The sequence below is a fragment of the Polynucleobacter sp. AP-Sanab-80-C2 genome (assembly GCF_035012965.1).
In the GTDB taxonomy this organism is placed as follows: Bacteria; Pseudomonadota; Gammaproteobacteria; order Burkholderiales; family Burkholderiaceae; genus Polynucleobacter.
Genome location: NZ_JAYGQS010000004.1, coordinates 115344 through 172455, shown reverse-complemented (window position 1 = coordinate 172455; position 57112 = coordinate 115344). Strand labels below are relative to the sequence as shown.

The 57112-nt window shown below is 46.3% G+C and carries 64 protein-coding genes (2 of these 64 only partly in view); 19 read left to right on the top strand and 45 right to left on the bottom strand.

Annotated elements, in window-relative coordinates; genetic code table 11:
- The 4 genes in view from VC178_RS07965 to VC178_RS07950 are tightly spaced (at most 3 nt apart) and all read left to right on the top strand, a layout consistent with a single transcriptional unit that may run on beyond the window.
- Window positions 1-1624, top strand: the 3' portion of a protein-coding gene (locus tag VC178_RS07965; protein WP_323482142.1) for an electron transfer flavoprotein-ubiquinone oxidoreductase. It extends 47 nt beyond the left edge of the window; 1624 of the gene's 1671 nt are visible here — the last part of the coding sequence; its start codon lies off the left edge, out of view; its stop codon occupies window positions 1622-1624.
- Between the two features lie 3 nt (window positions 1625-1627).
- Window positions 1628-2014, top strand: a complete 387-nt coding sequence (gene gloA, locus VC178_RS07960; protein WP_215318031.1) for a lactoylglutathione lyase — start codon at window positions 1628-1630, stop codon at window positions 2012-2014.
- Window positions 2015-2016: 2 nt separating this feature from the next.
- Window positions 2017-3189 (top strand): GNAT family N-acetyltransferase, encoded by a 1173-nt coding sequence (locus VC178_RS07955; protein WP_323482141.1) that lies wholly within the window; start codon window positions 2017-2019, stop codon window positions 3187-3189.
- A complete protein-coding gene (locus tag VC178_RS07950; RefSeq protein ID WP_215294750.1) occupies window positions 3186-3458 on the top strand; it encodes a DUF1289 domain-containing protein in 273 nt (90 codons plus the stop codon). Before VC178_RS07955 ends, VC178_RS07950 begins: the two co-directional genes overlap by 4 nt.
- A gap of 45 nt (window positions 3459-3503) precedes the next feature.
- Here the strand turns inward: VC178_RS07950 and VC178_RS07945 are convergent, their stop codons facing one another.
- A complete protein-coding gene (locus VC178_RS07945) occupies window positions 3504-5111 on the bottom strand; it encodes an ABC-F family ATPase (RefSeq protein ID WP_215294752.1) in 1608 nt (535 codons plus the stop codon).
- 110 nt (window positions 5112-5221) lie between these two features.
- A complete protein-coding gene (locus tag VC178_RS07940) occupies window positions 5222-5932 on the bottom strand; it encodes a queuosine precursor transporter (RefSeq protein WP_216176509.1) in 711 nt (236 codons plus the stop codon).
- Window positions 5933-6027: 95 nt separating this feature from the next.
- Between VC178_RS07940 and VC178_RS07935 the strand changes: the two genes are divergently transcribed.
- Window positions 6028-7206 carry an acyl-CoA dehydrogenase gene (locus VC178_RS07935; RefSeq protein ID WP_215294756.1) on the top strand — a complete coding sequence of 393 codons (1179 nt, stop codon included), beginning with the start codon at window positions 6028-6030 and terminating at the stop codon, window positions 7204-7206.
- Here VC178_RS07935 and mnmH read toward each other — a convergent pair.
- The 17 genes from mnmH to VC178_RS07850 all read right to left on the bottom strand — a co-directional run bounded on the left by mnmH (window position 7203) and on the right by VC178_RS07850 (window position 19991).
- Window positions 7203-8279 carry a tRNA 2-selenouridine(34) synthase MnmH gene (gene mnmH, locus VC178_RS07930; RefSeq protein WP_323482140.1) on the bottom strand — a complete coding sequence of 359 codons (1077 nt, stop codon included), beginning with the start codon at window positions 8277-8279 and terminating at the stop codon, window positions 7203-7205. The two genes, VC178_RS07935 and mnmH, sit on opposite strands and share 4 nt — an antisense overlap.
- A 9-nt stretch (window positions 8280-8288) precedes the next feature.
- The gene (locus VC178_RS07925; RefSeq protein ID WP_215294760.1) at window positions 8289-8708 is read right to left on the bottom strand and encodes an acyl-CoA thioesterase; all 420 of its coding nucleotides are present in this window, start codon (window positions 8706-8708) and stop codon (window positions 8289-8291) included.
- Window positions 8709-8728: 20 nt separating this feature from the next.
- Window positions 8729-9073: a TIGR01244 family sulfur transferase gene (locus VC178_RS07920; RefSeq protein ID WP_215318038.1), complete on the bottom strand. Its 345-nt coding sequence runs from the start codon at window positions 9071-9073 to the stop codon at window positions 8729-8731.
- Window positions 9074-9133: 60 nt separating this feature from the next.
- Complete coding sequence (locus tag VC178_RS07915) at window positions 9134-9571, bottom strand: DUF6691 family protein (RefSeq protein WP_323482139.1); 438 nt, start codon at window positions 9569-9571, stop codon at window positions 9134-9136.
- 1 nt (window position 9572) lies between these two features.
- Window positions 9573-10010 carry a YeeE/YedE family protein gene (locus tag VC178_RS07910; protein WP_216176518.1) on the bottom strand — a complete coding sequence of 146 codons (438 nt, stop codon included), beginning with the start codon at window positions 10008-10010 and terminating at the stop codon, window positions 9573-9575.
- An 18-nt stretch (window positions 10011-10028) separates the two neighbouring features.
- Window positions 10029-11150, bottom strand: coding sequence for a YeeE/YedE family protein (locus VC178_RS07905; protein WP_323482138.1), 1122 nt, complete (start codon window positions 11148-11150; stop codon window positions 10029-10031).
- A 17-nt stretch (window positions 11151-11167) separates the two neighbouring features.
- Window positions 11168-11485, bottom strand: coding sequence for a hypothetical protein (locus VC178_RS07900; RefSeq protein WP_323482137.1), 318 nt, complete (start codon window positions 11483-11485; stop codon window positions 11168-11170).
- 58 nt (window positions 11486-11543) lie between these two features.
- Window positions 11544-12464, bottom strand: a complete 921-nt coding sequence (locus tag VC178_RS07895) for an MBL fold metallo-hydrolase (RefSeq protein WP_323482136.1) — start codon at window positions 12462-12464, stop codon at window positions 11544-11546.
- 41 nt (window positions 12465-12505) lie between these two features.
- Window positions 12506-12943 carry a DsrE family protein gene (locus tag VC178_RS07890; protein WP_323482135.1) on the bottom strand — a complete coding sequence of 146 codons (438 nt, stop codon included), beginning with the start codon at window positions 12941-12943 and terminating at the stop codon, window positions 12506-12508.
- A 23-nt stretch (window positions 12944-12966) separates the two neighbouring features.
- Window positions 12967-14697, bottom strand: a complete 1731-nt coding sequence (gene soxB / locus VC178_RS07885; RefSeq protein WP_323482134.1) for a thiosulfohydrolase SoxB — start codon at window positions 14695-14697, stop codon at window positions 12967-12969.
- 56 nt (window positions 14698-14753) lie between these two features.
- On the bottom strand, window positions 14754-15392 hold the full coding sequence (gene soxX / locus VC178_RS07880; RefSeq protein ID WP_416350545.1) for a sulfur oxidation c-type cytochrome SoxX: 639 nt from the start codon (window positions 15390-15392) through the stop codon (window positions 14754-14756).
- Window positions 15393-15411: 19 nt separating this feature from the next.
- Entirely contained in the window at window positions 15412-16224 is an 813-nt protein-coding gene (gene soxA, locus VC178_RS07875; RefSeq protein WP_215294779.1) for a sulfur oxidation c-type cytochrome SoxA, read from the bottom strand.
- Window positions 16225-16268: 44 nt separating this feature from the next.
- Window positions 16269-16577, bottom strand: coding sequence for a thiosulfate oxidation carrier complex protein SoxZ (soxZ, locus tag VC178_RS07870; RefSeq protein ID WP_087909856.1), 309 nt, complete (start codon window positions 16575-16577; stop codon window positions 16269-16271).
- Window positions 16578-16645: 68 nt separating this feature from the next.
- Window positions 16646-17098, bottom strand: a complete 453-nt coding sequence (gene soxY, locus VC178_RS07865) for a thiosulfate oxidation carrier protein SoxY (protein ID WP_215294781.1) — start codon at window positions 17096-17098, stop codon at window positions 16646-16648.
- 67 nt (window positions 17099-17165) lie between these two features.
- Entirely contained in the window at window positions 17166-18254 is a 1089-nt protein-coding gene (locus VC178_RS07860) for a c-type cytochrome (RefSeq protein WP_323482132.1), read from the bottom strand.
- Window positions 18238-19593: a sulfite dehydrogenase gene (gene soxC, locus VC178_RS07855; protein ID WP_416350548.1), complete on the bottom strand. Its 1356-nt coding sequence runs from the start codon at window positions 19591-19593 to the stop codon at window positions 18238-18240. Before soxC ends, VC178_RS07860 begins: the two co-directional genes overlap by 17 nt.
- 62 nt (window positions 19594-19655) lie before the next feature.
- Window positions 19656-19991 (bottom strand): ArsR/SmtB family transcription factor, encoded by a 336-nt coding sequence (locus tag VC178_RS07850; RefSeq protein WP_215318057.1) that lies wholly within the window; start codon window positions 19989-19991, stop codon window positions 19656-19658.
- 107 nt (window positions 19992-20098) lie between these two features.
- Between VC178_RS07850 and modB the strand changes: the two genes are divergently transcribed.
- Window positions 20099-20752: a molybdate ABC transporter permease subunit gene (modB, locus tag VC178_RS07845; RefSeq protein WP_216176534.1), complete on the top strand. Its 654-nt coding sequence runs from the start codon at window positions 20099-20101 to the stop codon at window positions 20750-20752.
- A complete protein-coding gene (locus tag VC178_RS07840; protein ID WP_323482130.1) occupies window positions 20752-21858 on the top strand; it encodes an ABC transporter ATP-binding protein in 1107 nt (368 codons plus the stop codon). The genes modB and VC178_RS07840 overlap by 1 nt, the downstream gene beginning before the upstream one ends.
- A 6-nt stretch (window positions 21859-21864) precedes the next feature.
- Here VC178_RS07840 and VC178_RS07835 read toward each other — a convergent pair whose 3' ends face one another.
- From VC178_RS07835 to VC178_RS07720, 24 genes are all read right to left on the bottom strand, one after another.
- Entirely contained in the window at window positions 21865-22488 is a 624-nt protein-coding gene (locus VC178_RS07835; protein WP_323482129.1) for a class I SAM-dependent methyltransferase, read from the bottom strand.
- 14 nt (window positions 22489-22502) lie between these two features.
- Window positions 22503-23711, bottom strand: coding sequence for an O-succinylhomoserine sulfhydrylase (locus VC178_RS07830; protein ID WP_215294795.1), 1209 nt, complete (start codon window positions 23709-23711; stop codon window positions 22503-22505).
- Between the two features lie 59 nt (window positions 23712-23770).
- Window positions 23771-25309: an amidophosphoribosyltransferase gene (gene purF / locus VC178_RS07825; RefSeq protein ID WP_323482128.1), complete on the bottom strand. Its 1539-nt coding sequence runs from the start codon at window positions 25307-25309 to the stop codon at window positions 23771-23773.
- 4 nt (window positions 25310-25313) lie between these two features.
- Complete coding sequence (locus VC178_RS07820; RefSeq protein ID WP_216176540.1) at window positions 25314-25880, bottom strand: CvpA family protein; 567 nt, start codon at window positions 25878-25880, stop codon at window positions 25314-25316.
- The gene (locus VC178_RS07815) at window positions 25880-26704 is read right to left on the bottom strand and encodes an SPOR domain-containing protein (protein WP_323482127.1); all 825 of its coding nucleotides are present in this window, start codon (window positions 26702-26704) and stop codon (window positions 25880-25882) included. Before VC178_RS07815 ends, VC178_RS07820 begins: the two co-directional genes overlap by 1 nt.
- 3 nt (window positions 26705-26707) lie before the next feature.
- Window positions 26708-28033: a bifunctional tetrahydrofolate synthase/dihydrofolate synthase gene (gene folC, locus VC178_RS07810; protein WP_323482126.1), complete on the bottom strand. Its 1326-nt coding sequence runs from the start codon at window positions 28031-28033 to the stop codon at window positions 26708-26710.
- A 4-nt stretch (window positions 28034-28037) separates the two neighbouring features.
- The gene (gene accD / locus VC178_RS07805; protein ID WP_216125853.1) at window positions 28038-28925 is read right to left on the bottom strand and encodes an acetyl-CoA carboxylase, carboxyltransferase subunit beta; all 888 of its coding nucleotides are present in this window, start codon (window positions 28923-28925) and stop codon (window positions 28038-28040) included.
- The gene (gene trpA / locus VC178_RS07800) at window positions 28925-29728 is read right to left on the bottom strand and encodes a tryptophan synthase subunit alpha (protein WP_215294805.1); all 804 of its coding nucleotides are present in this window, start codon (window positions 29726-29728) and stop codon (window positions 28925-28927) included. Before trpA ends, accD begins: the two co-directional genes overlap by 1 nt.
- A gap of 12 nt (window positions 29729-29740) precedes the next feature.
- Window positions 29741-30934: a tryptophan synthase subunit beta gene (gene trpB, locus VC178_RS07795; RefSeq protein ID WP_071465577.1), complete on the bottom strand. Its 1194-nt coding sequence runs from the start codon at window positions 30932-30934 to the stop codon at window positions 29741-29743.
- 30 nt (window positions 30935-30964) lie between these two features.
- Entirely contained in the window at window positions 30965-31642 is a 678-nt protein-coding gene (locus tag VC178_RS07790) for a phosphoribosylanthranilate isomerase (RefSeq protein ID WP_323482125.1), read from the bottom strand.
- A gap of 26 nt (window positions 31643-31668) precedes the next feature.
- On the bottom strand, window positions 31669-32496 hold the full coding sequence (truA, locus tag VC178_RS07785) for a tRNA pseudouridine(38-40) synthase TruA (protein WP_323482124.1): 828 nt from the start codon (window positions 32494-32496) through the stop codon (window positions 31669-31671).
- A 9-nt stretch (window positions 32497-32505) separates the two neighbouring features.
- Window positions 32506-33885 carry a FimV/HubP family polar landmark protein gene (locus VC178_RS07780; RefSeq protein ID WP_323482123.1) on the bottom strand — a complete coding sequence of 460 codons (1380 nt, stop codon included), beginning with the start codon at window positions 33883-33885 and terminating at the stop codon, window positions 32506-32508.
- A gap of 8 nt (window positions 33886-33893) precedes the next feature.
- A complete protein-coding gene (asd, locus tag VC178_RS07775) occupies window positions 33894-35051 on the bottom strand; it encodes an aspartate-semialdehyde dehydrogenase (RefSeq protein WP_323482122.1) in 1158 nt (385 codons plus the stop codon).
- A 32-nt stretch (window positions 35052-35083) separates the two neighbouring features.
- On the bottom strand, window positions 35084-36157 hold the full coding sequence (gene leuB / locus VC178_RS07770; RefSeq protein WP_323482121.1) for a 3-isopropylmalate dehydrogenase: 1074 nt from the start codon (window positions 36155-36157) through the stop codon (window positions 35084-35086).
- Window positions 36158-36179: 22 nt separating this feature from the next.
- Window positions 36180-36827, bottom strand: a complete 648-nt coding sequence (leuD, locus tag VC178_RS07765; RefSeq protein WP_215294819.1) for a 3-isopropylmalate dehydratase small subunit — start codon at window positions 36825-36827, stop codon at window positions 36180-36182.
- 27 nt (window positions 36828-36854) lie between these two features.
- Complete coding sequence (locus VC178_RS07760; RefSeq protein WP_215318096.1) at window positions 36855-37064, bottom strand: hypothetical protein; 210 nt, start codon at window positions 37062-37064, stop codon at window positions 36855-36857.
- 11 nt (window positions 37065-37075) lie between these two features.
- A complete protein-coding gene (gene leuC, locus VC178_RS07755; protein WP_216176556.1) occupies window positions 37076-38485 on the bottom strand; it encodes a 3-isopropylmalate dehydratase large subunit in 1410 nt (469 codons plus the stop codon).
- Window positions 38486-38502: 17 nt separating this feature from the next.
- Complete coding sequence (gene gltA / locus VC178_RS07750; protein WP_215294825.1) at window positions 38503-39816, bottom strand: citrate synthase; 1314 nt, start codon at window positions 39814-39816, stop codon at window positions 38503-38505.
- An 82-nt stretch (window positions 39817-39898) separates the two neighbouring features.
- Window positions 39899-40168 (bottom strand): succinate dehydrogenase assembly factor 2, encoded by a 270-nt coding sequence (locus VC178_RS07745; protein ID WP_323482120.1) that lies wholly within the window; start codon window positions 40166-40168, stop codon window positions 39899-39901.
- On the bottom strand, window positions 40165-40869 hold the full coding sequence (locus VC178_RS07740) for a succinate dehydrogenase iron-sulfur subunit (RefSeq protein WP_323482119.1): 705 nt from the start codon (window positions 40867-40869) through the stop codon (window positions 40165-40167). Before VC178_RS07740 ends, VC178_RS07745 begins: the two co-directional genes overlap by 4 nt.
- A gap of 16 nt (window positions 40870-40885) precedes the next feature.
- Window positions 40886-42664: a succinate dehydrogenase flavoprotein subunit gene (gene sdhA / locus VC178_RS07735; RefSeq protein WP_323482118.1), complete on the bottom strand. Its 1779-nt coding sequence runs from the start codon at window positions 42662-42664 to the stop codon at window positions 40886-40888.
- 4 nt (window positions 42665-42668) lie between these two features.
- Window positions 42669-43034: a succinate dehydrogenase, hydrophobic membrane anchor protein gene (gene sdhD / locus VC178_RS07730; protein WP_216125824.1), complete on the bottom strand. Its 366-nt coding sequence runs from the start codon at window positions 43032-43034 to the stop codon at window positions 42669-42671.
- A 24-nt stretch (window positions 43035-43058) separates the two neighbouring features.
- Window positions 43059-43478: a succinate dehydrogenase, cytochrome b556 subunit gene (gene sdhC, locus VC178_RS07725; protein WP_215294833.1), complete on the bottom strand. Its 420-nt coding sequence runs from the start codon at window positions 43476-43478 to the stop codon at window positions 43059-43061.
- Window positions 43479-43609: 131 nt separating this feature from the next.
- Window positions 43610-44347 (bottom strand): GntR family transcriptional regulator, encoded by a 738-nt coding sequence (locus VC178_RS07720; RefSeq protein WP_215318106.1) that lies wholly within the window; start codon window positions 44345-44347, stop codon window positions 43610-43612.
- A gap of 156 nt (window positions 44348-44503) precedes the next feature.
- Between VC178_RS07720 and VC178_RS07715 the strand changes: the two genes are divergently transcribed.
- Window positions 44504-45493: a malate dehydrogenase gene (locus VC178_RS07715; RefSeq protein WP_215294837.1), complete on the top strand. Its 990-nt coding sequence runs from the start codon at window positions 44504-44506 to the stop codon at window positions 45491-45493.
- 17 nt (window positions 45494-45510) lie between these two features.
- Window positions 45511-45885: a hypothetical protein gene (locus VC178_RS07710; RefSeq protein ID WP_215294839.1), complete on the top strand. Its 375-nt coding sequence runs from the start codon at window positions 45511-45513 to the stop codon at window positions 45883-45885.
- A gap of 85 nt (window positions 45886-45970) precedes the next feature.
- Here VC178_RS07710 and VC178_RS07705 read toward each other — a convergent pair whose 3' ends face one another.
- Both VC178_RS07705 and yaaA read right to left on the bottom strand, forming a co-directional pair.
- The gene (locus VC178_RS07705) at window positions 45971-47182 is read right to left on the bottom strand and encodes a DUF2863 family protein (RefSeq protein ID WP_215294840.1); all 1212 of its coding nucleotides are present in this window, start codon (window positions 47180-47182) and stop codon (window positions 45971-45973) included.
- Complete coding sequence (yaaA, locus tag VC178_RS07700; RefSeq protein WP_323482117.1) at window positions 47182-47958, bottom strand: peroxide stress protein YaaA; 777 nt, start codon at window positions 47956-47958, stop codon at window positions 47182-47184. The genes VC178_RS07705 and yaaA overlap by 1 nt, the downstream gene beginning before the upstream one ends.
- A gap of 98 nt (window positions 47959-48056) precedes the next feature.
- Here yaaA and VC178_RS07695 point away from each other — a divergent pair, with 98 nt between their 5' ends.
- From VC178_RS07695 to aat, 10 genes are all read left to right on the top strand, one after another.
- Complete coding sequence (locus tag VC178_RS07695) at window positions 48057-49265, top strand: pyridoxal phosphate-dependent aminotransferase (protein ID WP_323482116.1); 1209 nt, start codon at window positions 48057-48059, stop codon at window positions 49263-49265.
- Between the two features lie 17 nt (window positions 49266-49282).
- Window positions 49283-50023, top strand: a complete 741-nt coding sequence (locus VC178_RS07690) for a glutathione binding-like protein (protein ID WP_216176570.1) — start codon at window positions 49283-49285, stop codon at window positions 50021-50023.
- A gap of 1 nt (window position 50024) precedes the next feature.
- Window positions 50025-50879, top strand: coding sequence for a 3-hydroxybutyryl-CoA dehydrogenase (locus VC178_RS07685; protein ID WP_323482115.1), 855 nt, complete (start codon window positions 50025-50027; stop codon window positions 50877-50879).
- Window positions 50880-50933: 54 nt separating this feature from the next.
- Complete coding sequence (locus VC178_RS07680; RefSeq protein WP_323482114.1) at window positions 50934-51425, top strand: DUF3429 domain-containing protein; 492 nt, start codon at window positions 50934-50936, stop codon at window positions 51423-51425.
- A gap of 4 nt (window positions 51426-51429) precedes the next feature.
- Entirely contained in the window at window positions 51430-52743 is a 1314-nt protein-coding gene (locus tag VC178_RS07675) for a replication-associated recombination protein A (protein WP_323482113.1), read from the top strand.
- 21 nt (window positions 52744-52764) lie between these two features.
- On the top strand, window positions 52765-53394 hold the full coding sequence (locus VC178_RS07670) for a 2-hydroxychromene-2-carboxylate isomerase (protein ID WP_323482112.1): 630 nt from the start codon (window positions 52765-52767) through the stop codon (window positions 53392-53394).
- Window positions 53395-53466: 72 nt separating this feature from the next.
- Window positions 53467-54042: a peptidylprolyl isomerase gene (locus VC178_RS07665; RefSeq protein WP_323482111.1), complete on the top strand. Its 576-nt coding sequence runs from the start codon at window positions 53467-53469 to the stop codon at window positions 54040-54042.
- A 14-nt stretch (window positions 54043-54056) separates the two neighbouring features.
- Window positions 54057-55880 carry a bifunctional anthranilate synthase component I family protein/class IV aminotransferase gene (locus VC178_RS07660; RefSeq protein WP_323482110.1) on the top strand — a complete coding sequence of 608 codons (1824 nt, stop codon included), beginning with the start codon at window positions 54057-54059 and terminating at the stop codon, window positions 55878-55880.
- 9 nt (window positions 55881-55889) lie between these two features.
- The gene (locus tag VC178_RS07655) at window positions 55890-56444 is read left to right on the top strand and encodes an NUDIX hydrolase (protein WP_323482109.1); all 555 of its coding nucleotides are present in this window, start codon (window positions 55890-55892) and stop codon (window positions 56442-56444) included.
- Between the two features lie 9 nt (window positions 56445-56453).
- Window positions 56454-57112, top strand: partial view of a leucyl/phenylalanyl-tRNA--protein transferase gene (gene aat / locus VC178_RS07650; protein WP_323482108.1) — the 5' portion only. The gene runs 79 nt beyond the window's last position; only the first 659 of its 738 coding nucleotides appear in the window; it begins with the start codon at window positions 56454-56456; the stop codon falls past the right edge of the window.

Genomic DNA, 57112 nt, shown 5'->3' with positions numbered 1-57112 from the left:
GGATTACGACCTGGTTATTGTTGGTGGAGGTCCAGCAGGTCTTTCAGCAGCAATTAAAGCCAAGCAGCTTGCGAATGCTTCTGGCAATGACATCAGCGTTTGTGTTTTAGAAAAAGGCTCTGAAATCGGTGCTCATATTTTGTCTGGGGCTGTCATGGACCCTAAAGCGTTAAACGAACTTTTTCCCAATTGGAAAGAATTAGGGGCGCCACTCACTACGGAAGTCACGCAAGATCAATTTCTATTTTTAAGTGCAGATCACTCATATCAAGTTCCCAACTGGATCTTGCCCGAATGCTTTAAAAATGAGGGTAACTATATTGTGAGCTTAGCTAACGTAACCCGTTGGCTAGGTGAACAAGCTGAGACACTTGGTGTAGAAATTTTCCCAGGCTTTCCAGCAGCAGATATCTTGTACAACGAACAAGGTGCAGTCAGCGGCGTAATCACTGGCTCGATGGGTTTAGATAAAGAAGGTAAGCCTACCGATCAATTTCAGCTAGGTATGGAATTGCGTGGCAAATACACCCTATTCGCTGAAGGTTCTCGGGGCCACCTTGGTAAACAGTTAATTGCTAAGTTCGCCTTAGATAAAGATTCTGATCCTCAAAGTTATGGCATCGGCATTAAAGAACTCTGGGAGGTTGAGCCTTCCAAGAGCAAGCCTGGATTGGTAGTGCATACCGCTGGTTGGCCATTAGAAAGTGACGCCTATGGTGGCTCCTTCCTGTATCACTTAGGGGATAACAAAGTTGCTGTTGGTTTAGTAGTTGGCCTCTCCTATAAGAACCCTTACCTCTCACCCTTTGAAGAATTCCAACGCTATAAATTACATCCGAAGATTCGTGACACATTTGAAGGTGGCAAACGAATTGCTTATGGTGCACGAGCGCTGACTGCCGGCGGCTTGAATAGTCTTCCTAAAACCGTATTTCCGGGTGGCGCACTGATTGGTTGCGATGCTGGCTTCTTAAATGCCTCACGCATTAAAGGTAGCCATGCTGCAATTAAGACAGGCATGCTGGCTGCAGAAGCTGCAGTTGCAGCACTTCATAACAATCGTTCTGCCGATATTTTGGCAGGCTATCCAGCTGCTTTCCAAAACAGCTGGTTACATACTGAGCTCAATCAAGCGCGCAACTTCAAAGCTTGGATGTCGAAAGGACTCTACTTAGGAACGCTGATGGTTGGTCTTGAGCAAAAAGTGCTCGGTGGCAATATGCCTTGGACTGTACACCTCAAACATGCTGATCATGAGTGCTTAGAGCCAGCAGCGCAGCACAAGCCCATAGGCTATCCAAAACCCGATGGCAAAATCAGCTTTGATCGTCTCTCCTCAGTGTTTATTTCTAACACGAACCATGCTGAGAATCAACCGATTCACCTCACCTTAAAAGATGCGACGATTCCAGTCAGCCTCAATCTCAAAACCTATGCGGGTCCAGAGCAACGCTACTGCCCTGCTGGCGTTTATGAATACATTGAAGTAGATGGTCAACCACGCTTACAGATTAATTCACAAAACTGCGTCCACTGCAAAACCTGCGATATTAAAGACCCAAGTCAGAACATTGTTTGGATTACACCCGAAGGTGGTGGCGGCCCTAACTACGGAGCGATGTAAATCATGATGATGCTACACACGATGTTACGCGTTGGCGACCTCCAGCGCTCAATTGATTTTTACACTAAAGTACTCGGCATGAATTTATTGCGCACTACCGAGCGTCCAGAGCAAAAGTACTCCTTGGCATTTGTGGGCTTTGGCAAAGGCAATGCCGATGGGCAGGCTGAGATTGAGTTGACCTTCAACCATGGGGTTCATTCTTATGATTTGGGTACAGCCTATGGTCATATTGCCATCGGTGTTCCTGACGCCTACGCTACTTGCGACAAGATTAAAGCGGCAGGTGGTAACGTCACCCGTGAAGCTGGACCCGTTGCGGGCGGAGATACCATCATTGCTTTTGTGACAGATCCTGATGGTTACAAAATTGAATTCATTCAACGCTAACAGTGTCAGGCTCTGAACAATACTCTTTAGAAATACTAGATCATCTATCTGCTGTATCTGCCGCAGATTGGAATGCCCTCCTCGGTGTCGATGCTGGCCCTTTTCTGAGATATGAATTCTTAAGCGCCCTCGAAGAGACCGGTTGCGTTGGCGGCATTACGGGATGGCAAGTAGCCCATCTTGTTTTAAAACAAGCAAGTAAATTAGTTGGTGCAATGCCGCTCTACTTAAAGCGGCATTCCTATGGTGAGTTTGTCTTCGATTGGTCATGGGCGCAGGCTTACGAGCAACAGGGCCTGAACTATTATCCAAAGGTACTTTGCGCCATTCCCTTCACCCCTGTACAGGGCTCACGTATCTTATGTAGAGCTGACTCAAGCGCTACCGAAATTCGGAAGGTATTGATTGCTGGTCTCAAGTCTTTGTTGACAGACAATGATCTTTCATCGGCGCATATTCTATTTCCAATGCCTAATGAGGTAGCCCATCTAAAAGAGCAAGGCTTCTTATTACGAGATTCAGTACAGTTTCACTGGCATAACCAAGACTTTCAGAACTTTGAGCAATTTCTATCAGTGCTCACTATGAAACGCCGTAAAAATATTCGTCGTGAACGTGAGCAAGTCGCAAAAGAGGCTATTACGTTTAGGCATGTGCCTGGAAAAGATTCAAGCGATCTAGATTGGGAATTCTTTTTTGAGTGCTATCAAAATACCTATTTAGAACACCACTCGAGCCCCTACTTAAGCGAATCATTCTTCAAGCTCTGGGTAAAGCAGATGCCAGAGAACTTGCACCTCATACTGGCTGAGCGCAATGGAATTGCGATAGCTGCGTCATTGCTAGTGGTTGATCAACAATCTTCCAAAGCTTATGGCAGATATTGGGGTGCACTAGAACGCATCCCTTGTTTGCACTTTGAGACTGCTTATTACCAGGCGATTGAATACTGCATTAAAGAAGGGATTCAGATATTTGAGGGGGGCGCACAAGGAGAGCACAAAATGGCACGCGGATTTTTACCTACCACCCTACAATCCGCCCACTTTATTAAAGACCCAAGATTTGCAAAGGCTATTGGACATTTCCTAGATCGTGAGCACCAAGGCATTGGCGCCTATGTCGATGAGCTTGCCGAGCATAGTCCGCTGAAATCGACTAAAGTACTTCCATGAATTCTGGAAGCAACGAACCTAAATCTCCCCAAGTGCAAGATGGATCACACTCCTTATCAACTGGAGATGATGAATCAGATTCACCTTGTATTGGTGTCTGTACGACTCTCTACGATGAGATTTGCCAAGGCTGCGGTCGAACCTTGCATGAGGTGAGTAATTGGGTCTTTTTCTCTGATGCAGAAAAAGCCTCTGTATGGAAGCGCATTCGCGAGGATGGTACTGCTACCCGCTTTCAGCGACAGGCCAAAGAAAATAAGCCTGCGTAATTTCGCAGGCATATTCTTTTAAATCTCCCTTACTGGCTTAGCAGCTTAACCAGTTAATTCCTGGCTACGTAAATACTCTTCGTAAGTGCCCGAGTAATCGACAACCGTACCGTCCATCTTCACTTCCAAAATACGGTTAGCCAAAGCAGAAACAAATTCGCGGTCATGAGAAACAAAGATTAAAGTGCCATCAAATTTTTCAAGCGCAATTTGCAAACTTTCAATCGATTCCATATCCATATGATTGGTTGGCTCATCCATTGCTAGCACGTTATATTTTTGGAGCATGAGTTTGCCCCAAATCATCCTGCCCTTTTCACCACCAGAAAGGACTTTTACTGACTTACCAATATCGTCACCGGAAAATAAGAGGCGTCCCAAAGTGCCACGAATGACTTGATCATCGTCACCAGTGTTGCGCCACTCATTCATCCAATCCATGAGCAGCTCATCTTTAGCAAACATATCCGTATTGTCTTGCGGCATTACGCCGACGTTCGCATTCTCTGCCCACTTCACATCTCCACTATCCGCACTGATACCATCGAAGCGCTTGCTGAGAATAGTTTTTAAAAGTGTTGTCTTACCTGCTCCATTTTGACCAATGATGGCAATTTTTTCACCAGCACGCACACCTAACTTAAAGTTCTTGAAGATCACGCGGTCATAGGCCTTAGTGAGTGCATTGCACTCGACGGCCATGTTATGCAGCTTTTTCTCAGTATCAAAACGAATGAATGGGTTTTGACGTGAGGATGGCTTTACTTCAACAACCTCAATCTTCTCTAACTGACGCTGGCGTGAAGTTGCCTGACGTGCTTTAGAAGCATTTGCTGAGAAGCGGGCTACGAAAGCTGCTAATTCGGCAATTTTTTCTTTAGCTTTCACATTATTGCTTAACTGTTGTGTTCGTGCCTGAACCGATGCCAGCATGTAGGAGTCGTAGTTTCCTGGATAGACCTTCAAGGTTCCATAGTCCATATCGGCCATATGCGTACAAACTTCATTAAGGAAGTGGCGATCATGGGAAATGATGATGATCGTGCTTTTGATCTCATTCAAAATATCTTCTAACCAATGAATGGAGTGAATATCCAAGTTATTGGTTGGCTCATCTAAGAGCAAGACATCTGGATCTGAGAACAAAGCTTGGGCAAGCAAGACACGCAATTTCCAACCCGGAGCAACGTTGCTCATGGGGCCATCATGTTGCTCAATCGGAATACCAATACCCAATAACAACTCACCCGCTTTTGCTTCCGCGGTATAGCCACCATACTCAGCGTACTTCCCCTCGAGCTCAGCAGCCTTCATGTAGTCTTCGTCAGTAGCCTCTGGGTTGGCGTAGATGGCATCACGCTCAGCGGCAGCTTTCCACATCTCCTCATGACCCATCATCACTACATCGAGTACCCGCACGTCTTCATAAGCAAACTGATCTTGACGCAATTTACCTAAACGAATGCCGGGGTCTAAGCTCACATTACCGCTAGTTGGCTCTAACTCGCCACCCAGAATTTTCATGAAGGTAGACTTACCGCAACCGTTGGCGCCAATGAGGCCATAACGATTGCCACCGCCGAACTTCACAGAAATATTTTCAAACAAGGGCTTCGCCCCGAACTGCATGGTGATATTAGATGCGGACAACACGGATGTTTTCTAGCTTTCTGAAATTCAATTCAATAGATACTCCCAGTATTGGGAGCAAAGAACGATATTTTAACGGTTTAGAGCCAGGAAAGCCTTAAATCAAGTGCTGATTAGACTTTGACCCTAAATGGGGTGAAATTCGTGTGGATATCGTAATAATCCTCATTCTCTTTGCGCTTAAGGAAATTGACGATCCAATAGGTGAAAGGTGTCGCCAAAACCTCCCAAGCCGTTTTCAGAGCATATTGAGCTAAGGCTACTTGGATAATTTCGTGGGTTGGCCAGATGCCATAAAAAGCCAACATATAAAAGAATGAAGAATCAACCATCTCCCCTACTGCAGTCGAACCAATCGTGCGCATCCATAAAAAACGCCCTTGGGTCCAAATTTTCATCTTGGCTAATACAAAGCTATTGGCAAAACTACCGCACCAAAATGAGAACATGGAAGCCAGGGCAATGCGCCAAGAGTTGCCAAAGACGGTTTCTAAACCATGCTGATAGTTGGCCATGTAAGTGCCGGGTGCCACTGGTAACGCAATCACGATCTGTGCCATGATGGCTGCAAATGCTAAAGCAGCAAATCCCGCCCAAACAGCTCGACGGTCATAAGCGTAACCATAAACTTCCGTGAGGATGTCACCAAAGAAATAGGCGATCGGGAAAAACAAAATACCGCCGCCAAAGGTCAATTCACCAAAATACGGCAAGTTCACCACTGCCGCTTTACCAGCACCAATAAAGTTCGAGCACAGTAGCACGACCACAAAGGCAGCCAAAATCAGGTCGTAATAGCGATGGTGTCGTCTCGGCGAGTCCATAAGTCAAGAAAAATGGATAATAGAAAGAAGAATATCCGCATTCTTGAACTTACGCAGGAGGCGGTCAGAAAACAATCTATAGGACAACCAGAAACATGAGCAAAGCCAGCTTTAATTGGGAAGACCCCCTCTTACTTGATACCCAGTTAACTGAAGAAGAGCGCATGATCCGTGATGCTGCCGCAGAATACGCTCAAGGGCGTCTCATGCCCCGCATTTTGGATGCCTATCGCAATGAGACTACTGACCCTTCTATCTTTCGTGAGATGGGTGAGCTCGGTCTATTAGGCATCACCATTCCGGAACAATACGGCGGCGCCAATTTAAATTACGTCTCTTACGGATTGATTGCTCGTGAAATCGAGCGGGTCGATTCTGGTTACCGCTCCATGATGAGCGTGCAGTCCTCTTTGGTGATGGTGCCTATCAATGAGTTTGGTAGTGAAGCACAAAAGCAAAAGTACTTACCTAAATTAGCCACGGGCGAATGGATTGGCTGCTTTGGCTTAACTGAACCAAACTATGGGTCAGATGCTGGCGGCATGATTACTCGCGCTAAGAAAGTACCCGGTGGATTTTCTTTGACGGGTTCCAAGATGTGGATCTCTAACTCACCAATCGCTGATGTATTTGTAGTGTGGGCTAAAAATGATGAAGGCGTTATTCGCGGCTACATCTTAGAAAAGGGGATGAAGGGCTTAAGTGCTCCAAAGATCAGTGGCAAGATGGGTCTTCGCGCTTCTGTTACCGGTGAAATTGTGATGGATGAAGTGTTTGTGCCCGCTGAAAATGAATTCCCAGAAGTTACTGGCCTGAAAGGACCCTTCACCTGCTTAAACTCTGCACGTTACGGTATTTCTTGGGGCTCATTAGGTGCAGCTGAATGGTGCTGGCATGCAGCGCGTCAATACACCTTAGATCGAAAGCAGTTTGGCAAACCCTTGGCTGCCAATCAACTGATTCAAAAGAAATTAGCGGATATGCAAACCGAGATTGCACTCGGATTGCAAGGTTGCTTGCGTTTAGGTCGCATGAAAGACGAAGGCATCGCTGCTCCTGAAATTACCTCCATTATGAAACGCAACTCTTGCGGCAAGTCTCTAGAGATTGCTCGTATGGCACGTGATATGCATGGTGGTAACGGCATCTCGGATGAGTATGGCGTGGTTCGTCACATGATGAACTTGGAAGTCGTGAATACCTACGAAGGTACACATGACATTCACGCTCTCATTTTGGGTCGTGCTCAAACCGGCATTCAAGCTTTTAGCTAATTTAGGTTTAGCTTCGCCACGATGGCCTTTGCTGCTTTAGCAAAGGCCTCATCACTGTCATTCTCAAGTTGTACAAAATTCTCAATCTTATATTGAGGAAAGTTGCGCACGATCGAGGATTGATAGGAAGGGTCATAGTGCATGACCAACAACTCTTCAACTAAAGATGGAAACTGCTTTGCGTCAATTGCTTCATTCCATTGGGCAATTTGCACTTTTCCATAATGTGCTGTGAGTAGTGCTAATTTACGCTTGAAATTATCGGTATCACTTAAAAAATGATGGTATTCACGAATCAACCATGACACCCGTGTTTGGGTGCTTGATCTCAATTCAATGCAGGCGCCATTGCGAATCTTTTCCATCAAGGCATCGGGGATGTGAACACCGCCTACCTTTTTACTTTCTGATTCTACGAGCACGGGCTTAGTTGGGTCTAGTGAGCGCAGCGCATTCCAAAGCGCAGTTTCAAAACCTTTTTGTGAAGGCTGCTCGATATTGGGCTCATTGCCTAGAACCGAGCCACGATGAATCGCGAGGTCTTCTAAATCTAGGATCTGAGAATCATACTGCTGCGCTTCTTGAAGCACTCTTGTTTTACCGCTACCCGTCATGCCACAAATCACATGAAAAGAGAATTGCTTTGCTGCAGCCTCTAATCCATCGATCACAGTTCTTCTGAATCCTTGATAACCACCTTCTAGCTGCATCGCTTTCCAGCCAATACGATTGAGGATATGAGTAAACGCCCCGCTACGCTCACCACCGCGCCAGCAATAAATCAATGGTCGCCATTCACGGGGCATTTCCAATAAATAGTCTTCTAGATGATGAGCAATATTGCGAGAAACTAAAGCAGCACCCAGCTTCTTTGCTGCAAAAGGAGAAACTTGCTTATACAAAGTACCAATCTTGGCGCGTTCTTCATTATCTAAAACGGGGTAGTTGACAGCGCCTGGAATGTGATCGAGAGCAAACTCAGCGGGTGATCTGACATCAACAATGAGATCAAAACGATCTAACTCTGTCAGAAATTGATCTAACTTTAAAATATGCGGATTGCTAGGTTGCATATCGCAGTGTTAGCTAATCTTCTGCAAAATGTGTTCAGGCCAAGGCGCTGATTTATTGGTAGTGAGATCTACCCAAACCATCGTAGCACCACCAATCGCAGCCTCTTCTTCAGGCGAAGTGGTTAAAGACATGCTGGTATAGACATCCATACTGGTTCTACCGATAGCACCAATCGATGTTTTGAGGATCAATTCACCTGGGTAAGAGAGTTGTTTATAGAAGTTACAAAAACCATTCATCATCAACATCGACTCACGCCCAGGGGCTACTTGATAACCCATTGAAGTAATCCATTCAACACGCGCTTGCTCCATATACCGAAAGTACACAGTGTTGTTAACATGTCCATAAGTATCCATGTCACCCCAACGAATGGGCATGATCATTTCATGAACAAGCTTTCGCTCCTCTGGGATGGCGATGCGCATTGTGATGCAGTACTGTGGATTTATTTCACTTGCAATGCAAGTTGATATAAATTGGTTGATCGAGCACCTGATCGGCAAAATGCAAGAACTGGACTAGGCATCGTGTTTAACAAACGTGCCATCTCTCTCACTTGCTCAACAGTCATCGCGCTAGGCACCACTGGCAAGTAGGCGTATTGCAAGCCTAATTTTTCTGCTTCAGCTTGAATATCAGCATTCTTTGGCTGATCAGGACCGCCTTCGCCGTCAGGACGATTATTGATGACGCTTTTATAGCCTTGCTGAGCAATTTCAGCAAGATGGCTTGGATCAATTTGACCAAGTGTGCCGAATTGATCGTTATGACAAGTAATAGGAAGACTCATGACACCCTCTTCAATTTAGAATTAACACTGTGAATAGGAGTGATTCTAAATCAGGCCGAACTAGACCGCCTGTTTATGGGCGCCAAAGAACCGGTCGCAAAGCGCCATTCCAGCCAACATCGCAAGCACAAATACCAGCGCCTTCAAGTGGCCAGCACCAAGAGCAACGATGGCTGGGCCTGGGCAAAATCCAGCAATCCCCCAGCCTGCCCCAAATATCAGACTGCCAATGATGAGAGGTTTGCTGATGTCTCGTCTTTGGGGGATATGCAAGGCGTCACCAAAAAAGGCTTCTGTTCTTTTGCTGACGACATAAAAGCCGCTGAGACCCACAATCACTGCACCCGCCATGACAAATATTAAGGATGGATCCCACGTTCCTGCTAAATCCAGAAATCCTAAGATTTTCTGTGGATTGCTCATGCCAGAAATAATCAAGCCCATCCCAAAGAGGACGCCAATGAGATATTGACTCAACAAACCGAAGTGCCTTTTCACATCAGCCTCCGATCACATGACGCAGAACAAAAACAATCAAAAAGCCAGCAGTCATAAACGAGACCGTAGCCACTAAAGAACGAGGTGATAAACGCGAGAGTCCACAAATACCATGGCCACTGGTGCAACCAGAGCCATATTGAGTGCCAAAGCCCACCAAAAGACCGGCAATAACTACCGCAAGCCAATCAGCCTCTACCTCAACAATGGGACGTATTTCAAAAAATAATGCTGCCAATAATGGAGCAGTGAGTAATCCTAAAATCAAAGCCATGCGCCATGCGCGATCGCCTGACTTGGGGCGCAAGAGACCAGAAATAATTCCGCTGATACCTAAAATTCGACCATGAAACAATACATAAAGGGCTGCTGCAACACCCAGAATTATTCCCCCTAACAAAGAAGGAATGGGTGTGAATGAGAGCCAATCAATTTGCATGTATTTTGTCTAGTCTGATTAAGCGCAAGGGTTAGGAGCATGGCGCATTTTGAGATAGCAGAGTGCTAAGTAGGCTCCAAAGATAAAACCTGGTAAAGCTAACAGAGAGCCGACTGCAAGGGTAGAGATGCCACTTAAACCCTGACCTACAGTGCAGCCTAAGGCAGTAACACCACCAAACCCCATCAATGCAGCACCAACTAAATGATTGCCAGTATCTTCGGCATCCCGAAAGGATTCAAAGCGAAAAGATTTTGTGGCTAATGAGATAAATGCTGAGCCCAAGATCATCCCCACCACTGCAACAATGCCAACCGTCAATACTTTAGAGGTATCGCTATACATCATGAGCCAGTCTAGAGAATATGCGTATGGCGCTACAAAAGATAAGCTCTCCATGCGACCAGAGTTGGTGACTAAGAACACTTCCTCAAGCGTATTGGGATCCTCAGCAACATATCCTAGATTGCCAGATATCCACCAGACTGCACAGATAGCAAGACCTACCGCTACGCCAGCGAATAGATTATTAGCAGTCCAAAATGCTTTGCTAGCAAGCGCATAAGCAATGAATGCAAAGCCGATCATGAAACCCAAAGCCAGATGAAGATGTGAGCGTGCCATTCCGAATGGAGCGCTCAGAAGACTCGGCAAATCTTGTGGAGTATTAAATGCAATGAAGATGGTATCCAAAGTATTGATCCGAATGACACCCAAAAAGCCACGCATCGTCATATAGGCAGTTAAACCTAAGACCATAAAGACGACTACAGACTTCAAATTACCGCCACCAATCCGCACTAGAGTCTTACTACCGCAACCAGACGCTAAGACCATCCCAAAGCCAAACAAAATACTGCCTACTATCGTAGAGAGCCATAAAAACTTATTGCCGGTATAAAAACTCTTCAGAGGATCAACTAGACCCAGATAAGACATTAAGGCAAAACCAATCATAGCTACACCAATGGCTAAAAACCACTGCCTTAAGCGCTCCCAGCTAGACATGATGAATACATCAGATACTGCACCCATGCTGCAAAAGCCAGTCTTTTGCATCACTGCACCAAGCAAAAAAGTAATAGCAAAAGTCGCCCAAAGGACTGACTTGCTTAATGAATTGATATCGACAACATCCATAGCGACTATATAAAAAGTTAAGGTTTGAATTTATAAAACTGTTGATTGAGATAGGCAACAACATCAGCCTCATCTTCAGGAAAAAGATCTAGGCGAAGCTCGGTATTACAAAGGCCCACCATCTTCTTCAAATTGGCCATCGACTTCACCTTGCCATCGCTGCGCGTATAAATCATGTCGCCATTACTAAAACCGGATTTCTTGGCATGACAGGCATAGCATTTTTGCTGATCAATAGTTTTACCGTTTGCCAAATCGGGTGCAGCAAATACTGGTGCACTCACTAGTACACTCAGAGCTACTACTGAGAGGGTTTGGATAAAAATCAATTTCATTACAAATCAAGGATTTAGAATTAATCCTCTATTTTAAGGCCCAATAGCCAAAATTGCCCTACTCCGCCTGGATCGACAGATAAACGTTATAGGCATTCATGCGGTTGGCAGCTCTATATAAGGGCATTCCTTCATATTCTGACCAATCAGTCTGTTGATACGCCTCCTCAAAAGGATCCATATTGATAGCGGCCTTAGCCATTGAGTCCCGCAGATACTTCAAATAGTTTTTTGTAAAAGCAATGTCTTCCTTGGGCTTAACTGAAAAGCCGCCATGGCCTGGAATCACAACATTGGGATTGAGTTTAGCAATCTCATCTAAGGCAATTAACCAACCTTTGCTATCAGCATTGCCCACAAATGGAATACGGCCCCGAAAGACGAGATCGCCAGCAAAGAGGGCTTTTTCTGAGGGAACATACACCATCAAATCCTCTGGGGCATGCGCAGGACCGACTCGACTAATCAAAAATTCCACCCCACCAATGTTCAATTTAGATTGTTTATCAATCCAAACATCTGCCGATATCAACTGAGTATTTGTATTCACCCAAGGTGCAAAGTCAATCCTGGAGGCAATCAAACGTTGCTTCGCTGTCTCAGAAGAGAGATAGTTTCTGCCCTCACCTTGGGCATAGATCTTGGCGCCAATCTTTTTAAATTCTTGCAAGCCATAAATATGGTCGGCATGGTAGTGACTCACAATCACTGCCACCACTTTTTGCTTGGTCACTTTCTTAATCTCAGCAATGAGCTTTTGCGCCAAGATCGGCGAGCCCAATGCATCCATCACTACTACACCACCTGGCGTAACCACAAAGCCCGCATTAGAAATAAAGTTCTGATTGGCACTACTACCCATTTCCGCAAAACCCTGCACAAAATAAGTATGGGGAGCCACCTGAATGGGTTTTAACTGAACTGTATCGGCAGGCCTTCCCTGCCCAAAGGCTAGGCCACAAAAGACAAAGGATCCCAAAAGGATCCTTAGAAATCTTTTAAGACACTTCATGCGGCGGCTTAAGGCTTGATGTAGGCAAAGCCATCTTTATATTGAAGATCTGCAACCCGCACGACACCGGATGGTGTGAAATCAGCATCCAAAGTAAATTGATCTTTCTTTAGGTTACGATTTTTCAGGGTAATTTCACAAACTTCAAATTTGACGCCTCGAGACTTCAATGCTCCGACTAGTGGTGCATAGTCTGTACTACTCTTTTTGTCTTTAGCTCCTTCCATTAACAAATCAACGCCATTGGCATGCGTCACCACAACAATGCTTGTCTGTGGCGATACATCTAAATGATTGCGAATATTGCGCAAGCCTTTTAAACCTTGAGCTTCAGCATCATCAATGTGATACACCACTTTAGTTGAGCCGGTTGATTGGGCTTGGGCCATTGATGTAAAGCCAATAGAGATCAATGATGCAAAAATCAGGGTAAGAATTTTTTTCATTGCAAAAGCTTTCAAGATTAAATTTAGATCGATGCCATACCGGGGTTATTCGAAACACCCTTAATGACAGGTTCATTGAGCTTCACTGCTTTGACAACTTTCACGTCACGTAAATGACGTTCCATGACATCCCAAATTGGTTCGCCACCAGTATTTTTTGCTTCTTCGCTCACCGGTGCCCAACCAGCAACTTTATATGTCTTATTGGCTTCGATGGGTTTGCCATGAAGTCGCATATCGGTAATACGCTTACCTGCACTTTGAGCAGGATCAATCGTGTATTGCATGCCGCCAACCCGCACCATATCGCCACCTTGCTGGTAATACGGGTCAGGATTAAATAAATTATCCGCAACATCTTCGAGAATGGTTTTTATAGTCTCACCAGTCATATTAGTGACAGTAGTGTATGGATAAGTAATGGCTGTTTGATCAAGCAAGTTCTCGCGGGTGATCGGCTGGCCTGGCAACAGACTGGTACCCCAACGGAAGCCTGGTGAGAAAGCAATCTCTGCATTCTTCTGCGCCATGAGGCCATCCAAAATCAGCTGGTCAAAGCTACCGTTGAAATTACCGCGACGATATAAAAGACCTTCTGTGGTAGCTAACTTTTCACCTAACTTCGCTTCGTATGGAGCTCTCACCTTAGCAATTAACTTATTCATGGCTGGATCAACAGGAATCATATTGGAGAAGATGGGAAGCAACTTGTAACGGAAATCAACTGGCTTGCCACCCTTCACATCAAAATCTAAGACACCCAAGAATTTGCTATTTGAGCCAGCGTTAGTCACTAGAGTGATGCCGCCAGCATTCTTCACCTTGACTGGAATAGGAACGCCATCATGGGTATGGCCACCTAAAATGGCATCCAAGCCCCGCACTCGGGATGCCATCTTCAGGTCCACATCCATACCATTATGGGATAGAAGAACCACAACCTTGGCGCCTTTTGATCTCACTTCATCAATCGTCTTTTGCATATTCTCTTCTTGAATACCAAAGGTCCAATCAGGAGTGAAGTAGCGAGGGTTTGCAATTGGTGTATATGGGAACGCTTGGCCAATGATGGCAACTTGTATTCCATTCTGTACTTTCATGACATAGGGATTAAATACTATGTCGCCAAAGTCCGCTGTCTTGATGTTTTGTGCAATGAAAGAAACCTTACCTTTGAAGTCACCATTGACAATTTCCATCACGCGCTTCTCACCTAAGGTCATCTCCCAATGCGGCGTCATCACATCAACACCCAAGGCAAGGGCAGCATCCACCATATCCTGACCATTCGTCCAGAGTGCAGTACCAGAGCCTTGCCAAGTATCCCCACCATCGAGCAGTAGCGCTCCTGGGCGAGTGGCTTTCATTTGTTTAATCAAGCTAGCCATATGAGCAAAGCCACCCATCTTGCCGTAGTTTTGCGCAGCAGCCACATAATCTAAATAGGTGAACGCATAAGCATCACGAGTACCTGGGGCAATACCATTCGCTTTTAAGAAGTATTCACCAACTAAATGTGGAGTCTTGCCTTCTTGAGTGCCAATACCAAGATTCACATTGGGTTCACGGAAATAGATTGGCAACAACTGCGCATGGCAATCTGTGAAATGCAGAAAATGGACATTACCAAATTTAGGTAGATCGTAAAATTTTTGGGCAGCGGTTTGTGCATTCACAAAATTGGACTGCAAACTCATCCCGCCAGCAGATGCAATCGCCAAAGCTTGCAAAAAATCGCGACGACTTAAAGACATAAAGTTCCCCTTGCAAAAACAGGCCTGTCGGCCTGTTCTTTATTTTTTCTATTGACTTACTGATTGACTGGAGAGGCAGGATCCAGCAGTAAAGCCATCACATCCTGAATTTGCTGCTCATTTAAAAGCTTGAAGTGGGCGAAACGCGGCATATTGCTGCATGCGTTATAGGCCTTAGAGTTATTGATGCGATTCCAGGTATAGGTCACCACTTCAGGTGAGTAGCCACGGAGCTTGCCGTAGTTCCAGAGAGTGGGTCCAATCGTTCCATAAGAAATCTCTTTCTTGTCGATCTGGTGACAGTTGTAGCAACCACCACCGACTGGGGTATCTGCTTTATCTGTCCAAGTTGCGCCACGACCACTCTGGGCAATCGCTTCACCCTTCTTCCAATCGCCAATATATTTACCGTCAGAAGGCTGCTTGATTGAATCCATGTTCATCCTCTGAATCTTCTCGCGCATTTTTTCGCCTTGCTTGCTGGTCGAGAAAACAGGATCAGAACAGAACTTTTGGGTTGCATCTTGATCAATGCGATCCAAGCCAGCGATACCATCTGCTCTAAAGCCATCCTTCATCATCTTATTGAATTTAGGATCATTCGCTTGCTGAGCGATTGCAAAGTCTTGCATGCTGAATGCTGCTACTGCAAAAGTAGTAATAGCTAAGAGGGATTTGATGTTCTTCATATTCATATTCTCTGTCTCTTATCCATTAACGCTTCAAACCAGGAGTTTCAACTGTTCCACCATTGGCATTCTTTGCCATATACATCGACAAAGCTACAGTCAAATCAGAGCCATAAATCGGGAATGGGAAACGCTGCTGACGATAGCAATCGTTCAAACGCTGTTGCATGGTCCAAAACTGTCCGCTTGAGACGCGATATGCTGGCCAATAGCCCCAACCCAAAGCAGCACCCTTTTGTGTAGTGATGTTGGGTAGGTCTTGCAAGCGAATCCGCTTACCATCCTCACCGTGACAAGACGCGCAGGAAAAATCCATGGGACCACCCTGGAAATAGAATGCACGCTTACCAAGCTCATACATTTCTTTTTCTTTAGGATGATTCGTGCTCACTTTAATCTTGTCACCCTTAGATAAAGTGACTACGTAAGCCACAATCGCCTCCATATCCTTCTTAGGTCCCTTTTGAAAGGGGGCATCAACTATTTCTTGCAGGTCACGACCCTGTAGCTTTTGCATACACGTCATCAAGCGTGACTCAAGATCTTGAACTTTATTAGTATCTTTGAAGTAGCGTGGCAGTTGTGCTGCTGCACCTTTCACAACTCCAGGCCCTAGACCTAAATCACACTTCTCAAGTGTGGCGTTTTTAGGACCGGCTGGTTTTTTCCATAACTCTTCACCCGCAGCTTCATACAGCTCGGAAGGATTTCCATCTGCAATCATCTCGCGATACTTTGCAATATCATCTGTTGCATTTTGCGCATACGACGAAGATGAAATTGACAAGATTGTTGCCAATACTCCTGAGGCTAAGCCTAAGGTGAATTTACGCTGCATTTATTACCCTTTCAAAACTATAAAGGTGGCAAAGATGTTTGGCATTAAGAAGCAGTTGCTTCATCGGTGCGCTTGTCACCTTTGCTATCAACCCAACTCACTACAATCTTGTCGCCTTTGGCACCTTTGTATTTGAAGTTCAAAAATGGATCCTTAGAAACTGCTGGACCAAATTGACCATTCAATACATCTTTACCATTTGCTTTGACATTGATTGTGCTAATGAACCATGCAGGAATCGTTTTACCGGCAGCATCTTTACGCTGGCCAGATTCCATATCGTGCTTCATCAAAATTTTTACATCCACAATTCCACCGTTCTCAGCAGCTCTAACGCGCATTGGATCAGCCATGTTTTCCTCTTGTATCTAGTGATTCGTTAATAGTATTGATTGGGGTTTAGAGTAATTAAGCGCGGCAATTAACCGCCGCAACCACCTAATGTGACTTTTACTTCCTTAACGGCCATGCTCCACTTGCCATCCGCTTTTACCAAAGCATAGACATTGGAGGTTTGACCCATTTTGATACGAGTAGTTACAAACGGCTCAGTACCAGCAGGAATGAAGAATTGCGCAGCCAAGGAGCTTGGGTTTTTTTCAACCAAGATAGCCATTTGCTCTGCCTTGAGAGTAGTTGTAATGCCAACGGGAACTACTGCGCCATTTTCTGCAATATCAGGAGCATTCAAAGTGACGGCAGCAGATTTATCTGGGCTACCTGCGCCTAAGATTTTGAATACATCATCTAAGCTCTTGCCTTCAAAAGCGGCTTTATTCCACTCTTGCGCTTGGGCTACGCTGATAAGACCCGCAGAAGCCATCAAGCCAAAAACGGCTGAATATTTCAATAAACTGCGTCGCTGCTGATTCATAAAAACTCCTTAAATAATCTACTCTTAGTATCAAATATAGCGGTATTTCAAAAAACCCTCTGCAAAACTATTGTCCCGTAAGTACCCAGCGCACAAGTATTGCCCTATCTTCATTGGATAACTGTGGCTGTGGCGGCATCGGAATTGCTCCCCACACGCCTGAACCGCCATTTTTGACTTTAGCCATTAGCTTCTCCTGAGCCCCGTTCTGGTCTTTATATTTTGCTGCAATATCGGCAATCGATGGGCCTACTAACTTCGCATTTGACGCATGGCAAGCAAAGCAGTTTTCATTCTTAAATAATGCTGCTGGCCCTTTTGTAGATGCAGCATGGGTATCAGCGGCATGGGCCAAGCCCTCACCCGCAGAACCGGGTAACTTGTCCATTGGCGGCTTGGTTGTGTCTGCACCTCGGTATGGACCATAGAGGCGATTTTGCTCTGCAATGTTGCCATGGGCATTTCTGGCAAAGTCAGGGAGCGTAGACCCGATTTGCACAAACTTGATGCAATTGCTCATACATGAAGAACCATTCACATCTGGCTTACCATTGACGCTCCAAAAGCCATGATTTCGAGTCATGCCATTTCGGTTCGGCATCTTTTTCTGTACTTCAGCGATATTGGCATTACTCAGGACAAAATCATCCGGAACAATTTCACCCAAGCTCAAAATAAATGCAACAAGTGCATAGGTTTCATCCGGCGTTAAAGATCTGGGTGCATTCCAAGGCATGGCGCGATAGATGTAATCCCATAAAGTAGAAACGGTGGGAACTTTCATCAAGGTAGTACGCTGTGGTTGCTTACGATCTGCTAAGGACGCAACTTTGCCAGTTTTGATGTCATCTACTGTCGTTCCGCCAGCGATTGGGGTGAAGATCTCATTAGATTCCCCGAAGACGCCATGACAGCTAGCACATTTAGATTCCCAAATTGCCTGCCCTTGTTCTACAGAGCCAGATCCCTTCGGCAAACCCTTAAAGTCAGGACGAACATCAATATCCCATGCAATCACTTCTGCCGGTGTGGCATTACGGCCGATGCCTAAATACTGAGTAGCGCCTTGTGAACTTTGCGCATAGGCAAGCTGGGAAGAAAATACCGCAAGGGCTAATAGCGCTAGACGAGCAAATAATTTATCCAACTTGGACATTGCTCACCTCGCCATTGGAGTCTAATTTCCAGGACTGAATTGCATTGTTGTGATAAATCGAGCGATTACCACGTAAATCACGCAGTACTTTTATCGAAGGCTGAATATAGCCAGTATCATCCACCGCTCTAGATTGCAAGATTGCGGGCGATCCATCCCAAACCCAGTCGATATTGAAGCGGGTAATGGATTTTGTGAGGACTGGTGTTTCTAGGCGTGCAGTACGCCAGTTATTGCCACCATCAAATGACACATCAACGCGTTTAATTTTTCCTCGTCCTGACCAAGCCATACCGCTGACGTTGTAAAAACCTTTGTCGAGTAACTGCTGACCGCCAGATGGCGTGGTAATCACAGACTTGCATTCCTGAATTGAGGCATATTGGCGATGCATACCATTTGGCATCAATTCAATATAGTGAACCGCTTCATCTTTGGTATTCCAAGGCATGTCCCCTACTTCTAAACGGCGTAACCACTTCACCCAGCTAACACCCTGCACACCCGGAACTACTAGACGCAATGGGAAGCCATTTTCTGGGCGCAACATTTCGCCATTCATGCTCCAGGCTACGATCGTATCTTCCAAACAGCTCTCTAGATTAATCGTGCGAGTCATGCCAGATCCGTCACCTCCCTCAGCAAGCAGGAACTTTCCTTTTTTCAGATCTGCCCCACATTCCTCCAGCAATACCTTGAGTGGCACACCCGTAAATTCGCAACAAGAAAGCATGCCATGGGTGTACTGCACTGTTGGCACAGCGACGTTGCCCCACTCTAGGCCGGTATTAGCGCCGCACTCAATAAAGTGGGTACGGGAGACTGATGGCAGTCTCATTAAATCATTCATGGTGAACACGCGCGCATTTTTGACCATGCCATTCACCATCAAGCGATGGGTTTCTGGATTCAGGTTGTACCAACCCTGGTGATGGCGCTCAAAGTGCAAACCATTGGGAGTAATGGTTCCAAACAAACCTTGCAGCGGAGTAAATGCTACTGAGGAAGCTGCTACTCGCGTCAAACCAGGTGACTCACGTCGTATTAAATTAGCTTCATAGATTGAAGGCACACCGTAAGGCATGGTGGCGACATTTTTTCCCAAGGTGGTTTGCCACTCTTGCTTTTCCAAAATGGCAGGATCACCTTCGCCGACTGCAAAAGCCATTGGTGCGGTCAAGCCTGCTGCTGCCCCACCGACAGCCGATAGAAAGCCTTTGCGTAAAAAGCCACGACGGGTTTCATCAATACCATTGGCATTGATATCAGCAATTAAGTCCTGAGAGACAAAGTGTTCTGGCGCTTTGACTAAACGAGCTCGATGGGCAGACTTCTCCACTGCAGAGATATCTTCAGGACGCAGTTCAATTTGCTTGTTTGATATAGCATCTTTTTCTGTCATTAATGAATACCTTCAGCAATCTTGGCACACACTGATTGGCACATATCTACGGTTGCGTTATCTGCTATTGAGTAATAGACGGTTACGCCTTCTTTACGCCGGAGCAAAATGCCTGCTTTGTGTAATGCCAAAAGATGTCTTGAAACATTGGCCTGACTTGAACCGCACAATTCGATCACTTCAGAGACCGATTTTTCCCCGCTACAAACTGCATACATGATCCGCAGGCGAGAAGGCTCTGATAGCACGTTGAAATAAGCGGCTACCTTTAAAAATACCGCCTCCATTTGCTTTGGAGTTAGGTTCTTTGTCGCTTTTTGAGCTCTGGCTTTCATGCGGTCTATTAATATGAATATATGCGTATAAAAGCATATTTAACGCTTATATCCACCCTATTTATATAGTGAGATACCCTAAGAGCGTCTGACGATACAATCCAGCGATGGACATGGAAGCACTCATCCTCTCATTAAAGCTAGCTATTTGGACTTTGGTCCTCATTCTTCCTTTTGGAGTTTGGGTAGCACATCATCTGCAAAGTATGGGTAAGGCTAGGTCATGGATTGAGGCCGCTCTAGCTCTTCCTCTGGTTCTGCCACCAACTGTTTTAGGCTACTATCTTCTAGTTGGCCTGAGTGGCAAAAGTATCTTGGGTATTCCTCTGGTGTTTTCATTCACTGGAATTTTGATTGCCTCACTGATTGTTAACTTGCCTTTTGCCATTCAACCAATCCAGCGCGCGTTTGAGGCAATTAATCCAGAAATTCGGGAAGCAGCTCAAGTGAGCGGTCTCTCTCAGTGGCAAATCTTTCGCCTCATTGAATTACCTTTAGCTTGGCGCGGCATTACCAGTGCAGCCGTGCTGACTTTTGCCCATACCCTTGGTGAATTCGGTGTCATCCTGATGGTCGGTGGCGCCATTCCAGGAGAAACTAAAACTGTTTCGATTGCCATTTACGACAAAGTCCAAAGTTTTGATACCGTTGGCGCTGGCGCACTCTCATTCATCTTGCTAGCCACTTCGCTAATTGCCATTGCCATTTCATATGGCGTGTTTGGTCGTCACCCCTCGCGCACTAAAGAGTGGAGAAGCTGATGTTCAAAATTAAGCTCTCTCAGACCACGCCTAACCCTTTGCAACTCAGTCTCGAATGCGTCCCCGGAGAACTCCATGCCTTGGTCGGACCATCAGGTAGCGGCAAGACAACCGCCTTAAGAACTATTGCTGGCCTTAATAATGCTGAAACGGGAAAAATCGAATGTGGCGGCGAAATCTGGTTTGAAGCCAATGAAGTGAAGGGCATTACTACCTCACTCAGCCCTGCCCAACGCTCTTGCGGATTCTTATTCCAGCAGTACGCCCTCTTTCCACATTTATCTGCGCTCGAGAATGTCTGCATACCACTATATAACTCGGTGGCTGATCTTACGGAGCGTAAAGTACAAGCACAACGATGGCTGAACCGCATGGGTATTGGTGATTTAGCCATTCGCATGCCCAATCAACTCTCTGGCGGTCAGCAACAACGGGTGGCATTAGCAAGAGCCTTGGCAAGATCACCCAAGATCTTATTATTAGATGAACCTTTTTCTGCGGTAGATGCGCCAACACGCCAAGGTCTCTATAAAACCTTAGCTGAACTGCGTAAAGATTTAAATATTCCGATTCTGTTGGTGACTCATGATCTTCGCGAAGCCGATTTATTAGCAGATCGTATTACTGTCATCGACCAAGGTGTTGGACTGCAGACTGCTCGACCTCAGGTTCTTTTTGAGAGACCTAGAAATTCTCGCGTTGCAGAGCTAGTAGGCATCAATAATAAGTTTGAAGGCGTATTTACTGAAGGCAAACTGACTTGGAGTGGATGTAATCAGATATTTAATGTGGTTGATAAGGGCAAGATCCCCCCGCACACTCCCGTTGCTTGGGTCATCCCTGCAGATGGCATCAGCCTTGATGCAACACCCAGTAAAACAGCAATTGAAGCCAAAGTGGAGCACATCAGTTCATTAGGTCAGATTGCCGTCATTCAACTACGCACACTCGCAGGCAATCATGTCATTACTTGGGAAGCATCTGCTGCTGAGGTAAAACGCTTATCTTTGGAGGCTGGCAATAAGTCTTATATTGAAATTGATGGGGGCAAGATTCACATCATGCCACTGCGCCCAATCAACGACCCAAGGCGCTTCAGTAATTAGTCATTACTAAATGGGCTTCTGAGCCACCAAACCGAGTATGGCAGACATACCTGTATGTCTTGGACCTTCTGATAATGCTTTTTCGTAAGAATGAAGCTCCAGGATATTAAAGTCTTGAGCTAAATCGCGAATCAGCTCTTCTGTATAGAGATGTTCTATCAATGATGGGCCACCCGTTTTATATTCCAACTGCTTAGGTGTGTAACCCTGCAGAATAAAGAGGCTACCTGGCTTCAGAGTCTCGTAAGTCTTTTGAAAGATCCGCTTACGCATTGCCGGATCAGCAAACTGAATAAAGATTCCGATGACAGCATCATAAGTATTAGCATGCCATATAAAGCTATCAGTATCGGAGAATACATATTCAACTTCTACCTGATTATCTTTAGCAAACTGTTTTGCTTTAGCTAGCGCAATATCCGATGCATCAAAGCCAACCACCTGCATACCTTGCTTTGCCAGCCAGACACCATTGCGACCCTCGCCATCAGCAATACAAAGCACCTTGTCACCAGTCTTGAGATACTGATTTGCCTTTTCAACAAGGTACTCATTCGGCTCTTTTCCAAAGATGAACTCTTCTTTATCAAAGCGCTCATTCCAGAACTGGGTTGCATCAGCAAAGCTCATGAGAATCGAATACCTTACTTCTTCAAGCCGCCAACAAGATCGCTTTTAAGATCGTTGATATTCTCAAGGCCTACTGCAATACGCACTAAGCCATCTGTAATTCCTGCAACTTTGCGAGCCTCTGGCGTTACACGGCAATGTGTTGTCGTCGCTGGATGAGTAATCGTGGTACGGGTATCGCCCAAGTTAGCCGTAATAGAGCAAAGCTTGGTTTGATTGATTAGGTTGAAAGCCGCTTTTTTTCCGCCCTTGAGAACAAAGGAGAGAATAGCCCCACCCGTTTTTTGTTGGCGCATTGCCAAAGCATGTTGCGGATGTGATTTAAGGCCTGGATGGTAGACGCGCTCCACACCAGGCTGTTTCTCGAGCCATTGCGCTAATGCAAGGGCATTCTCGCTCTGCTGCTTCATACGAAGCTCAAGTGTCTCCAGACCTTTGAGAAACACCCAAGCATTAAAAGCAGACAGTGTTGGTCCTGCGGTTCGAACGTATGGGAATACCTTACCCATAACAAAATCTTTGCTGCCCACAATCGCACCGCCAACCACTCTACCCTGACCATCTAAATACTTGGTTGCTGAATGAATCACGACATCAGCACCTAAAGCCAATGGCTTTTGGAGAGCTGGTGTGCAAAAACAGTTATCTACCGCAAATAAGGCTTTTGCTTTCTTGGCAATCTTAGAAATCGCTTTGATATCGGCAATCTCAGTCAAAGGATTTGATGGGGTCTCAAGATAAAACAGTTTGGTGTTTGGCTGGACAGCAGCTTGCCATGACTTGGTATCTGCCAAATCAACATATGTAGTGGTAATTCCAAAGCGACTGAGGATGTTAGTGAACAACTGAATCGTTGCACCAAAGACAGAACGTGAGCAAACTACATGATCGCCCGCTTGCAAATGCGCCATCGCCATCGTCAAAATGGCAGACATACCAGAAGCAGTTGCAATGCAAGCTTCACCACCTTCTAAAGCGGCCAAGCGATCTTGGAACATACTGACAGTTGGATTGGTAAAGCGTGAATAGATAAAACCTTGGTCCGCATGGGCAAAGCCATCAGCCGCTAACTCAGCACTATCAAAACAGAAACTGGAAGTCAGAAACATGGCCTCTGAATGCTCTTGATATTCAGCTGTGCGACGAGTACCAGCGCGGACCGCTAAGGTCTCGAGCGCTAGCTTAGAAAAATCAGGTTTTTTGCGGGTAGGTTTGCTCTTCATACTGCTATTTTGACACCGAATTGCAGAATTGCCTCGAGTGAGGCAATTCTTGTCGCTTTTTAGTCTTCGGTAGCCAAATGTAGGTGGAGCTGGGAGCGAGCAAAGTCGCTTGAATCACGCTGACGGTCTGCCTGTGCAGCAGAAGAATTACGCTGCGCTTCCAAGGCATCCAAATACGATTCATTAATGTCGCCAGTAATGTAATGCCCATCAAAACAAGAGGCTTCGAAATTATCGAGATTGGGATTGATATCCCTTACCGCCTGTTTCATATCTTCAACGCTTTGATAGATGAGTTGGTCGGCGCCAATCATCTTGTTAATTTCTTCATCAGTGCGACCATAGGCAACTAACTCGCTACGCGTTGGCATATCAATACCGTAGACGTTCGGGAAGCGCACTGGAGGTGCAGCAGAGGCAAAGATCACTTTCTTAGCGCCAGACTCGCGTGCCATTTGCACAATCTCAAATGAGGTAGTGCCACGGACAATAGAATCATCCACGATCAAGACAGTCTTATCTTTAAACTCAATCCGCATGGCATTGAGTTTCTGACGAACAGACTTTTTACGCACAGCCTGTCCCGGCATGATAAAGGTACGACCGATATAACGGTTCTTAAAGAAGCCTTCGCGATAATCAACGCCTAATTTCTTGGCCACTTGCATTGCTGCAGGACGACTAGAATCCGGAATCGGCATAACTACATCAATTTCATCGACATTAGTCTCTTTGCGAATCTTCTCCGCCAAGTAATCACCCATGCGCATACGCACGTTATAGACCGTGACTCCATCGATGGTGGAGTCTGGACGAGCCATGTAGACGTATTCAAAAATACAAGGCGTCAGAACAGCATTCGGTACGCATTGACGCGCATAGAAGTTGCCGTCTAAATCAATATAGATGGCTTCACCAGGATTAACATCCCGCACAAAGGTAAATCCGAGACCTTCCAGTGCAACGGATTCAGAGGCTACCATCCATTCTGGGCCTTGCGGTGTATCAATCCGCCCAATACAAAGAGGACGAATACCAAATGGATCGCGGAATGCCAGCAAGCCATAGCCAGCAATCAAAGAGACTACGGCGTATGAACCCTTAACGCGACTTGTTACGCCGGTGACAGCATTAAACATCGCGCCCTCATCCAAGGCAGCACTATTTGTTTCTTTTTGGAGTTCATCTGCTAAGACGTTTAGCAATACTTCAGTATCTGAGCTGGTGTTAATGTGGCGACGATCTCGATAAGCCATCTCTACACGTAAGCTTGGAGCATTGGTGAGGTTGCCGTTGTGAGCCAAAATAATGCCGTAAGGGGCACTGACATAAAACGGTTGCGCTTCTTCTTCGCTACTTGCTGAACCAGCGGTAGGATAACGTACTTGGCCAATACCAGCATTACCCACTAAGCTGCGCATATTGCGAGTTCTAAACACGTCTCGCACTAAGCCATTGGCTTTATGCATCGTGAACGAATTACCGTTCATTGTCGCAATGCCGGCAGCATCTTGTCCGCGATGCTGCAAGAGCAACAAAGCATCATAGAGAAGTTGGTTGACTGGGGAGTGGGAAACAGTTCCGACGACGCCGCACATATCTCTAATTTCCTATTGTTAATGTAGGAGTAATGGTTGGGGTGATTTTAGGCATTGTATTACTCAATTGCTTTGCCCAATCGGCTGGTAACCAACCTTTAATTAATCCAGTAGCCATATCAACGGTCGGCCTGGTAAGTGCGTTTTTCCATGCCACACTCTGTGGAATAGGAGTCAAGGCTGCCAAGGTGGCAAGTACCACCACAATCAAGCCACCGCGTAATAAACCAAACGCCAAGCCTAAAAAACGGTCCGTCAAACTTAAGCCTGCTGACAAAATAATCTTTTGCACTAAGCCACCGAACAATCCACAGATAATCAAAGTCAATACAAACAGAATGAACCAACTCAAACCAAGGCTGAGCAATTCGTCTAGATGAAAGGTTGAAAGCCATTCGGTAGAAAGATAGTTACTGTAGTGATAAGCCACCCAAGCAGCGACGAACCAAGAAGCAAGCGCCAGAACTTCTTTAAATAATCCGCGTGAGATACCCACTAGGGCAGACACCAAAAGTACCACTAGGGTGAAATAATCCACCGATGTTAGCTTTAAGGTGGATAAGTATTCCATTACTGCTTACCAGTCTCAACAAGTCTTGGTGAAAGACCCATTGCCTTGGTTTTCTTTTCTGCTGCTTCTGCAGAATCTTTATCTGCGAATGGACCGGCTCGCAAAACATAGAGCTTAGTCCCATCACTACCTGTTTTATTAAACACGTAGTTTGGAATCTTTTGATCTTTCAGTTTAGCAACCCAGCCTTTAGTACGATCTTCAGATGCAAATGCGCCAAGCTGAATGATGAACTTACCAGAGCCACTTGCAGTATTTGCACTGTTAGCATTACTGACACTGTCTTTGGTCGCATCATCCGTCTTTGCTTTAGCATTAGAAGCAGAAACCACCTCTTCTCCTGTTGCCAATCCAAGACCAGCAGCCTTGCTAGGAGCAGGCTTTGTTTCTGACTTAGGTTCTGACTTAGGTTCTGTCCTTGCTTCAGACTTAACTTCTGGAGCAGCTGTGGATTCTTTAGCAAACTCCACTGGGGTTTCTACTTTTACTCTTTCATCAGTTCTGGCTTCCGGTTTTACTTCAATACCAGGGATTGGCAAACTTGTGACGATATTGACTGCAATATCGTTAGGCGCAGACTTTGGCCGACTATCGAGAATGCGAGGTAAACCAACAACGGCAATCAAAACCAATACTGCCGCGCCAATCAATCGATGGCGTGCTCTTTGTTGTTCTGGATCTTCTGTGAGGGCAAGCTCTTCAGCTTCAAGGGCTCGTTGGAAACTACGGGGAGCGGTCCGTTGAGCAGAACGACGCCTTGCTGAACCCAATTCAAGGTCATCAGCCTGAGTTTTTCGCTTAAAAAAGCTCGGTAAACGAATCATGGATCAATGCGCCTGGTTGTTTCGATAAGCCATTACGCCTGCAACAGTATAGAAGGATCCGAAGGTCACAATTCTATCACCCTCACCAGCCTGAGATAGCGCTTTTTGATACGCTGAAGCTGGATTTTCGAAGATTTCGATACCGCCATCAGCCCCATTTTTTGGCTTTACTCCCAGAGCCTCAAGTTGCTGAGCTAAGGTTTTTGCCAACGCTGCCCGAGGGGTTGGCAAATCCGTACAAAACCAGAAATCCACGATGTCCAGCAACGGCTTTATCACGCCTTCGATATCTTTATCAGCCATAGCGCCAAAAATGGCATAGGTATAGGGGTGATAGCCCATTTTGTCTAAACCCTGAGCTAGAGTGGCGGCAGCATGGGGGTTATGAGCAACATCCAAGACCACCGTCGGTTGACCTGGTAGAACCTGAAAACGACCTGGTAACTCGACCATGGCAAAACCATTGCGAATATCCTGCGCACTGACTGGCAATCGTTGATGCAAAGCCATTAAGGCAGCAATCACAGCAGAAGCATTCAAAATCTGATTAGCACCGCGCAGTGCTGGGTAACCAAGCCCACTAAAGCGTTTATTCCGGCCAGCCCAACCCCATTGCTGTTTATCACCCTGAAAGTTATAGTCCCGACCCTGCAACCAAAGATCACAACCCAACTTTTCTGCATAGTCAATTAAAGATTGTGGCGGCACGGGGTCACCGCAGACAGCAATGTGGCCAGGTCGAAAGATCCCGGCTTTTTCCAAAGCAATTGCCTCACGCGTATCACCCAAAAAATCCGCATGATCAATATCAATACTTGTCACGATGGCGCAATCTGCATCCACAATATTGACGGCATCTAAACGACCGCCCATACCCACCTCAAGTACCACGGCATCTAAATTTGCTTCAGCAAACAAATGCATGATCGCCAGAGTGGTGAACTCAAAATAGGTCAGCGTTGGTGCATCGACCAAACTTACGCGGGCTTGTTCGACTGTTACAAAGTGTTCTAACAAAAGAGCATCTTTCACTTCTTCGCCGTTAAGGCGAGCCCGCTCATTAAAACTGAGTAAATGGGGTGAAGTGTGACAACCCACTCGATAGCCAGAAGCCAGCAGGATACTTTCTAGATAGGCACAGGTAGAACCTTTGCCGTTCGTACCGGCGACAGTAATGACTGGACAATCAAAGTGAAGGTCTAGTGCAGCCTTAACGCGATTAATACGCTCAAGGCCCATATCGATACCAAGGGGATGAGCGGTTTCGAGGTGACTCAGCCAAGCCTCGAGGCTGGTAAAAAGAATTGGGGCTTGGTGTGCTGTGCTCAAGCGCTTAGACAGCTGCGCTACCCGCGATCGCAGGCTCAGGAAGTTTCTGCAAGAGTGCTAAGAGTCGCGCAATCTCACCACGCATTTGACGGCGATCCACAATCATGTCGATGCCCCCTTTTTGCATTAAGAACTCAGAGCGCTGGAAACCTTCTGGCAATTTTTCCCGAACGGTTTGCTCAATCACGCGCGGGCCAGCAAAACCAATCAAGGCTTTTGGCTCCGCCATCACCACATCACCCATAAAAGCAAAACTAGCAGAGATGCCACCCATGGTTGGGTCGGTCAATACGCTGATATAAGGCAAACCTTTTTTAGACAACAAGGTCAACATCGAATTAGTCTTCGCCATCTGAAACAAGGACAGCAAGCTCTCTTGCATACGAGCGCCGCCAGTAGCGGTTACGCAAATGAAGGCACATTTTTTATTGATGGCTTCTTGCACACCGCGTGCAAAACGCTCACCTACCACGGAGCCCATAGAGCCACCCATGTATTGGAACTCAAAACAAGCTGCGACTACTGGAATGGCTTCAATTTTTCCACCCATCACAATCAGAGCTTCCGTTTCGCCAGAAGCGTCATTTGCTTCTTTAATCCGATCTGGATACTTTTTAGAATCTTTAAATTTCAGGGGATCAGTTGGATAGATATCAGCACCGATTTCGTAACGACCTTTTGGATCGAGTAAATTCTCCAGACGCTGACGTGCGCCGATGCGCATGTGATGACTACATTTTGGACAGACTGAAAGATTGGCTTCGATATCCGTGCTGTAGAGAACCGTTTCGCAACTAGGGCACTTTACCCACAATCCCTCTGGTACTGATTTGCGATTCGCAGGATCAGTATGTTGAATTTGGGGAGGGAGTAATTTATCTATCCAGCTCATTAGTTTTGACTATCCAATGCGTCTCGAATCTCACGAATGAAGGTTTCCAGTGATTGTACCGCCTGCCCTGGGGGCGCATCCTCCAAAAGACGAATAATCCGACTACCAATGACCACCGCATCAGCGCTAGCAGATACTGCCTTAGCGCTCGCAGCATCGCTAATTCCAAAGCCCACCGCAATGGGAATATCAGTCTCTTCGCGGATTTTAGGAATGATGCTAGCGACATCTTGGGTATTCAGATGTGAGGCCCCAGTTACTCCGCGCATAGATACATAGTAAATGTATCCAGAGGCGATCTTGGCAGCATCTTTAATACGTTCGTGTGATGAAGTTGGTGCCAATAGGAAAATGGGATCGATTCCCGCAACGCGCATACGTGCTGCAAAGTCAACGCACTCTTCTGGCGGGTAATCCACCACCAAGACACCATCCACACCCGCTGCTTTAGCTTCGGTTGCAAAACGTTCTGTACCCATTTGCTCAACAGGATTGGCATAGCCCATGAGTACCACTGGAGTAGTCGCATCTTTTTTACGGAACTCTTTGACCATCTCTAAACAAGAATGCAAAGTGACGCCATGCGTTAATGCACGCTCAGATGATCTTTGAATGACAGGGCCATCAGCCATTGGATCAGAGAATGGCACACCCAATTCAATGACGCTGGAGCCACCGCGCACTAATGCGTGCATGAGTTCAACCGTCATTCCAGGATCGGGATCACCAGCCGTAATAAACGGAATCAAGCCTTTTTTACCCGTTGCTTTTAACTCTTTAAAGAGTGCAGTAATTTTTGACATGCTATTTTTTAATTAACCTTCTGATCCTGTTGCTTGTGCAACGGTGTGCATGTCCTTGTCGCCACGGCCTGAGAGATTGACCAAGATGGTTTTATCTTTTGGCAAAGTCTTAGCAAGCTTGCAGGCATAAGCAATCGCATGGGAAGACTCTAGCGCAGGAATGATGCCCTCAATTTGGCAACAGTCATGGAATGCCTTGAGTGCTTCTTCATCCGTAATAGCCACATAGTCAGCACGACCAGAATCTTTCAACCAAGCATGCTCAGGACCAACACCTGGATAGTCCATGCCAGCAGAAACAGAATGCGTTTCCGAGATCTGACCATTCTCATCCTGAAGCAAGTAAGTGCGATTACCGTGCAATACACCTGGCTTACCAACACACAGTGCTGCTGAATGTAAACCACTACCCAGACCATGGCCTGCAGCCTCTACACCAACCAATTTCACTTCTGGAAAATCAATATAGGGATAGAAAATACCCATAGCATTTGAGCCGCCGCCAACGCAAGCTAATACAAAGTCTGGTTGACGACCAGTCATCTCTGGCATTTGTACTTTGCACTCTTCACCAATCACGCTTTGGAAATCACGCACCATCATCGGATAAGGATGCGGACCTGCAACGGTACCGATGATGTAAAAAGTGTTATCTACATTGGTCACCCAATCGCGCATCGCTTCATTCAGTGCATCTTTTAAGGTTTTGGTTCCAGACTCAACAGGAACTACCTTGGCACCTAGTAACTTCATCCGAAATACGTTTTGTGCTTGACGCGCTACGTCTACAGAACCTTGATACACAGTACAGTCCAGACCAAAGCGCGCGCAAATCGTGGCAGTAGCAACACCGTGTTGCCCTGCTCCTGTCTCGGCGATGATGCGTGGCTTACCCATGCGCTTGGCGAGCATCGCTTGACCAATGACATTATTAATCTTATGGGCACCAGTGTGGTTTAAGTCTTCACGCTTGAGATAGATCTGTGCGCCGCCGAGCATTTCGCTCCAACGCTTCGCATGATAGACCGGTGAAGGCCTACCGACAAAGTGTTTCAGTTCGTAGTGGAACTCTTCAATGAACTCAGGATCATGTTGATATTTTGCATAGGCTTCTTTGAGCTCATCTAATGCATACATCAATGTCTCAGAAACAAACACACCGCCGTAAGGACCGAAGTGTCCTCGTGCATCTGGCTTGTCGTACATAGCTACCTCTTTTGATTTATCTACAGCAAATTATTGGGATGATGCTTTCGCATCTGCTGCGCGCACTGCTTTTACAAACTCAGCCATGAGCGCAGGATCTTTGACACCCCTGCTGCTTTCTACGCCACTAGAGACGTCAACTGCGCAAGGATGCAGGCGTGCAATTGCCTCGCCCACGTTGTGCGTGTTCAATCCACCACTCAAAACGACCCGAGGCGCGTTTTCGCTTACCCATATTTGTGGAATTCCTTGCCAATCAAAAGGAACGCCTCCGCCACCATAACCCTCAACGAGAGCATCCAGCAGAAAAGCGTTTGCATCCCTATATTGTAGGGAAAAATCATCAAAAGCGAACTGGGCTCCTATACGCGCCGCCTTTATCCAAGGCTGGCCTTGTGCCAACTGCACGCATCTTTGCGGGGTCTCATCCCCATGAAACTGCCATAAAGTGATTGCAGCCGCAGCGCGGATAGCGGCAAACTCCTCATCTGAAGCATTGACTACCAATCCAACCGCATCTACCCCCGCTGGGAGCCTAGAAATCAGTTGGGCGGCAATATTGGGGCTTACGGCTCGGACACTGGGAGGGTAAAAGACAAATCCAACGGCATCGACTCCAGCCGAAACGGCGGCATCAATATCCGCTGAGGTCTTTAAACCACAGATTTTGACCTGGGTTCGCCCAGGCGAGTATGTCAATAAGCCCATAGATCAATGATAAGGCTTTCAGGAGCCTATTTCCCGGTGACCCGATCTGGCAACCAAGAGTTTTTTAGCCAAGGGGCAGGAATCTCAAATTCCGGTGGATAAGCAATTTTGCTTAAATACAGGCCATCCGGCATAAAGGTAGGTGCAGCAAGATGGCGGTCTTTTGCGGCCAACAATTGCGTCATCCATTCTGGCTTTTGCTTACCCCGCCCTATTTGCAAAAAACTACCGACCAGATTGCGTACCATGTGATGCAAGAAGGCATTCCCACGAATCACAAAATACAACCAAGGTTCTGCAGAAATGATGTCAATCGCATACATCCTTTTGACTGGGGTCTTGCTTTGACACTCGGAAGATCTAAATGATGTGAAGTCATGTTCACCAATGAGACATTGGGCTGCTTCTTTCATGGCATCTAGATCGAACCATTGATTCGGTGGCAACATCACATAACCTGCGCGCGCATCGATCATGGGTGAACGGCAAGGGCCTGCATGCAATGCATAAATATAGGTTCGCTCAAATGCAGAGAAGCGGGCACTAAATTCTTCAGGGACGACCTTAGCCCAGTTCACCACAATGGATCCGGGCAAAAAAGAATTCACCCCTCTCACCCAAGAAAAATCTTCACGCTCAACCTGAGTATCAAAATGAACTACCTGTCCGAGAGCATGAACTCCAGCATCTGTTCTACCGGCAGTAATGGTTTGTACCGGAAAGCCTTTGGCCTCTTCACCAATAAAAGCCGTAATTGCTTTTTCTAGTTCTGCTTGTACGGTATTTTGATTGTGCTGAACTTGCCATCCAGCATAAGGACTACCATCATATTGGAGACCGAGCGCTATACGCATCGCTCACACCTAAGTCTGACGATGTGAAAGCTCTGACAATAAGCCTTGCGCTTCAATCGTAATGGCTGGATCTACCGAGCTGCTAGAACGAATAATGTCCTCTAAAGACTTCTTCGCTGCCGAGAAATCTTCAATCGTGATGTAAGCGCGAGCCAGATTCAGTTTGACACGCAAGGTATCCGCCAAAGGATTATTGTCTGGCGCAACTTCGGGAGGCGACTCTTTCGGTGGCTTAGAAAGATCAAGATCGATTCCTGAAAATAATGTCTTGGCACGCTCAGGCATTTCAAAATGGGGTGCAGGGGTAGGCTTCTGGGGGTCTAGATCTTTCTCCTCAAATGAAGCCGATTCTGAGCTACGGGCGTTACGCGCCAAAACCCAAAGTAAAAGTCCCGTGAATGCAATTAAGCCAATCGCCAAAGCGGCTGGTCCAAAACCACCCAAGCCATAATTATTTTCAGCTGTTTTTTTTCCTTTGGATTTTTCCAAGAGGCGCTGTAAGTCAGCAATATTCTTTTGCAGTTCTGCAACACGTGCTTTAGCTTGCTCTAGTTCTTTTTCTTGAGCGACTAAGTCTTCTGTGTAACGACGCTCCTCAGCACTGCCTTCTGCACTGGAGCCAATTTTCAAGCGATCTTTTGCAGCATTCTCAGCAGCTTTATTTTTTCCACCCTTACTAGAACCATCTACACCTTTATCGCCTTTACCACCCTTCTCAGAGCGCCACTGCTCATTAGCATCAGCCACGAACTGATTGGCCTCAACAGGACTAATGGAGCGCAAGAGTGCTTGACTTGGTTTATTAAGCTCGGCTCCAGAAATTAATCTATTCACACTACCGCTGGCAAACGCATCAGGATTTGCTTTATATAAAGCCAGCATGGTCTGATCTAAGCTAGCGCCCTCTAGGCGTGGCGCCATGATGGTGGCAATTTCAGAAAGACTTTGACCGGGTTTTACAGTCACCTTCTGCGTATCACCCAAGAGGAAGGTATATGTTTTAGTGAGACTTCCACTTGACCAATTCATCTTCACTAAGACATCTAGGAATGGATCATCAGTGATTGGTACAGGATTTACGGTTTCTACTAAAACCATCAACTGCTCTTGACGATTTCGATAAATCATTACTTGCGGATTCAAATCCAGAATTTTTTGCGAGATCCCCAGTTTTTCGAAGGCCGTCTTACCTGGAAGTTCAACAGTAAGGGATGGCAATGCATCCTTTTCGTCCACTCCACTTCTAATGGGAATTTCAACGCGCAAGGGCTCACCAGGTACTGACTGTAATTTAGGAACGCCCAAATGAATCGCGCTGGCCGCACAGGACCAACTGAGCAAAGCAAAGCAAATTACTTTGAGCAATCTCGATTGGCCAAGACCTAGCATCTATGTAATTACCTCTCCAGTAAGATTCTGAGCATGCGGCGCAAGGGCTCAGCTGCTCCCCATAATAGCTGATCGCCGACGGTAAATGCACCTAAATACTCTGGACCCATCGCCAATTTATGCAAACGTCCGATAGGTACTGTTAAGGTACCGCTAACGGCTGCTGGCGATAAATCACGCTCAGTTATTTCACGATCATTAGGCACGACTTTTACCCACTGACTATCGTTTGCCAAGATCGTTTCAATCTCCTGGAGGGGAACATCTTTCTTCAACTTCACTGTCAAGCCCTGGGAATGGCAGCGCATCGCTCCAACCCGCACACATATCCCATCAACTGGAATGCTGCCAGGAGTCCGGAATGCAGGGCGACCTAAGATCTTATTGAACTCAGCGCCACCCTTCCACTCTTCTTTGGTTTGCCCATGCTCGAGAGGTACGTCGATCCACGGAATCAAACTTCCAGCTAAAGCAGTATTACGGAAATTCTGTTTCGGAAAATCGGGTGAACGTAAGGTTTCAGTCACCTTACGATCAATATCCAAAATCCAGGAAGATGGGTCTGCCAATTCTGCAGCCACGCTGTCACGCAAAGCGCCCATTTGTAATAGTAACTCGCGCATATTTTGAGCGCCTGCACCAGAAGCTGCTTGATAAGTCATGGCACTAATCCACTCAACCATGTCAGCCTTCACTAAACCACCCATAGCCATCATCATTAAACTGACTGTGCAGTTGCTACCAATCCAATTTTTTCCACCCGCAGCTAATGCCTTATCAATCACAGGGCGATTGACTGGATCGAGAATCAATACAGCATCATCTTTCATGCGCAATGCGCTAGCAGCATCAATCCAGTGACCACTCCAACCAGCCGCACGCAGCTTGGGGAAGATCTCATTGGTGTAATCACCACCCTGGCAAGTCAAAATGATGTCACAACGGGACAATGCCTTGATGTCATTGGCATCTTGCAAAGTACTTTCACTCTTGGTGACTTTTTTACCATTGAGCAAGGGAACTTCGCCGCCTACTTGGCTCGTGCTAAAGAAAACCGGCTCGATCAAATCAAAATCTTTCTCGGCGAGCATGCGCTCCATCAGAACACTGCCAACCATTCCGCGCCAGCCAACTAAACCTACCAACGGTGTTTTTGTATTTGCCATGATTTAACTACCTAGTGAAAATATTGACTTATTTATCCAGCGAGTGCCGCAACCACTGCATCACCCATTTGTACAGTAGATACCTTTTGAGTGCCTTCTGTATAAATATCAGCAGTACGTAAGCCTTGTGCCAACACTTTTTGTACTGCTTTTTCAATCCGGTCGGCTTCTGCAGGCATACCCAAGGAATAACGCAACATCATGGCTGCAGACAAAATCGTTGCCAAAGGATTAGCAATCCCTTGACCAGCAATATCAGGCGCAGAGCCGTGGCTTGGCTCATACAAGCCTTTGTTGTTCTTATCCAATGACGCAGAAGGCAACATGCCAATCGAGCCTGTGAGCATCGCTGCTTCGTCCGACAGAATGTCACCGAACAGATTACCGGTCACGACTACATCAAATGCCTTAGGCGCCTTCACCAATTGCATTGCTGCATTATCGACATACATGTGGGATAACTCAACATCAGGATAGTCTTTAGAAACCCGAATCATGACTTCACGCCACAACTGCGAAGTCTCTAATACGTTCGCTTTATCTACGCTGCACACTTTTTTACCGCGCTTGCGTGCCGCTTCAAATGCAACGCGACCAATCCGCTCTACTTCTGGCTCGCTGTAATGCATGGTGTCATAACCTTCACGAGCACCATTAAATAATGGCAACTCTGAGCTACGAATACCGCGTGGTTGACCAAAGTAAATATCGCCATTGAGTTCACGCACAATCAAAATATCCAAGCCACCAATAATTTCAGGTTTGAGGCTGGATGCTGCTGTGAGTTCTGGGTAGCAAATCGCTGGCCTAAAGTTAGCAAACAACTCTAAGTGTTTACGTAATCCTAAGATGGCCTGCTCTGGGCGAAGTTCACGAGCAAGCGTGTCGTATTTCCAATCACCGACTGCACCAAACAAAATAGCGTCAGCTTTTTTTGCCAACTCTAAAGTCGCTGGCGGCAAAGGATGTCCAGCCACGTCATAGGCAGCGCCACCCACAGGAGCTTCCTCTAGATCAAACTTTGGGCCTAACGCTTGAAGAACGCGAACGGCTTGAGCAACAATTTCCGGGCCGATCCCATCGCCCGGGAGAACTGCAATTTTCATGAAAGGCCTTTAAATCAACGAATTACGGCAATTGTGTCGCAAGCCAAGGCATCTTGAGGATGCGCTCAGCTTCATAAGCCTTGATTTTATCTGCATGACGCAGAGTTAAGCCAATATCGTCCAAACCGTTGAGGAGGCAATACTTCCTAAAGGGGGCTACCTCAAAGCTATAGGCGCTGCCGTCAGGGGCGATAACCTGTTGAGCGTCTAGGTCAATTGTCAGTTGATAACCACTAAAAGCCATCGTCTCGTTAAAGAGGTGATCTACCTGCATTTCAGTCAAAACGATGGGTAAAACACCATTTTTGAAGCAGTTGTTATAGAAAATATCGGCAAAGCTAGGGGCAATCACGGCCCTGAAGCCAAATTGGTCTAAAGCCCATGGCGCATGTTCACGTGAACTACCGCAACCAAAGTTCTTGCGAGCCAAGAGAATGCCGGCGCCTTTGTAGCGTGGCTGATTGAGCACAAAGTCAGGGTTAATTGGACGAGTACTGCAATCTTGACCAGGTTCGCCATGGTCTAAATAACGCCATTCATCGAATAAGTTCTGACCAAAGCCCGTTTTCTTGATGGACTTTAAAAACTGCTTCGGAATAATGGCATCGGTATCCACGTTTTCACGATTCAGTGGAGCAACTAAACCTTTGTATACCGTAAATTTTTCCATGACTCTGACTCTATCTATATTTTTTGTTTACTTCACAGGGGTAATGACAACGTCCTTACCCTTAGTTTGAGATTGATTCTGCTGAGTAGAATTTGCACCGGATCCGCCCATGGCGCTACCCATGGTTTGCAAATCTTTGCCCATGCCTTCCATGGTATTACTGCAAGCAGAAATAATCACACCTGCAATACCAACGATGGCTAATCGAGAAATCAATGAGACTGAAGAAAATTTCATCTGGATTACCTTTATGAAATCTTACGAACATCAACAAAATGGCCCTCAATCGCCGCAGCAGCAGCCATTGCCGGACTGACCAAATGGGTGCGACCGCCATTACCTTGACGACCTTCGAAGTTACGATTCGATGTAGAGGCACATCGCTCACCAGGCTCTAAGCGATCAGCATTCATGGCTAAACACATAGAGCAACCGGGCTCGCGCCATTCAAAGCCAGCAGCTTTAAAAATGCGATCTAAGCCTTCCCGCTCTGCTTGGGCTTTCACCAGACCAGAGCCAGGAACTACCAATGCCAGCTTCACATTAGCAGCCACTTTTTTGCCAATGCGATCCACCACTTTTGCAGCAGCCCGAATATCTTCAATGCGGCTATTAGTGCAGGAACCAATAAATACTTTATCCACAGAAATACTGCTCAGTGGCGTATTCGGAATGAGATTCATATATTCCAAAGCACGCTCCATCGCAGAGCGCTTGTTTGGATCACGCTCTTTTTCCGGATCAGGAACACGGTCGCTGATCGCAAGCACCATCTCAGGAGAGGTACCCCAAGTGACTTGTGGAGCGATTTCTTCTGCACGCAATTCCACTACCGCATCAAACTGGGCATCTGCATCCGAATGCAATGTTCTCCAATACTGCATTGCTTGCAATAGGGCTTGACCTTGAGGAGCATAAGGGCGACCTTGAATGTATTCAATCGTAGTTTCATCCACAGCCACCAAACCAGATCTTGCGCCACCTTCAATCGCCATATTGCAGAGAGTCATACGACCTTCCATAGACAAATTACGAATCGCTTCACCAGCAAACTCGATACAGTAACCAGTGCCACCTGCAGTGCCAATCTTACCGATCACCGCCAAGACGATATCTTTAGCTGTAGAACCGGGTTGCAAACGGCCATCTACCCGCACCAACATGTTCTTACTCTTTTTCATGAGCAAGGTTTGAGTGGCCAAGACGTGCTCCACTTCCGATGTACCAATACCAAATGCCAAGGCACCAAATGCGCCATGCGTGCTGGTATGTGAATCACCGCAGACAACAGTCATGCCAGGTAAGGTTGCACCCTGTTCTGGTCCAATCACGTGAACAATGCCTTGGCGAGCATCATTCATCTTGTATTGGGTAATACCAAATGCATCACAGTTTTGATCTAAGGTGTCGACTTGCAGCTTAGATATGGGATCTGCAATTCCTGCCGAGCGGTCTGTGGTTGGAACATTGTGATCCGAAACAGCCAAGTTGGCGGAGATGCGCCATACCGGACGACCAGCCAGATTCAAGCCTTCAAATGCCTGAGGGCTGGTTACCTCATGGAGCAACTGACGGTCAATATAGATCGTGGCTGTGCCATCTTCTTCCGAGTAAACAACGTGGTCATCCCACAATTTGTCATAAAGCGTACGAGACATGAGTACCCTTAAAACCTTTATTTACGAACGGAAATGTTAGGAACCTTACGTGAAGTTTCACCAACATATAACTGACGTGGACGTCCAATCTTGTACTCGGAATCCGTAATCATTTCCTCCCACTGAGCAATCCAGCCAACTGTTCTTGCTAACGCAAAAATACAAGTGAACATATCCGTTGGGATACCCAGTGCGCGCTGCACAATACCTGAGTAGAAGTCCACGTTTGGATAGAGCTTGCGGCTCACAAAATACTCGTCTTCCAAGGCAATTTTCTCCAGGGTCATCGCTAGCTTGAACAATGGATCATCTTGCAGGCCGAGTTCATTCAAAACTTCATAGCAAGTCTCACGCATTAATTTAGCGCGTGGATCGAAGTTTTTGTAAACGCGGTGACCAAAGCCCATCAAACGTACGCTCGAGTTCTTGTCTTTCACCTGGGCGATGAACTCATGAATCTTATCCACGCCGCCTTGTGCTTGAATATCATTCAACATTTGCAAGCAAGCTTCGTTAGCACCACCGTGGGCAGGACCCCAGAGGCAAGCAATGCCAGCAGAAATAGCGGCAAACGGGTTGGTACCTGAAGAACCGCACAAACGAACGGTTGAGGTAGAGGCATTTTGCTCATGATCTGCATGCAAGATAAAGATGCGATCCAAAGCGCGAACTAAAACTGGGTTTACTTTGTACTCTTCACACGGCGTAGCAAACATCATGCGCATGAAGTTTGCGGTGTATGACAAAGAGTTATCTGGATAGATAAAAGGTTGTCCTACGGAGTACTTGTACGACATTGCCACTAAGGTTGGCATCTTCGCAATCAAACGAATCTGCGCCACTTCACGTGCATAGGAATCGCTGTAATCAATCTCATCATGGTAGAACGCAGCCATGGCACCAACCAAACCAGTTAACACAGACATGGGATGGGCATCGCGACGGAAACCGCGTAAGAAGAATTGCATTTGCTCGTGGACCATGGTGTGGTGAATCACCATTTGATCGAAATCTTTTTTCTCGGTCGCGTTGGGCAATTGGCCATTAATCAAAAGGTAGCAAACCTCTAAGAAGTCGCAGTTCGCAGCCAAATCATCAATCGGGTAACCACGATAGAGCAACTCGCCTTTGTCACCATCGATGTAGGTAATTTTGCTATTGCAGGATGCAGTAGATAGAAAGCCAGAGTCGTAAGTGAACTTACCAGTTTGACCATAGAGCTTGCGAATATCGATGACATCAGGACCAACCGTGCCTTTATAAATTGGCAGATCAATATCTGGTGTTCCATCCGAAAACGAGAGTTTTGCCTTGATGTCCGATTCAATCATTTCTAATCCTTAGTCATTCAAAATTATGATTAATACACTATTCGATCACACGCTTGCACTACTACTGCACCAAAAGACTGAATTACTTCTCTCTCAGTTTTTGTAAAACTGTTTTAAAGGAGTCAGACTGCATCTCCTGCTCCAGTCCAGCCACCGAATCTATACGACCGATTAATAAATCCATTAGGTCATTGTCATCTAAGGCCAATAACTGGCTCAATACTTTGCCATCTTCCACGCTTAACTGAGCGCCGTAACGCTCAAAGAAACGCTGCAGAATTAAATCGTTCTCTAGTAAGCCCCTGCGAGCATCACTTTTTAAGCGATATAACTCTGCATTACCGAGGGTCATACTGCCCTACGAACCATCAACTCCTTGATCTTACCAATCGCCTTGGTTGGATTCAAATGCTTAGGACATACATCCACGCAATTCATAATAGTGTGGCAACGGAATAAGCGGTATGGATCTTCCAAGTTATCCAAGCGCTGACTGGTCTCTTCATCCCGACTATCAGCAATAAAGCGATAGGCCTGCAACAAACCTGCAGGGCCCACAAACTTATCAGGATTCCACCAGAAAGAGGGGCATGAGGTTGAGCAAGATGCGCACAAAATGCACTCATACAAGCCGTTCAACTCTTCACGCTCTTCAGGGCTCTGCAAACGCTCTTTCTCTGGCGGTGGATTATCGTTTACCAAATAAGGCTTGATAGACAAATATTGTTTGAAGAACAAAGTCATGTCGACGATCAAATCACGTACGACTGGCAAGCCAGGTAATGGACGCAATGTGATGACCTTAGGCAAAGTCAACATATTGGTCAAGCAAGCCAAACCATTTTTACCGTTGATGTTCATTGCATCTGAACCGCATACACCCTCACGGCATGAGCGGCGATACGAGATAGTTTCATCTTGTTTCTTCAAAGAGATCAAGGCGTCCAACAACATACGCTCACCAGCAAGCTCTAACTCATAGCGCTGCATGCGTGGTGCTGCATCGACATCTGGATCGTAGCGGTAAATTTCAAATATACGGATATCACTCATCTTCTATCTCTCTTACTTAGAAAGTACGTTCTTTTGGAGGAACTGAATCAACAGTCAATGGTTTCAATTGGACTGGCTTATAGTCCAAGCGATTGCCTTCGCTATACCAAAGAGTGTGTTTCATCCAGTTATCATCGTCGCGATGCTGGTGATCGTCGTGCGAGTGTGCACCACGGCTTTCTTTCCGAGCTGCCGCAGAAATCATGGTTGCGTTTGCTGTCTCAACCAAGTTAGCCACTTCCAAAGCTTCAATACGGGCGGTATTAAAAATCTCAGACTTATCTTTAACCCACAAGTTTTTTGCACGCTCGGTGAGTTTCGCCATTTGACGAACACCTTCATCCATCAGCTCTTGGTTACGGAATACACCGGCGTATTTCTGCATCGTTTTACGAATATCGTTAGCGACATCTTGTGCATACTCGCCAGAATGAGAGTTATCCAACTTCGCAATACGCTCCAAGGTTTGCTGACCCGCATTCGCAGGTAATTTCTTGAACTCACGATTCTTAAGATTCAAACCAACGATGTGGTTACCTGCTGCACGACCGAATACCAAGAGGTCGAGTAATGAATTAGTACCTAAGCGGTTTGCGCCGTGCACAGAAACGCATGAACACTCGCCAATGGCATACAAACCATGAACGACTTCATTGTGTTTGCCATTTGCTGGAACAACCACTTGACCATTGATATTGGTTGGAATGCCACCCATCTGGTAATGAATCGTTGGCACAACAGGGATTGGCTCTTTAGTGACGTCAACGTTTGCGAAGTTCATGCCGATTTCATAAACCGAAGGTAAACGCTTCATGATGGTCTCGGCACCAATGTGCGTCAAATCAAGCACAACATAGTCACCATTAGGACCGCAACCGCGCCCCTCTTTGATTTCTTGATCCATACACCGAGATACGAAATCGCGCGGAGCCAAATCCTTATAGGTTGGCGCATAACGTTCCATGAAACGCTCGCCATCTTTATTACGCAAGATGCCACCTTCACCGCGGCAACCTTCAGTTAACAACACACCTGCCCCAGCGACACCCGTTGGGTGAAATTGCCAGAACTCCATATCTTCCAATGGGATACCTGCGCGAGCTGCAAGTCCCATACCGTCACCGGTATTAATAAAGGCATTAGTCGATGCATCCCAAATGCGACCTGCACCACCAGTAGCCAACATCACAATCTTGGCTTCCAAGATGCATACCTGACCTGTTTCCATTTCAAGGGCAGTAACACCAACCACATCACCCTCGTCATCACGGATCAAGTCGAGCGCTAACCACTCTACGAAGAAGTTCGTTTTAGCGCGGACGTTACGTTGATACAAGGTATGCAACATGGCGTGACCAGTGCGGTCAGCGGCAGCACAAGCACGTTGTACTGGTTTCTCGCCGTAGTTTGCGGTGTGACCGCCAAATGGACGCTGATAAATCGTGCCATCTGGATTGCGATCGAAAGGCATACCGAAATGCTCTAACTCATAAACCACTTTTGGCGCTTCACGACACATGAACTCGATCACGTCCTGGTCACCTAACCAGTCAGATCCTTTGATGGTGTCATAAAAGTGATAGTGCCAATTGTCTTCACTCATGTTACCCAATGAAGCACCAATACCACCTTGCGCAGCTACTGTATGTGAACGGGTTGGGAAGACTTTAGTTAATACCGCCACATTGAGGCCGGCTTCCGCTAACTGTAATGAAGCACGCATACCCGAGCCACCCGCCCCAATAATGACCGCATCAAAACGGCGGCGTGGCAATGATTTTTGAATCGCAGTCATCGAATTACACTTTCCACAAAATTTGAACGGCATAAGCCGCACAGGCTACGAGATATAGAACGGTTAACACTTGCAGTGTCAAACGAATACTGACGGGCTTGATGTAATCCATCCAGATGTCACGCACGCCAATCCAAGCGTGATAGAACAAGCTAAAGAAAGCCAAAAAAGTCAGCAACTTCATGAACTGATTACTAAACAGACCAGCCCAACCCTCGTAGCTAGCACTACCAGTTACGCAGTAGTCGACTAGCAAGACAACCGTAAATACCACCATCACAATCGCAGTAACGCGTTGGATGATCCATTCTTTAAGTCCGTAATGAGCACCAACTACTAAGCGCTTTGGTCCAATTTGATAAATAGGCATGAAATTTCCTTAAATAATGAGCGCTTAGTACAAGTCAAATAATTTGAGACCCACTACAGCAGTGAGAGCGATACCAAGCACCAACACGATGATGGCGGAACGATTGGACTCAGACTTCTCTACGCCGATTTCTAAATCGAGCAAGAGGTAGCGAATACCAGCACAGAAGTGATGTAAGAAAGACCAGATCAAACCGAGGCAAATGATTTTTACCAAGATGTTGCTGGTGAAGGCTTGAAATTTCTGATAGCTCACCTCAGAAGCCAGACTTTGGTCGAAGAGGTACAAAATGAATGGCAACAAGAGGAATAAGGCTGCCCCACTAATACGGTGAAGGATGGAGACTTTTCCGGCCCAAGGCAGGCGATATTTAATCAACTGGGCCAGACCAATATTGCGATAAACCTGTCGATCTTTTTTTACATTTTGCTGTGCTTCAACCATGGGTAATCTCTATCTTTAGGTGGAGGTTCAGTTTGATTTTGTTGTGTCGCAACATATTCTATTGGAAACCTTGAGGCTATTGGGGGTTTTTAAGGGTTTATAGGGGTTTAAAGGGGGTTTTACGGATAAGTTCAGTTCAATTTGTTTTCGTAATGTTGCTCAGCGGTGTCGTATCTTGCGTGTCTAATTTCTACTGGTTTACTGCCATATGTGAACGCCACCCGCTCTACCGAAAGCAATGGGGCGCCTACTGCCAATTGGAGGTGCTTAGCCAGAGTCTCATCGGCCGCAATTGCTTTGATTTTTTCCTCAGCGCGCACCATGTGAGTAGCGTACTGGCTCTCATATAGAGCGTAGACTGGCCCATGCCATTCATTCAGAGTATCCAGATTTAAATCTTTAAAGCGCGCTCCAGGCAGCCAAATCTCTTCATAAACAATGGCTTGCCCAGCAAAACTCTGAACACGATCAATGTAAATGACGGTGTCACCTGCCTTTAATTTCAGCAAACTGGCGACGTAGGCGCTTGCCTTAGTCTGCTGGCAAACCAAGAATCGGCTAGTGAGATGAAATTTCTCGCCAGAATCAGGTGCCAAGCGTAAGAATCGGTATTGCCAATCGTCTTCTTGGTGGGTGGCTACATAGGTGCCCTTACCCTGACGTCGCACCAATAAATTTTGTGCAGCCAGCTCATCAATTGCCTTGCGAACCGTGCCCTGACTAACGGCATAGCGGGCCGCTAACTCCATTTCACTGGGAATAGCCTCCCCTGGCAGCCACTCAGAGGCTTGCAAGCTAGCCAAAATCATTGCCTTAATCTGTTCGTACAGAGGGCTAAAAGAGGCAATCGGCAAATTTACTTCTGACAAATCGGCTCCAGCGGAAAGCAATTGGATAAAATTAAGTGTAATTCTAGTCTTGTATAAGACATCTTTGACAGTGTAAAGCGAAAGTTCCTACACTTGAATGGATAATAGAAAAGTTTCCTTAATTAACCTCTTAACCATCCTCTGGAGTTATTAGTAATGGCAAAAGCCCCAATGCGTGTCGCCGTAACCGGTGCAGCCGGTCAAATCGGATATTCCCTTTTATTCCGCATCGCCAATGGCGACCTTTTGGGCAAGGATCAGCCCGTCATTCTGCAATTACTTGAAATTCCAGACGAAAAAGCGCAAAAAGCATTGGGTGGCGTGATCATGGAGCTCGAAGATTGTGCATTCCCACTCTTGGCTGGCGTTACCGCTCACTCTGACCCCTTGACCGCATTTAAAGAGATTGATGTCGCCCTATTAGTTGGCGCACGTCCCCGTGGTCCCGGCATGGAGCGCAAAGATCTGCTCTCCGCTAACGCACAGATCTTCACTGCCCAAGGTAAAGCACTCAATGCAGTTGCCAAAAAGACTGTCAAGGTATTGGTGGTTGGCAACCCGGCAAACACGAACGCTTACATCGCCATGAAATCTGCACCAGATATTCCTGCGAAAAACTTTACCGCGATGTTGCGCCTTGATCACAACCGCGCACTCTCGCAATTGGCTACTAAATTAAATAAACCCGTTGCTGGCATTGAGAAGCTAGTCGTTTGGGGCAATCACAGCCCGACCATGTACCCTGACTATCGCTTTGCAACGGTTGATGGCAAGTCAGTGAAGGACTCAATTAACGATGCAGCATGGAATAAGGATGTCTTTATTCCTACTGTTGGTAAGCGTGGTGCGGCGATTATTGATGCACGCGGTCTCTCTTCTGCAGCTTCCGCAGCCAATGCGGCAATTGACCACGTTCATGATTGGGTGCTCGGAACCAATGGCAAATGGGTCACCATGGGAATTGCCTCTAAAGGCGAATACGGTATCCCAGCTGAAGTGATTTATGGTTTCCCAGTGACATGTGAAAACGGCGAGTACAAAATGGTCGAAGGTTTAGAGATCGATGAGTTCTCACGCGAGCGCATGAATCACACCTTAAATGAATTGCTTGAAGAGCAAGCAGGCGTTAAGCACTTGCTTTCTTAATCCTCTTAGGAAAATACATGAACAAATCTCTTCTGTCCTTAAGCTTTGTATTTGCCGCCCTCATTGGCGTTACAAATGTGAGCGCTAGTGAAGAAGTATTTACGTGGACTTGCAGCGAGAGTAAGCAATTCAAAACAACTGGCACTCTCGAGAAAGTTCGTCTGACTTGGGAAGCCAAGACTTACGACTTGAATCGTCAAACCTCATTGCCAGGTAGCTTGCGTTACAAGAACACTGACACTGGTCATGACCTGGTAGTGCTTGGCAATAAAGCCATGTTATTTAATATCAAGACGGGTAATCGCTTAGCTGATTTCTGCCAAACAGCAGAAATGAAATCTGGCAAATTGCCCCATTTGTTTGCTGGTGCAGAGCCTTTTGTTCAGAACTAAGTTTTAATAGCATCAAATAAAAAAGCCGAGAGATCCTCGGCTTTTTTTATTACTCGGTTAATATTTTTGAGTTTGTTATAACTACTTAATGAAAGAGTGGTTGCTGTGTTGGCGTATCTTCTGGCATTTCTGCATGCACGGCCTCACCAGATCGATCTGGAAAAAGAGGCGCGCCGCAATCGTCGCAGAGCTCTGGGTCAAATAGCATCGCATGACGAAATACATCTTCTACTCCTGCGTCATGCAAGGCATCACAGATTTTTTTAATCGGGCTCTCGTCATCCGATAAATCATTTAAGGCATCACTCGCCACGCTCTCACGATCATATAAAGGCCAAATCACACCATACATAATTTCGGAGGAACCCTTGACGCTAAAGGAGATGCGGTATTCATCGGCCTGCTCTTCACCAAAGGCACCAACCACGCAAGATAAGCCAGCAGGCAAGATGCCTAGCGTGCTTTCGAGGAAATTAACGCCTGCACGAATACTTAATGGCCGCACATGCTTATCTGCCAAACGGCAGTTAGTAAAGTAGGCCTCCGGTAACAAGAGCTCAAACTCGCATCCAGGCAGCATTGCTGCGAGTGGCTCTTGCATCGCGTTTTGCCAGCCAATGAGACTGACACCACGCTCCTGTCTTGCCGGCGATTCTTCTTGCCATTTAAAAATGGGTGATCCGCTAGGGGCGCTCAGTGCGGCAATAATGAAACGCGGATCAGCCAGAACTGCAATCGTCTCCGACATATCGCGCAACTCGAGTTTGACATCCTTGCCAGAGATGGCCGCAGTCGCCAATGCTTCAGTTAACACACGTGTTTGGCAATGAGAATGTGGCATTTGATCAATGCTGTAGAGCCAAGGAACAATTGCTAAACGCGTATCGGTAGCAGCGATTGAGGCGTTTAATGCGCCAGCAGTCGCTTCAATAATGCTCGATGGCAAAGGACCCGAAGGAATTTGATAGCGGGTATGCGCAACGATGGGCATAGCCAATAACAACACATCCCACTCCTGGCCTTCGTGCTCCATCTTGAGGGACTCAGCAAGCGTTTCAGCGATATCCGCTAGGACTTCAAACGCTACGGTATTGATACGAAAGGTTTGATCCAAGGCGGCATCAATCACATTTTGGTTTTGACTTTTAAGCAAACGCATCAAGCGTACATTCAAGCGCTCCTCCCAAAAACGATCTTCAATCTGACTACCTGAAGCGGCTAGAGAGATAGCATCGGCGACCAGCTTTTCTACTTCTGGTGAACTGCGTTGAGAAGGTTTAGTGCGATGTACGGCCATTATTTTTTCTCTGCCCGTCTAAAAATGGGTTTATCTAGCTTAGATTCTGCAGCATAGTATTTATAACCATCCAAATTGAAACCTTTTAAATCTGCCGGATCGGTAATACGATTCTCCACCACATACCTAGCCATTAGGCCGCGAGCACGCTTCGCATAAAAAGAAATAATCTTGTACTTACCGTCTTTGCCATCCTGAAAGACGGGGGCTATCACCTGGCAACCCAACTCTTTGGGCTGCAAGACCTTGAAGTACTCTTCAGAAGCCAAGTTCAGTAAAACAGGCTTCTTTTGCTGATCCAAAATCTGCTTTAGGGAATCTGTCACCCTGCTGCCCCAAAAGGCATATAGATCTTTTCCCCTGGCGTTCTTAAAAGCGGTGCCCATTTCCAGGCGGTAGGCTTGCATCAAGTCAAGCGGCCTTAAGGCGCCATACAAGCCAGACAAAATACGAATGTGGTCTTGGGCAAAATCGACCGCCTTGGCGCTCAGCGTTTTGACATCAAAACCATCATAAACATCGCCATCGAATGCATAGATCGCTGGCTTGCTATTTTCAGCCGTGAATTTTTTAGACCAATCTCGATAGCGACCCACATTTAAGGTAGCCAGTTGGTCAGACAAACCCATCAGTTTGGCGATGTCCTGAGGGGCTAACTTCCGGAGTTCGGCAATCAACTTAGCAGATTCTGAGACAAACTCAGGCAAGGTGGGCGCCTTGACCTTGACAGGGGTCTTGTAATCTAAGGATTTAGCGGGAGAAAGTACGATCAACATGGCACAATTTGTATATGTATTTCTTCCATTCTAGCGATTACCGGATTTATGCGCACAAAAGCGCTTTCGCGATCATCTAACCACTCTCTATTGACTATATGAGCTCGCAAGACATTACCCCTTCCACCCCATCGTTTCCAAGCCGACTTCCGAATGTCGGTACAACGATTTTTACGGTGATGTCTGCGCTTGCCACTAAACATCAGGCTATTAATTTAGGGCAAGGCTTTCCGGACTTTCCCTGCGATCGCAATTTAATTACCAAAGTGAATGGAGAGATGCTGGCTGATCACAATCAATATCCACCCATGATTGGGATTCCCGATTTACGCAATGGTATTCAACAGAAGATTCAAAACTTATATGGCCATCAATATGATGCTGAATCTGAAATCACTATCACTGCTGGTGGCACACAAGGAATTCTGACAAGCATTCTGGCTTGCGTGAGCCCTGGTGATGAAGTTGTCATCATCGAGCCTGCTTACGATAGCTATAGGCCTTCGATTGAATTAGCCGGTGGCAAAACGATTGCGGTTTCTCTAGAGGCAGTACGTGATGCTAATGGACAGGTTGCTTCATACAACATCCCATGGGATGCGCTGCAAAAAGCAATCAATCCTCAGACTCGACTGCTCATGATCAATTCGCCGCATAACCCCACTGGCATGGTGTGGCAGAAGGCTGATTTAGATCGTCTAGCAAGCTTGTTGCGAAACACCTCAACCCTTATCTTGAGTGATGAAGTCTATGAACACATGGTCTACGATGGCGCTCACCATCATAGTGTTGCCTCCCATCCTGAATTAGCTGCACGAAGTTTTTTAATCTCCAGTTTTGGCAAGACCTATCACGTCACTGGCTGGAAGGTAGGCTATGTCGCAGCACCCGCCCCACTGACAGCAGAGTTTCACAAGGTTCATCAGTTCAATGTCTTCACTGTGAACACACCCATGCAATACGGTTTAGCTTCATACCTCTCCGAGGCATCGCACTACTTAAACCTCCCTGCTTTTTATCAAGCCAAGCGAGATTTTTTCAAAGCAGGACTAGAGAAAACAAAATTCAAGTTACTACCAACACCGGGGACTTACTTTCAATGCGTTGATTACACGGCGCTGAATATTCCTGAAGCTAAATTACCAGAAGCTGAATTTTGCAAATGGTTAACTACTGAAGTTGGAGTTGCTGCCATTCCAGTTTCAGCATTTTATGAACAGCCTACGGAGTCAGGCGTCATTCGTTTTTGCTTTGCTAAGCAAGAGCAAACCTTATCTACTGCCTTAGAACGTTTACAAGCCTTATAAAAATCAAGGGAAGATCCATGACAATCAAGAAATCAAACGCCGCAAAAAAGGTAATTGATGTATACAGTTGGCCAACTCCCAATGGCCACAAAGTGCACATCATGCTAGAGGAATGTGGCTATCGCTTAGGTCGTGATTGGATTGCGCACCCAATTGATATTGGCGCTGGCGATCAATTTACCCCTGATTTTTTAAAAATCAGCCCTAACAATAAGATCCCTGCATTAGTTGATCCTTACGGTCCTGATGGCAAGCCCATCAGCATCTTTGAGTCCGGCGCCATCTTGCTTTACCTAGCCAGTAAAACTGGCAAATTCTTACCCAAGACCATTCGTGGCAAATACGATGTCTTGCAATGGCTTATGTTCCAGATGGGTGGTCTAGGCCCCATGCTTGGCCAAAACCACCACTTTCGCTTGTATGCCCCTGAGAAAATTGAATATGCCATCAATCGCTATACCAATGAGGCACAGCGTCTTTATGGGGTGCTAGATACTCAACTGAAAGATAATCCCTATATTGCCGGTAAAACGTATTCAATCGCTGATATGGCAATTTACCCCTGGACACGCAATTGGAAAAATCAGGGGATCGAGATCAACGATTACCCCAATTTCAAACGCTGGTTTGAGATGATTGGTAAACGGCCTGCTGTACAGCGCGGGTGTGAAGTACTCACCGCATTACGCAAACCTTTGCATGATGACAAGGCGAGAGAGCAGCTCTTTGGATCAACCCAGTATCAAAGAAGGAAATAAGATGAAGATTCAGTCGGTTGGTGTAATTGGTGCAGGGACCATGGGCAATGGCATTGCGCAAGTTTGCGCTGTTGCTGGTCTAAAGGTCGTCATGGTAGACATCAATGATGCTGCTGTTCAACGTGGCCTAGATCACATCAGCAAAAGTTTAGATCGGCTCATTAAAAAAGAAATGCTGACTGCAGATGCCAAAGTGGCTGCAGTCAAACGGATTCAAGGCAGCACCTCTTACGCTGACTTCAAAGGTCTTAGTCTCGTGATTGAAGCTGCTACTGAGAATCAAGCGATTAAAGAAAAAATTCTCAAGCAAGTCGACGAGATAGTGAGCAAGGACACCATCATTGCCACCAACACTTCATCGCTCTCCATCACTAAGCTGGCAGCCTTAGATTCCAACCCAACACGCTTTATCGGCATGCACTTCTTTAACCCGCCACCTATGATGGCGTTAGTTGAGGTAATTCGTGGCCTGCAAACTAGCGACCAAACTCATGCAGCCATTATTGAAATGGCAAAACGCATTGGCAAAGAGCCTATAACCGTCAAGAACTCACCCGGCTTTGTCGTCAATCGCATCTTATTGCCAATGATTAACGAGGCGTTCTTCGTGCTGTCAGAGGGTTTAGCCAGTCCTGAAGATATAGATGCCGGCATGAAACTGGGCTGCAACCAACCGATAGGCCCACTGGCTTTAGCAGACTTGATTGGTTTGGATACTTGCCTCGCAGTCATGGAGGTGTATTTTGAAAACTTTAGTGATTCTAAATATCGCCCTTGCCCATTATTACGTGAGATGGTTGCCGCTGGTTATCTTGGTCGCAAAACCGGTCGTGGCGTTTACACCTACGATCAATAATTTTGATTGATTTATTTTTCATATCTTCATTTCTCTTAGCCTAAGCAAACTCCCGTGAACCCATCTGCCAATCCTATTCCACCACTCGTACTCAAACTTGGCTACGCGGGCTTGATTCCTTTTGTGGGTCTTGCACTATTAGTACAGCTGGCTCCAACTCCTTTGAATTATTTGAGTGCAGAGTCGCTAGCGGGTTATGGCGCAGTCATTACTTCATTTATGGGTGCATTACATTGGGGCGCTAGTTTGCATACCTTAGGCAAGGCGCCTTCTGGTGACCGCTGGATAGACCGTAACGCTTGGGTTTGGGGTGTGATCCCTGCATTAGTAGCTTGGGTAGCCTTACATATTTATATTCCGGTTGGCTTATTGATCATGGCATCAACTTTGATCATTCAACGTAATATCGATCAGAATACGTACAACTACTATTTTTCAGATGAAGCAGCTCGTATGGCGTTCATGGCGATGCGCAATCGCTTAACGTATGTTGCTGCTGCTTGCCTAACTTGGGCAGCTATTGTGATTCTTTTCATCCAAGCCTAATGGAATGAGCGGTCTTTTTGATAGCACGCCACCTCCTCCTTTAGCGGAAGCACTCCGTCCAAAATCGATTGATGAGGTCATTGGACAGACTCATTTATTAACTGCGGGCAAACCACTTAACTTAGCCTTTGCCTCTGGTAAACCTCACTCCATGATTCTATGGGGGCCGCCTGGTGTTGGTAAAACAACGCTGGCCCGTTTATCTGCAAAAGCATTTGACCGTGAGTTCATTGCTATCTCCGCCGTATTGGCTGGCGTGAAGGAGATTCGTGAAGCAATTGAGCAAGCTCAACACAATATGGCGCAATACGGCAAGCAAACGATTCTGTTCGTCGATGAGATTCATCGCTTTAATAAGAGCCAACAAGATGCGCTTTTGCCCCATGTTGAATCTGGTTTATTCACCTTCATTGGCGCCACCACCGAGAACCCCTCCTTTGAAGTGAACTCGGCACTGCTCTCTAGGGCGCAGGTTTATGTTCTGCAATCCTTAAGTACTGATGAGCTAAAGAAACTATTTGAGCGCGCACATCAACATGCAATGCCTGATATTGAGTTTGATGCCACAGCAATTGATGCACTCATTCATAACGCCGATGGCGATGCCCGTCGCCTCCTCAACTTAGTCGAACAAGTCCGCAATGCCGTGCTGACACCAGATTCTGATGTGAAGCTAGTTGATCAAGTCTTTATTGAAAATGCCTTAACTATGCAAGCGCGTCGCTTTGATAAGGGTGGCGATCAGTTTTACGACCAGATCTCCGCTCTGCATAAATCTGTCAGAGGCTCCGACCCTGATGCTGCGCTATATTGGTTTTGCCGTATGCTCGATGGTGGTGCTGATCCACGGTATTTAGCGCGGCGCATTATTCGTATGGCTTGGGAAGATATTGGCTTGGCTGATCCTCGTGCGATGCAACTGGCCAATGATGCCGCTCTCACCTTTGAAAGACTAGGATCGCCAGAGGGTGAACTCGCCCTAGGCCAAGCTGTGGTGTATTTGGCGGTAGCCTCTAAAAGTAATGCAAGCTATAAAGCATTTAATGCTGCGCGCGCCTACGTTGCTAATGACCAATCCAAATCTGTGCCCAATCATTTACGCAACGCACCCACCAAGCTGATGAAAGAACTCGGCCATGGTAAAGAGTACCGCTATGCGCATGATGAGCCACATGGCTATGCTGCCGGTGAATCCTACTTGCCCGAAGGCATGACACAACCCCATTGGTATGAACCGGTTGAGCGTGGCTTGGAAAGTCAAATTAAAGAAAAGATGGCTTTTTTACGTCAACTCGATGCTGAGCATCAAAAGAAGTAACTCTCGAGAGCGAAGACACAAATGAGCACTAAGATCCCCGCAATTTTTTACTATGACATTATTTCTCCATTTGCCTATTTGTATGTCAAACAAAGGCATCGTCTCGAGGATCAGCTCAATATCACCCCAGTACCCGTTTTACTCGGCGGCCTACTAAGAGCAACTGAGAACATAGGTCCAGGAGAAGTTGCTGCTAAGCGACCTCACACATATCAGTTTTGCATCTGGCAAGCAGAGCGACTCGGAATTCCTTTGCGCTTTCCAGAGCACCACCCTTTTCTGACTGTGGCACCTCAGCGCCTACTTTTACAAAAGCAAGCCGATTGGCAGATGGTAGAGCGGGCATTTGATTATGTTTGGATTGAAGGTAAAGATCCCAACCTTTCTTGGTCGGAATTTTGCCTTTACCTAGGCTTACCAGCAGATACTGAAAAACCCAACAGCCCTGAAATCAAAGCGCAATTAATGAGTAATGGTCTGCAAGCAAAAGCAGATGGTGCTTTTGGAGTTCCTACCTTAGTTGTGAATCAACATTGTTTTTGGGGTGTTGATACGATTGACTGGGTACTTGACTACCTGAAAAGACCCGGCATGTTTGAGGAAGCCTCTTACGCCTATGCTGGAACCATCCCTAATGGCTTGCTTTTCTAGTGCAATCCCGCTGTAGCATTTGAATGCACAATACAATCAGCTTTATCAATCTGAACGAATTAAGGAGTCAATATGCGTCAATTATTTGCCAGTCTCATTCTCATCGCCAGTTGTTTTGCAAGTCAAGCGGCAATTGCTGGGCCAAAGGTTGAATTTAAAACTACGCTAGGAAATTTTGTGGTGGAACTGGATGATACCAAGGCGCCTAAGACTACTGCTAACTTTTTAAATTATGTGAAGAGCGGTTTTTATAACGGCACCATTTTTCATCGAGTCATTGATGGCTTCATGATTCAAGGTGGCGGCTTTACTCCTGATCTTGTACAAAAGCCAACCGATGCACCAGTAGCATCAGAGGCAAATAATGGCCTGAAAAATAATACTTACACCATTGCTATGGCTCGCACTTCAGATCCAGATTCTGCTACTGCACAGTTTTTTATTAATGTGAAAGATAATGAAAGCCTCAACTTCCCGAATGCGATGGGTAACGGTTATACCGTCTTTGGCAAGGTGATTTCTGGAACACAAACCATTGATGCCATTCGTAAAGTGCCAACTATGGTTGCGCCTGCACCACGCATGGGCAGAATGGCTGATGTCCCGACCAAAACAGTCGTGATTGAATCTGCCACCATTCTGAAATAAACAAACCAGTCGCCATGATTTTGCTCGATGATGCGCAAAGCACGGCGACTAATCCCACTAGTCGGTTTTATGAGGCTGCATCGCAATACTGGTGCGTATTACCTAGTGAGAATCAAGCCGATGATCACAAGGCTATTGAAAATTGTTTAAGTGAAATATCCCATGCACTTAGCAAAGGAGAGCATGTGGTTGCTGCCTTTGCTTATGAGATGGGCAGGCTGATCCACAATCTACCTCAACGAAAGACTGCGGGTGACCCTCACCCCCTGATTGAAGCTTGGTCTTTTCAAGGTTTCAAAAAACTGTCTAAAGAGCAAATTGATCAAGTCATTTCTCAAAAATTAAGTCAGCTGCAAGAGTCTGCAAGAATGGCTGGAGTCTTAGATGCTCAGGAATCCATCACTGAAAAACAATTTTCTACGGATCTTGCCAAGATTCAGGAATACATCCGTGATGGCGATACCTATCAAATTAATCATACCTACCGCATTAGCGGGAAAACTTATGGGGCACCGCTAGCGCTCTACAGTCGCCTACGTGAGCGCCAGCCTGGGAGATTTGGTGCCTATATTGAACAAGGCTCACATTACCTTTTGTCACAGTCACCTGAGCTCTTTATTGAGCGCAAAGGTGACATACTCAAAGCGATGCCCATGAAAGGGACTGCAAGCGCACTATCGCAAGCTGCTAGTGCTTTGTCAGATGATCCTAAAAATCAGGCAGAGAATGTGATGATTGTTGATCTTTTGCGCAATGATCTCAGTCGCCTCTCTCTACCAAACACAGTGACAGTTCCCAACTTATTTGTAGTAGCAAGGCACGGCGATGTATTGCAGATGACCTCTACTGTGCAAGGTCAAGTAAAGCCCGCTATCGGGCTGAGCGATATATTGCATGCCATCTTTCCGTGTGGATCAGTCACAGGCGCACCTAAAAAACGCAGCATGGAAATTATTCAAGAGCTTGAGCCCGAAGATCGTGGTTATTACTGTGGCGCCTTAGGCTGGCTAGATCCAAGTGGTGACTTTGCCTTTAGTGTGCCTATTAGAACTGTAGAGATTGAAGAAGATCATCTATCTCATGCCGCTACTTTTACTTTGGGAGTGGGCGCGGGCATCACGATTGATTCTGAGGCTAAACAAGAATGGCAAGAATGCCGTATCAAGTCTGCTTTCTTAATGACTCTTCCAAGCGCTACGGGATTATTTGAAACGATTGCTGTAGCACAGGGTAAGCCAAAACGATTAGAGCAACATTTAGATCGTATGCAAGCCTCAGCTTCTGCTTTGGGCATTCCCTTCAAGAGAGGCAATGCAACAGAAACAGTTTTAAATGCCTGCGCATCTCTTGATCAGCATTCTCTTTTGAGATTACGACTCGATCTCGCTGCTAATGGCGCACTCTCTATTACTTCTGCTGCGCTTGATGCACTTGAAGTGCCAGTCAAAATTTTCTGGGCTCAAGATATCCTTTCCTCAGAATGCACCATGTTCTCTGGGGATGCCTTATTACGTCACAAGATCAGCTATCGCATTCTTTACGATGCTGCTTGGCAAACGGCAGTCAAACTCGGTGGCTTTGATGCCTTATTTGTAAATGAACAGGGCTTTGTTACTGAAGGTGGCAGAACGAGCATTTTTATTAAACCCAAAGATCATTCAGAGTGGCTCACTCCTCCAGTATCTGCAGGACTATTGCCCGGTGTGATGCGTGCCGCCCTGCTAGACGATCCCCAAATTAATGCCCGTGAAGCCAACCTGACTATTAAAGATGTTTCAATGGCTGATGAGATTATGCTTAGCAATGCCCTGCGAGGCATTCTCAAGGCCCACTTTTAGAAAGTCTGCATGAAGTATTGTTCCAACTGCGCTGCGACCCTGACGGTCAAAATTCCGGCGGATGATTCTCGTGAGCGTCATGTATGCGAAGCCTGCGGGAGCATACATTATCAGAACCCCAGGAATGTCGTGGGTAGCATTCCGGTTTATGGCAAGCAAGTATTGCTATGCCGTCGTGCGATTGAACCACGCCATGGCTACTGGACCCTTCCCGCTGGCTTTATGGAATTAGGCGAAAGCACGAGCCATGGCGCCATCAGAGAGACACTTGAAGAGGCTGGCGCTGTGGTTGAAGTGGGCCCACTGTATTCTTTACTCAATGTGCCACATGCCGAACAAGTCCATTTGTTCTATTTGGCCACCATGACTTCACCAGAATTTTCTGCTGGCGAAGAAAGTCTTGAAGTGGCACTCTTTCATGAACATGAAATTCCGTGGAGTGAGTTAGCCTTCCCAACAGTCAAACAAACCTTAGAGTGGTTTTTTGCAGATCGCGCTGCTGGCATATTGAATGGTGAGTTTCATGTGCGCAGTCGTGATGTGTTGCCTTCAGAGAGAATTTGATTCCGCCACATGAGTCAAATTACTTGGCTAGGACCATACGACTCCTTTCCAAACCCGCTACTAACCTCAGATCCTGACCCGAGCGTTCCAGGGCTCATTGCAGTGAGTGAGTGTATTTATCCAGATCAATTACTGCAAGCTTATCAACTCGGTATTTTTCCTTGGTACTCCGATGAGCAACCTGTCTTATGGTGGTCACCTGATCCGCGGATGGTTTTAAAGCCTGGCCATTTCAAGTGCAGCGAGTCTTTAAGAAAAAGTATTCGCCTATTTTGTCAGGATACGCATAGTCAATTATTGGTGGATGCCGATTTTGGTGCTGTGATTCGAGCTTGTGCCACTAGCTCTCGAAAAGACCAGGATGGCACTTGGATCACCCATGAAATCATGGATGCATACACCACCATTCATGAGCAAGGTCATGCCCATAGCATTGCCCTAGTCGAACAAGGTGAGTTGGTTGGCGGCTTGTATTGCGTAGCTTTAGGTGGCATGGTTTTTGGCGAGTCGATGTTTAGTCATAAACCCAACACCTCCAAAATAGCATTAGCCGCTTTAAGCGCTTGGTGCATCCAAAATGAAGTAGCCATGATTGACTGCCAACAAGAAACCACCCACCTAAGCTCTTTGGGGGCTGCGCCAATATCCAGGGCTGTATTCTTAGGACA

Bases quoted from the DNA above. Each gene is read 5' to 3' on its own strand.
- leuB (WP_323482121.1), bottom strand. From the start codon at position 36,157: ATGAAAATTGCAGTTCTCCCGGGCGATGGGATCGGCCCGGAAATTGTT.
- VC178_RS07745 (WP_323482120.1), bottom strand. From the start codon at position 40,168: ATGACCCTCGGTAATGCAGAGTTATATCGCTTAAAAAGTGATGCTCGC.
- sdhA (WP_323482118.1), bottom strand. From the start codon at position 42,664: ATGACTGCGATTCAAAAATCATTGCCACGCCGCCGTTTTGATGCGGTC.
- VC178_RS07850 (WP_215318057.1), bottom strand. From the start codon at position 19,991: ATGAAAGCCAGAGCTCAAAAAGCGACAAAGAACCTAACTCCAAAGCAA.
- VC178_RS07685 (WP_323482115.1), top strand. From the start codon at position 50,025: ATGAAGATTCAGTCGGTTGGTGTAATTGGTGCAGGGACCATGGGCAAT.
- modB (WP_216176534.1), top strand. From the start codon at position 20,099: ATGGACATGGAAGCACTCATCCTCTCATTAAAGCTAGCTATTTGGACT.
- soxX (WP_416350545.1), bottom strand. From the start codon at position 15,392: ATGAATATGAAGAACATCAAATCCCTCTTAGCTATTACTACTTTTGCA.
- VC178_RS07900 (WP_323482137.1), bottom strand. From the start codon at position 11,485: ATGAAATTGATTTTTATCCAAACCCTCTCAGTAGTAGCTCTGAGTGTA.
- VC178_RS07675 (WP_323482113.1), top strand. From the start codon at position 51,430: ATGAGCGGTCTTTTTGATAGCACGCCACCTCCTCCTTTAGCGGAAGCA.
- trpA (WP_215294805.1), bottom strand. From the start codon at position 29,728: ATGTCAAAAATTACTGCACTCTTTAAAGAGTTAAAAGCAACGGGTAAA.
- accD (WP_216125853.1), bottom strand. From the start codon at position 28,925: ATGAGCTGGATAGATAAATTACTCCCTCCCCAAATTCAACATACTGAT.
- mnmH (WP_323482140.1), bottom strand. From the start codon at position 8,279: ATGCAACCTAGCAATCCGCATATTTTAAAGTTAGATCAATTTCTGACA.
- VC178_RS07705 (WP_215294840.1), bottom strand. From the start codon at position 47,182: ATGGCCGTACATCGCACTAAACCTTCTCAACGCAGTTCACCAGAAGTA.
- VC178_RS07940 (WP_216176509.1), bottom strand. From the start codon at position 5,932: ATGGACTCGCCGAGACGACACCATCGCTATTACGACCTGATTTTGGCT.
- VC178_RS07925 (WP_215294760.1), bottom strand. From the start codon at position 8,708: ATGCGCATCGCCATCCCAGAGGAGCGAAAGCTTGTTCATGAAATGATC.
- asd (WP_323482122.1), bottom strand. From the start codon at position 35,051: ATGGCAAATACAAAAACACCGTTGGTAGGTTTAGTTGGCTGGCGCGGA.
- VC178_RS07905 (WP_323482138.1), bottom strand. From the start codon at position 11,150: ATGGATGTTGTCGATATCAATTCATTAAGCAAGTCAGTCCTTTGGGCG.
- leuD (WP_215294819.1), bottom strand. From the start codon at position 36,827: ATGGAAAAATTTACGGTATACAAAGGTTTAGTTGCTCCACTGAATCGT.
- VC178_RS07690 (WP_216176570.1), top strand. From the start codon at position 49,283: ATGACAATCAAGAAATCAAACGCCGCAAAAAAGGTAATTGATGTATAC.
- leuC (WP_216176556.1), bottom strand. From the start codon at position 38,485: ATGTCTCGTACGCTTTATGACAAATTGTGGGATGACCACGTTGTTTAC.
- trpB (WP_071465577.1), bottom strand. From the start codon at position 30,934: ATGTACGACAAGCCAGATGCACGAGGACACTTCGGTCCTTACGGCGGT.
- VC178_RS07660 (WP_323482110.1), top strand. From the start codon at position 54,057: ATGATTTTGCTCGATGATGCGCAAAGCACGGCGACTAATCCCACTAGT.
- sdhC (WP_215294833.1), bottom strand. From the start codon at position 43,478: ATGGTTGAAGCACAGCAAAATGTAAAAAAAGATCGACAGGTTTATCGC.
- VC178_RS07665 (WP_323482111.1), top strand. From the start codon at position 53,467: ATGCGTCAATTATTTGCCAGTCTCATTCTCATCGCCAGTTGTTTTGCA.
- VC178_RS07835 (WP_323482129.1), bottom strand. From the start codon at position 22,488: ATGAGCTTTGCTGATGCAACCCAGTTCTGGAATGAGCGCTTTGATAAA.
- VC178_RS07910 (WP_216176518.1), bottom strand. From the start codon at position 10,010: ATGCAAATTGATTGGCTCTCATTCACACCCATTCCTTCTTTGTTAGGG.
- soxZ (WP_087909856.1), bottom strand. From the start codon at position 16,577: ATGGCTGATCCAATGCGCGTTAGAGCTGCTGAGAACGGTGGAATTGTG.
- VC178_RS07890 (WP_323482135.1), bottom strand. From the start codon at position 12,943: ATGAAAAAAATTCTTACCCTGATTTTTGCATCATTGATCTCTATTGGC.
- yaaA (WP_323482117.1), bottom strand. From the start codon at position 47,958: ATGTTGATCGTACTTTCTCCCGCTAAATCCTTAGATTACAAGACCCCT.
- VC178_RS07760 (WP_215318096.1), bottom strand. From the start codon at position 37,064: ATGAAATTTTCTTCAGTCTCATTGATTTCTCGATTAGCCATCGTTGGT.
- gltA (WP_215294825.1), bottom strand. From the start codon at position 39,816: ATGATTGAATCGGACATCAAGGCAAAACTCTCGTTTTCGGATGGAACA.
- VC178_RS07780 (WP_323482123.1), bottom strand. From the start codon at position 33,885: ATGCTAGGTCTTGGCCAATCGAGATTGCTCAAAGTAATTTGCTTTGCT.
- truA (WP_323482124.1), bottom strand. From the start codon at position 32,496: ATGCGTATAGCGCTCGGTCTCCAATATGATGGTAGTCCTTATGCTGGA.
- VC178_RS07830 (WP_215294795.1), bottom strand. From the start codon at position 23,711: ATGAAGAGCAAACCTACCCGCAAAAAACCTGATTTTTCTAAGCTAGCG.
- VC178_RS07670 (WP_323482112.1), top strand. From the start codon at position 52,765: ATGAGCACTAAGATCCCCGCAATTTTTTACTATGACATTATTTCTCCA.
- VC178_RS07920 (WP_215318038.1), bottom strand. From the start codon at position 9,073: ATGAGTCTTCCTATTACTTGTCATAACGATCAATTCGGCACACTTGGT.
- VC178_RS07935 (WP_215294756.1), top strand. From the start codon at position 6,028: ATGAGCAAAGCCAGCTTTAATTGGGAAGACCCCCTCTTACTTGATACC.
- VC178_RS07715 (WP_215294837.1), top strand. From the start codon at position 44,504: ATGGCAAAAGCCCCAATGCGTGTCGCCGTAACCGGTGCAGCCGGTCAA.
- gloA (WP_215318031.1), top strand. From the start codon at position 1,628: ATGATGATGCTACACACGATGTTACGCGTTGGCGACCTCCAGCGCTCA.
- VC178_RS07820 (WP_216176540.1), bottom strand. From the start codon at position 25,880: ATGGAATACTTATCCACCTTAAAGCTAACATCGGTGGATTATTTCACC.
- sdhD (WP_216125824.1), bottom strand. From the start codon at position 43,034: ATGCCTATTTATCAAATTGGACCAAAGCGCTTAGTAGTTGGTGCTCAT.
- VC178_RS07950 (WP_215294750.1), top strand. From the start codon at position 3,186: ATGAATTCTGGAAGCAACGAACCTAAATCTCCCCAAGTGCAAGATGGA.
- soxB (WP_323482134.1), bottom strand. From the start codon at position 14,697: ATGTCTTTAAGTCGTCGCGATTTTTTGCAAGCTTTGGCGATTGCATCT.
- VC178_RS07815 (WP_323482127.1), bottom strand. From the start codon at position 26,704: ATGATTCGTTTACCGAGCTTTTTTAAGCGAAAAACTCAGGCTGATGAC.
- VC178_RS07790 (WP_323482125.1), bottom strand. From the start codon at position 31,642: ATGGGCTTATTGACATACTCGCCTGGGCGAACCCAGGTCAAAATCTGT.
- soxY (WP_215294781.1), bottom strand. From the start codon at position 17,098: ATGAATCAGCAGCGACGCAGTTTATTGAAATATTCAGCCGTTTTTGGC.
- VC178_RS07710 (WP_215294839.1), top strand. From the start codon at position 45,511: ATGAACAAATCTCTTCTGTCCTTAAGCTTTGTATTTGCCGCCCTCATT.
- VC178_RS07860 (WP_323482132.1), bottom strand. From the start codon at position 18,254: ATGTCCAAGTTGGATAAATTATTTGCTCGTCTAGCGCTATTAGCCCTT.
- soxA (WP_215294779.1), bottom strand. From the start codon at position 16,224: ATGCAGCGTAAATTCACCTTAGGCTTAGCCTCAGGAGTATTGGCAACA.
- VC178_RS07740 (WP_323482119.1), bottom strand. From the start codon at position 40,869: ATGAGTGATATCCGTATATTTGAAATTTACCGCTACGATCCAGATGTC.
- VC178_RS07695 (WP_323482116.1), top strand. From the start codon at position 48,057: ATGAGCTCGCAAGACATTACCCCTTCCACCCCATCGTTTCCAAGCCGA.
- purF (WP_323482128.1), bottom strand. From the start codon at position 25,309: ATGTGCGGCGTCGTCGGAACTGTTTCCCACTCCCCAGTCAACCAACTT.
- VC178_RS07655 (WP_323482109.1), top strand. From the start codon at position 55,890: ATGAAGTATTGTTCCAACTGCGCTGCGACCCTGACGGTCAAAATTCCG.
- VC178_RS07840 (WP_323482130.1), top strand. From the start codon at position 20,752: ATGTTCAAAATTAAGCTCTCTCAGACCACGCCTAACCCTTTGCAACTC.